This window comes from Rhizobium sp. CB3090, assembly GCF_029714285.1.
In the GTDB taxonomy this organism is placed as follows: domain Bacteria; phylum Pseudomonadota; class Alphaproteobacteria; order Rhizobiales; family Rhizobiaceae; genus Rhizobium.
Genome location: NZ_CP121662.1, coordinates 1017699 through 1073155 on the forward strand (window position 1 = coordinate 1017699; position 55457 = coordinate 1073155).

A 55457-nucleotide genomic window follows, 5' to 3' on the forward strand; every position below is an offset into this window, starting at 1 on the left:
ATGCGGCGGCTCGGCCCAGCCCACCAAAGTGATCGGAGCGAAGCCTTCTTTCTCGCGTTCGGGATTGTCTTCCTTGATTCCATCCTGAATCTGTTTCAGCAGGGCGTTGTAGTCTGTCGACGCAGCGTCATCGTCGGAGACATGGCCGCTGCCGTCGTATTCGACGACCGAGCCCCAAGTGCGCTGATCCGTCGGCGCATATTTTGCCGGGAAGATCATGCCGAGCGTACCTTCGGCGGCATTGCTCGGATTACCCCAGAGCTGAACCAGCACTTTTCGGGTGTCGGCCGGGTTAAGATAGTAGAACTGATCGGAGACGTTCAGCGTCGCGTTCGCGCCGGGCAATTTGATCGGTCCCCGCTGAAAGTCGATCGTCTTCAGCACGGCTCCTTCGTCGCTCTCTGGCGCGTCGGTGCCGAACATGTCGTGAAAGGATTTGGCGTCGGCCTGCGTTGCGACCAATGCGGCGAGAAAGATGATTGCAAGATATATTTTCAAGATACTACCCCCGGCTGCTGTGCCGAACGTAGCGGATTCTTGATTTAAATCAACGCATATACGTGGATTCTCAACTGCCGGTGAAGCTCAGATTGGGCGATTCCATCGCTTTTTCAAGCATCCTGGCATATTGATCCTTCGGCACGTCTATTGCGCCGAATGTCCTCAAATGCTCCGTGGTGAATTGAGTATCGAGCAGGGTGAAGCCGCGCTGCTTGAGGCGCTCTACGAGATAGACAAGACAGATCTTCGAGGCGTCCGTGCGGCGCGAAAACATGCTCTCGCCGAAGAAGGCCGAGCCCAGCGATACGCCGTAGAGCCCGCCAACCAGTTTGCTCCCTTCCCAGGCCTCGACGGAGTGAGCGTGGCCGATATGGTTCAGGGTCGAATAGAGCGACTTGATGGTCTTGTTGATCCAGGTGCTTGGCCGGCCGCTGGTCTGCTCGGCGCAGGCGGCGATGACGGCGTCGAAATCCGTGTTGAACCTGATATCGAAGGGCTTGTGGCGAATGGTCTTCGCGAGGCTTTTCGAAACATGGAAAGTGTCGAGCGGCAGCACGCCGCGCAGCTCAGGCTCGACCCAGAAGATTTCCGGATCATCAGCCGATTCCGCCATCGGGAAGAGACCTATGGAATAGGCGCGCAGCAGGATCTCAGGAGTAATGCCCGGATTTCTGCTGCGCGGTCCTGCCATAGGTCAAGCCGAGCCTTTCGCCAGGTAGTCTTCCAGCCAATGGATATCATAATCGCCATTGGCGATATCCTGGTTGGAAACGAGATCCTGGAACAGAGGCAGAGTGGTCTTGATGCCATCGACCACGAATTCGTCGAGCGCACGCCGCAGGCGCATCATGCATTCGACGCGGGTGCGGCCATGCACGATCAGCTTGCCGATCAGGCTGTCATAGTAGGGCGGGATTCTGTAGCCCTGATAGGCGCCCGAATCGATGCGCACGCCAAGGCCGCCCGGCGCATGGAAATGCGTGATCGTACCGGGCGACGGCACGAAGCTGCGCGCGTCCTCGGCATTGATGCGGCATTCGATGGCATGGCCGTGGAAATGCACGTCCTCCTGTGTCACGGAAAGACCGCCGCCCGAGGCAACGCGGATCTGTTCGTGCACGAGATCGATGCCGGTGATCGCTTCGGTGACCGGATGCTCGACCTGCAGGCGGGTGTTCATTTCGATGAAATAGAACTCGCCGTTTTCATAGAGGAACTCAATCGTGCCGGCGCCGCGATATTTCAGCTTCTTCATGGCGTCGGCGCAGATCTGGCCGATCTTCATGCGCTGCTCGACGTTGAGCGCCGGTGAATTGGCTTCTTCCCAGACCTTCTGGTGGCGGCGCTGCAGCGAGCAGTCGCGCTCTCCGAGATGCACGGCATTGCCTTCGCCATCGCCGAACACCTGGATTTCGATGTGGCGCGGCTTGCCGAGATATTTTTCCATATAGACGGATTCATTGCCGAAGGCGGCTGCCGCTTCGGTACGTGCCGTCGACCAGGCTTCGAGGACGTCCGCTTCCGTACGCGCCACCTTCATGCCGCGTCCGCCGCCGCCGGCGGTCGCCTTGATCAGCACGGGATAGCCGATTTCCCTTGCGGTCCGCAGCGCGTCTGCTTCGGTCTTCACTTCGCCGTCCGAGCCCGGAACGACGGGGATGCCGAGCTGCTGCGCAGTCGTCTTAGCGGTGATCTTGTCGCCCATGATGCGGATATGGTCCGCCGTCGGGCCGATGAAGGTGATGCCGTGTGCTTCGAGAATATCGGCGAACTTGGCGTTCTCCGACAGGAACCCATAGCCCGGGTGAACGGCGTCGGCACCGGTGATCTCGCAGGCCGCGACGATCTGGTGGATGTTGAGATAGCTTTCGCGCGACGGCGGCGGGCCGATGCACACGCTTTCGTCCGCCAGGCGCACATGCATCGCGTCGGCATCGGCGGTCGAATGCACCGCGACACTCGCAATGCCGAGCTCCTTGCAGGCGCGCAGCACACGAAGGGCGATCTCTCCGCGATTGGCTATGAGAATCTTCGAAATCATGGGCATAGGGTCTACTCGATGACGACCAGGGCTTCGCCGTATTCGACCGGGCGTCCGTCCTGAATGAGGATTTCGGTCACAGTGCCGGATTTGGGCGCAGGAATCTGGTTCATCGTCTTCATCGCTTCGATGATCAACAGCGTCTGGCCTTCCTTGACGGAGGCACCGATCTCGATGAAAGCGGCAGCGCCCGGAGCGGGTGCCATATAGACCGTACCCACCATCGGCGCACTGACGACGTTATCCGGATTGCGCGACTTGCCGGCGGGCGCGGCGGCCGCGACCGGAGCGGCGGCGGCAGGAGCTGCTGCGGCATAGGCGGGGGCTGCGATCGGTGCCTGCACATATTGAGTCGTGCCGGCGCGCGATACGCGGATGCGCAGATCTTCTTGCTCGACTTCGATCTCGGTCAGATCGGTCTCATTGAGAATATTGGCGAGGTCGCGGATCAGCGCCTGGTCGATACCCAATTTCTTGTCAGCCATGGATGTTTTGCCCTGTATTCTTGTTATTGCGTGATGGATTTCAGCGCGTGTAGCGCCAGGATGTAACTGTGGGGCCCAAAGCCGCAGATCATGCCCTTGGCGGCGGGCGCGATCATCGATTTGTGCCGGAATTCTTCGCGTGCGTGGATATTGGAGATGTGAACCTCCACCACCGGAATGGAAATGGCGCGGATCGCGTCATGAAGTGCGATCGACGTATGGCCATAGGCGCCGGGGTTGATGGCGATGCCGGCGGCGACGTCTCCGGCTTCGTGGATCCAGTCGACCAGCACGCCTTCATGATTGCTCTGGCGAAAGTCGATGACAAAGCCGAGGCTTTCGCCCACGGATTTGCAGTCGGCTTCGATATCCTTGAGCGTCTTGCCGCCATAGATGCCCGGCTCGCGCTTGCCGAGGGCATTCAAATTGGGTCCGTTAAGGACAAAAATGGTTTGCGCCATTAGAGGTTCCGTCAAAGTGCAGCGCAACCTATAGACTCCCGAGGGCCTATAGGAAAGCCCCCAGGACATAGGTTGCGCATGTCTAGGTGTGGAAACGCCCGGATTTTGGCGATTTTACGCATAACCTCGAAATCGGTTCGGTTTCGCAAAGGTCTATGCAGCTTCTGAAGCGCCGCTGTGTCCTTTATGCATCCTGATGCGCGGCGCAGTCATAGCCACCGTTCAGCAGGTGGTCTTGCCGCAACTGCGGACATTGGAGATTTTCTGCTGAATGGCCTCGAGGCCGATCGCACCGGAGATCGTTTCGTTGCCGATGACATAGGCCGGCGTGCCGGTGACGTTGAGATCGGTGGCGAGTTGGTAGGTGGCCTTGACCGTATCATTGTTCGGGCTTTTGGCCATTTCGGCGCGGATTGCCGCTTCGGCGACGCCGAGCGAGGTCGCAACTTCGATGGCGCTGTCTTCCGAGGCGCGGCCGTCACTGCCAAGCAGGGTATGATGGAATTCGGCATATTTTCCCGGCGCCAGCTTGCGGAAGGCATCGGAGACCCTTGCCGCGGCAACTGAATCCGGTCCGAGGATCGGGAATTCCTTCAGCACGAAACGCACATTCGGGTCCTGCTTCAGCAGCGCGTCCATGTCGGGGAGCGCATGGCGGCAATAGGTGCAATTGTAATCGAAGAACTCGACCACAGTGACATCGCCCTTCGGATTGCCGATCGTGACGTCATCCTTGGAATTGAAAATGGCATCCTTGTTTTGAGCGACAGCCTGGGCCGACTGAGCCAGGCGCTGCTCGTCCTGTTTCTTTTCAAGCGCCGCCTGCGCGTCCAAGAGGACTTCCGGATGCTCGACGAGATATTCCTTGATGAAATCCCCGAATTCCTTTTTCTGCTGGTCGTCCAGCGCGGCGGCGGGCTGGACCATGGCGAGCGACGCGGCAAAGGCGATCGCTGAAGCCGCCAGCAGGGTTTTGGAAAAAAGGGTCATCGGGTCCTCGTTTGAGTGGGTGCTGAGACTCATCGTCCGGTTCGGGATATCACCGCGAGGTTAAAATCCACAAATGTACAACGGCAATTTACGGTGCATGCTTATTTCCAGAAACAGGAATTTTCACGACAAAGCCGCAATCGCGGGATTGTGAACAAGCTAATATTACGGCAATTGTCTGGCTCCAATCCGATCCGAGAAAGAATTGACCTTGTTTTCCCTATCCAAACGCAGCGATGTCGAACCCTTCCACGCCATGGATGTGCTGGCGGAGGCAACGCGTCGGCGTCAGGCGGGGCATGCCGTCATCTCGATGGCCGTTGGCCAGCCGTCTCATCCTGCGCCGCAAGCGGCACTGGAGGCAGCACGCGCGGCACTCGGTCACGGCCGCATCGGCTACACGGACGCACTTGGCACGCTGGCGCTCAGGCAAGCACTTGCCGGTCACTACCTTGCTCGTCACGGTCTGACCATCGATCCCATGCGGATCGCGATCACCACCGGTTCGTCCGCCGGCTTCAACCTCGCCTTTCTGACACTCTTTGATCCCGGCGACCTCGTCGCCATCGCAAGGCCTGGCTATCCGGCCTATCGCAATATCCTCGCCGCCCTCGGGCTCGATGTCGTGGAAGTGCCGGTGACCGCCGAGACGCAATTTACTCTGACACCAGAAAGCCTGGAGACCGCACAAGCAGCCAGCGGCAAACGGTTGAAGGGCGTGCTGCTCGCAAGCCCCGCCAATCCGACCGGCACGGTAACCGGCAGGGCGGCGCTGAAAGCGCTCGCCGACTATTGTGCCGATCGTTCGATCGCTTTCATCTCCGACGAAATCTATCACGGCCTTACCTTCGTCGGCGAGGAGACGAGCGCGCTGGAACTGACCGACGAGGTGATCGTCATCAATTCCTTTTCGAAATATTATTGCATGACCGGCTGGCGCATCGGCTGGATGGTGCTTCCGGAGCGTCTGGTGCGTCCGATCGAGCGCGTCGCTCAGAGCCTTTACATTTCGGCCCCGGAACTCTCGCAGATCGCCGCTGCCGCAGCGCTCGGGGCAGGGGCCGAACTGGACGCTTACCGCGAAAGCTATCGCCGCAACCGCGATTTCCTGATGCACCGTCTGCCGGAGATCGGCTTCTCCATCGCGTCGCCGATGGACGGCGCTTTCTACGCCTATGTCGATGTCAGCCGTTTCACCAACGACAGCATGGCGTTCGCCCGCAAGATGCTGGCCGAAATCAACGTCGCCGCCACGCCGGGCCTCGATTTCGATCCGATCGAGGGACACCGCGCGATGCGCATCTCCTATGCCGGCTCCAATGCGGAGATCGAGGAAGCGGTGGAACGTATGGCGGCGTGGTTGAAGTAGACGCTGTATCTGTGGTCGAACCGGGCCGCCCGTCCTTCGAGGCATTTCCGCGCTATGCGCCGAAATGCGCCTCAGGATGAGGCGGAGCTAGCTTCACGACATGCCGTAAAATGCCGCAAAGAGCAATCGCGCTCAGATGCGAAAAGTTAGCCCCTCATCCTGAGTTGGGAGCGCAGCGACCCTCAAAGGACGAGGGCGGGTGTGAGGGAACCGTTCGTTACGGCAACACCTTAATCCACATCGCTGTACATCACACAGCCGCCGAAGAGACGTTTGTGCCGCTACTAGTCTTCTTCCGCCGCCCGAAACCCACAAGGAGGATGAAGAGCAGAAGAAGCGTCGACCTTGTCCGCTTACGGTCTCCCAAAATAAAAATCCGGCCGCGTTGCCACGGCCGGATTTTGTTATTTCGTTCGAAACAGCAGCGTTCAGAAGAAACCGCGGCGCTGCCACCAACCGGCCTTCTTCGGCTTGGTCGGCTCGCCATCGCCTTCGCCGCCCTCGCTGGCGCGGCTGGATTTGACCACCGGCTCGGAGGAGGAGACGTTCGACTCGCGGTTGGCGCGCGCCGGCTTGGCTGCGGCCTCGACCATTTCGGGTTCTTCAGTCGCGACCGGTTCGGCGACCTTGTCGAGATCGCCGGCGACCTCGGCAACTGTTTCGGCTTCGGCGTCGACCAAGGGCGCCTCTTCAACAACCGGTGCCTCGACGGGGGATGCTTCCGCTTTCGGCTTACGGCGGCTGCGGCCTTTGGCGGGCTTCACGTCTTCGGCGACGACGGATGCGGTTTCGACGGCCGCCATAGCCGGCTGGCTTTCGACGGCGGCTTCACCCTCGGCGACCGCAATGTCGGCGATGGTCACGGCGGCATCATTTTCGCCGTCATCCTCTTCGTCAGCAGCTTCCTCGGAACCGGCTTCGCTGCCAGCGGCCAATTCATTGCCTTCGCCGTCGCGATTGCGGCGCCCGCCACGCTTGCCGCGGCGGCGGCGCTTGCGCTTCTGCTGGCCGTCATCGCTGGACGTGGCCGCAACCTCGCTGCTGCCGCTTGCATCGTCCTCTTCGCCTTCATCGGCTTCCTCGTCACCATCTTCGCGGGACGTATCGGCGGACTCGGAAGCGACCTGGGCGTCACCGCCACGACCGCGACGGCGGCGACGGCGCTTGCGCTTGCGGCCACCTTCATTGTTTTCGGAGCGGGCGGCAGGCTGCTGTTCGACGGCAGCGGCTTTTTCCTCGAGTTCCTCGTCTTCGTCCTCGTCGGCCTCGATGACGATATCATCGTCCTCGTCCTCCGGAATGGCGGCGAAGTTGAACAGGGATTCGATCTTGACCGGATTTTCCACCGGCTCGCCGCGGTCGATCGCAAAATGCTGCGTACCGACGGCATTGTCCGCGCCGATGACGATGGCGACGCCGAAGCGGTTTTCGTAGTCGACGATCGTCTGGCGCTTATGATTGAGCAGATAGAGCGCAATGTCCGGCGTCGTACGCACGGTGATGTCGTGCGTCGTGTTCTTCAGCAGGTATTCCTCGATGCCGCGCAGGACATGAAGCGCCACGGAAGACTGCGAGCGCACATGGCCGGTGCCGCCGCAATGCGAGCAGATCTGCGTCGTGCTTTCGAGGACGGAAGCGCGGATGCGCTGGCGCGACATCTCCAACAGGCCGAAATGCGAGATGCGGCCGACCTGGATGCGGGCACGATCGTTCTTCAGGCATTCCTTCAACTTCTTCTCGACCGCGCGGTTATTGCGCTTTTCTTCCATGTCGATGAAGTCGATGACGATCAGGCCGGCAAGGTCACGCAGGCGAAGCTGGCGGGCGATTTCTTCCGCAGCTTCCAGATTGGTCTGCAGCGCGGTGTCTTCGATCGAATGCTCGCGGGTCGAACGACCGGAGTTGACGTCGATCGAAACCAGAGCTTCCGTCTGGTTCATGATCAGGTAGCCGCCCGAGCGCAGCGTCACCTGCGGCTGCAGCATGCGGTCGAGCTGTGCCTCGATGCCGGAGCGCGAGAAGATCGGATGGATATCGCGATAGGGTTGAACCACCTTGGCGTGGCTCGGCATCAGCATCTTCATGAAGTCTTTGGCTTCACGATAGCCTTCTTCGCCGGCAACGATGATCTCGCCGATATCCTTGTTGTAGAGGTCGCGGATGGAGCGCTTGATCAGGCTGCCTTCTTCATAGACGAGGCAAGGCGCGGTCGAAGCGAGCGTCAGCGTGCGGACGTTTTCCCACAGGCGCATCAAATATTCGAAGTCGCGCTTGACTTCGACCTTGGTGCGGTTGGCGCCGGCGGTACGCAGGATCACCCCCATGCCCTGCGGCACTTCGAGCATCTTGGCGATTTCCTTCAGGCGCTTGCGGTCCTGCGGATTGGTGATCTTGCGGGAAATGCCGCCGCCGCGCGCCGTGTTCGGCATCAGAACCGAGTAGCGGCCTGCGAGCGAGAGATAGGTGGTCAGCGCAGCACCCTTGTTGCCGCGCTCTTCCTTGGCGACCTGCACCAGCAGGATCTGCCGACGCTTGATGACTTCCTGGATGCGGTATTGCTTGCGCGGCTTGCGCTGCGTGCGGTCCGGAACCTCTTCCATCGCGTCTTCGGCGCCGACGGATTCGATCACTTCTTCTTCCTGGTCGTGATCATCGTCGTCGTCATCGTCATGACGGCGCTTGGAAACATCGACATCCTCAGAGATCGAATCGGTTTCGACCATCGCGGCCATTTCGCCGGATGGGCCTTCTTCGTCTTCGCTGGGAGCGTCGACCGTTGCTACCGCTTCGGGCGCAGGCGCCTCGTCCGCGGAAGCTTCCGCGACAACCTTCTTGCGGCTGCGGCGCGGCTTGGCCTTCTTCGCCGGAGCTTCTTCGGCGGCGAGAGCCGCTGCCTCGGGTGCAGGGGCTTCTTCCGCTACAGCGGGTTCCGCTTCCGCCTCGTCCTTTTGGACGATGCCGATGTCGGGCTGTTCCTGCTGGGAAAGATCGAGCGCCGTTTCGACATGCTCGACATCATCGTCGCGGCGATGCTCTTCGGCTTCCGCCTTCAGGAGCGCCTGCCGGTCGGCGAGCGGGATCTGGTAGTAGTCGGGATGGATTTCGGCAAAGGCCAGAAAGCCGTGGCGGTTGCCGCCGTAATCCACGAAGGCTGCCTGTAGCGAGGGCTCGACCCTCGTCACCTTGGCGAGATAGATGTTGCCGCGGATTTGCTTCTTGTGCTGCGACTCGAAGTCAAATTCCTCTATGCGGTTCCCACGAACGACAACGACACGCGTCTCTTCCTCGTGAGACGCATCGATAAGCATTTTGTCTGCCATGTAAGCTGTGCTCCTCGGCGCCGGCATGCGGAAAGGCGCCGACCTGTCGCTAGGACAGGCTGGTTGCACTCCGTTATTGCTGCACCGGATAATGAAAGTCGCGATTGGTTGTTTTGCGATGACGGTGACAGCAGCCAGACAGCGGCCGGGACATTAGTTCCCCGGGGTCTGTTCACTTCCTGAAAAAGCTGCTGCGGTACCATCCGTAACCAAGCGAGATCGACAATGCCTTAGACCCAACGAACGGATCCGATGAATGTGCTCTCTAAAGAGCGTTTGGTGGCTCTCCACCGATGAATTTCCCGCGCAAAACCGGAAATTCAGATATCCAGTATAGAGAGCAGAAGCACTGGAGACGGCGGATGACGGCCGCTTATGGCGCCTGGTACTCGAGGCGGCTGCCTTTGCGGCGACTCTATCCCGTCAACACTTCTACCCTAATATGCGTTGTATGTTTTATCTGTCACAATAGCAAGGGGAAAGCCAAGTGTGCCATAATATTGATGGATTCGTCGTATGAGGAAGGTGCGGGGACGGCGTTTCCGATTCTTCTGGCGACGCGCCATCACATCGGCACTACCCTCATTCGCGGTTTCCCGTTTTTTGGACTTCAAAAACAACGTTGAAACCAATATGGGGCGCGACGGACGATAGTTAAAGGGATTGCGGCATGCGACGGAGAACGGCGTGAGGGCTTTGCGAATTGCAGCGGTGGTCCTCGCAGTGATGGCGCTTCCGATTCTTTCGCCGTTTGCTGCGACTTTGGCAGCAGCCGATCCATTGCTCGCCTATGGCGCACGCATTGCCGGCGACGATGCCCGCACTCGTATCGTCATCGATATGGACCGCGAGCCGACGTTCTCGGTCCATTATCTCGACAACCCCGTCCGTATCATCGTCGACCTTCCGGCAACGGCTTTCGGCTTTCCGGCTGCCGACCTGAAGCCGATCGGCCTCTTCAAGGATATCCGCTATGGCACGATGGCGGAGAACAGCGCCCGCATCGTGCTGACGGCGACCAAGCCGGTGAAGCTGGTCATGGCCAAGGTGCAGCCTGACGAAAGCGGCAAGGGGCATCGCCTCGTACTCGATGCCGAGATGCTGCCTGCCGCGCAATTCGCCGATCTTATCAAGCAACAGAGCTGGACGAACGATGACACCGCGAAGGATGTCGGTCCGGTGGCGCCGATCGAAAAGGCTGATCCGAGTACCTTCCTCGTGGCTGTCGACGCGGGTCACGGCGGCATCGACGCCGGCGCGACGGCCAGCGACGGCGTCACGCAGGAAAAAGATATCACGCTCGCTTTCGCCAAGCTCCTGGCCGACAAGCTGAATGCCCAGCGGGGCATCAAGGCTTTCCTGACGCGCGACAATGATGAATATCTGTCGCTGTCGCAGCGGGTGACGATCGCCCGGCAGAACCACGCTTCTCTGTTCATCTCGCTGCATGCCGATACGCTGAAGCAGAAGGATATCCGCGGCGCCACGGTCTATACGATCTCCGACAAAGCCTCCGACAAGCTTGCCAGCGAAGTTGCAGACAGAGAAAACAATTCTGATCAGCTTGCCGGGGCCGAGACGCAGGCCCAGCCCGCCGCGGTCGCCGATATTCTGATGGACCTGACACGGCGCGAGACGCAGGCTTTTTCCATTTCGCTCGCGCAGGATGTGCTGACCTCGTTCAACGGCCAGATCTCCATGATCAACAACCCGCATCGCCATGCCGGCTTCCGTGTGCTGCAGGCGCCGGATGTTCCTTCCATTCTGCTCGAACTTGGCTTCCTTTCGAACAAGGATGATGAGAAACTTCTGCTCGATCCCGATTGGCGGCAGAAATTGGCGGACCGGCTGACCGACGCCGTCAAGCAATATCACGTTTCAACCATTGCGAATGGCGGCTGAAACCATGGGCGGCGCGCGCCGTTCGTGTCTTCCATGTAACAGCCGTTGCTTATGGGCTGGGATGAAGTGAGGAATACCGGCGGTGAGCCCTATTTTGCTCACATTCCCGCCTTTACACCGAAGTATTGTTTGCCGCGGTCGGCATGCACGGCTTTGTGCTGTTGCCGTCTTGCATTAACGCCCTGAGCGTGCAAAACGCCCGTGAATGTGCGATGGTCTCGCACATGCGCCGCATGAAGAAGAAGCACCGGTAGCATCATATGGTCAGACTGATTGGATATTTCTTTGGGCTGGGCTGCATCCTGTTCCTGGGTGCGGCGGCCGCGGCGGCTATTTATCTGAGCGTCGTTTCCAAGGATCTGCCGGATTATGAGGTCCTCGCCAAATATGCGCCGCCGGTGACGACCCGCATTCATGCGGGCAACGGTGCGCTGATGAAGGAATATTCGCGCGAGAACCGGTTGTTTCTGCCGATCCAGGCCATTCCCGATCGCGTCAAGGCCGCTTTCCTCTCGGCTGAAGACAAGAACTTTTACAATCATCCGGGCGTCGATGTCGGCGGCCTGATGCGCGCTGTCGCCGTCAACCTCCAGAACATCGGTTCGGGCCGTCGTTTTGTCGGCGCATCGACCATCACCCAGCAGGTCGCCAAGAATTTCCTGCTTTCGGCAGACCAGACTTTCGATCGCAAGATCAAGGAAGCGATCCTCTCCTTCCGCATCGAGCAGACCTACAGCAAGGACAAGATCCTCGAACTCTATCTGAACGAGATTTATTTCGGCCTGAATTCGTATGGCATCGCCGGTGCCGCGCTTACCTATTTCGATAAGTCGGTGAACGAGCTGACCATTGCCGATTCGGCCTATCTCGCTTCGCTACCCAAGGGCCCGTCCAATTACAATCCGTTCCGCCATGCAGACGCCGCGATGACCCGCCGCAACTGGGTTATCGACCGCATGGTCGAGAATGGTTATGTCAGCCAGAGCGACGGCGAAGAGGCCAAGAAGCAGCCGCTCGGCGTTGTACCGCCGAAGAATGGCCCGTCGCTTTTCGCCTCCGATTATTTCTCCGAAGAAGTACGCCGCCAGTTGATCGACCAATATGGCGAGAAGATGCTTTATGAGGGCGGGCTTTCGGTACGCACCTCGCTCGATCCGCAAATGCAACTGGAGGCGCGCAAGGCGCTGCAGGACGGTCTCGTCGACTATGACGAACGCCGCGGCTTCCATGGGCCGATCAAGCAGATCGCGACATCGCAGGACTGGGGTTTAGAGCTCGCCAAGATCCCGGCCTTGAGCGATGTGCCGGAATGGCAGTTGGCGGTCGTGCTTTCCGTGTCCGACCAGGCGGTGGATATCGGTCTGCAACCGAGTGTCGATGTTGCCGGCAAGGTTGCGACCGAGCGCAAGCGGGGTACGATCGCCGCCTCGGACATGCGCTGGGCTTACCGCTCGGCCAATGGCGGCAAGACGGCGAAATCGCCGAGCGGCGTGCTGAGCCCCGGTGACGTGATTTACGTTCAGAAGACCGGCGATGCCGACTCCAATGCCTATCGCCTGCGCCAGCCTCCGAAAGTGCAGGGTGGCCTCGTGGTTATGGACCCGCACACAGGCCGCGTGCTCGCCATGGTCGGCGGTTTCTCCTATGCGCAATCGGAATTCAACCGTGCTACCCAGGCTAAGCGCCAGCCCGGCTCATCCTTCAAGCCCTTCGTCTATGCGGCGGCCATGGACAACGGCTATACACCGGCTTCGGTCATTCTGGACGATCCCCTCGAGATCACGCTCAGCAACGGGCAGGTGTGGAAGCCGGAAAACTATGAAGGCGAGGGCGGCGGTGCTCATACGCTACGCTTCGCCATCGAGCATTCGCGCAACCTGATGACGGTGCGTCTTGCCGCCGATATGGGCATGCCGCTGGTCGCCGAATATGCCGAGCGATTCGGCATCTACGACCATATGAACCCGGTTCTCGCCATGGCGCTCGGTGCGGGCGAGACGACGGTGCTGCGCATGGTTTCCGCCTATTCGGTCATTGCCAATGGCGGCAAGCAGATCAAGCCGACATTGATCGACCGTATTCAGGACCGCTACGGAGCGACCATCTTCAAGCATGAGGAACGCGTTTGTAACGCCTGCAATGTGAGCGATTGGCAGAATCAGGATGAGCCGGTCATCGCCGACAATCGCGAGCAGGTGCTCGATCCGATGACTGCTTATCAGGTTACGTCGATGATGCAGGGCGTGATCATCCGGGGCACCGCCGCCGGCAAGATAAAGCTGAATACAGACGTTGCCGGCAAGACCGGGACGACCAACGATGAGAAAGACGCCTGGTTCGTCGGCTTTACGCCAAGCCTCGTCGCCGGTCTTTATGTCGGTTACGACACGCCGAGCACACTCGGCCGCGGCGCGACTGGCGGCTCGATCGCTGCGCCGATCTTCAACGAATTCATGCAGGCCGCCACCAAGGATGAGCCGCCGGAGAAATTCCAGGTTCCGGCGGGCATGAATATGATGGCCGTCAACCGCGCAACCGGCATGGCCGCACAGCCCGGCGATCCCGACGCCATCATGGAAGCTTTCAAGCCCGGCACCGGCCCGGCGACCACCTATACGGTCATCGGCGGCGGCGATGCGTCGGCGCAGGTCGCACCCGAGGAAATTCTGAAGACCTCGCCGCAGGCCAATCAGGCGGTCACGTCAGGCGCGGGCGGTCTCTTCTGATCCCATCGGATTCGTCCAATGATCATGCCGCGGGGCTTTACAGTGGCGGCATGTATATCTATGTCACCAGCACTCTTTGAATTGAACAGCAGTTCACATCGAACGGCCGAATAAAGAAGCAGGAATATGCGAGCGGAAATCGAGAATGTAGTCGACGAAACCAAGCAGGCCATAAGCCTGCTGAGGAGGCATCTTTGACTGGGATCAGGCGGTAAGACGACTGGACTGGTTGAACAACAAGGCAGAGGATCCGACCCTCTGGAACGATGCCACCGAAGCGCAGAAGCTGATGCGCGAGCGCCAGCAGCTCGATGACGGCATCAACGGCGTGCGCGCGCTTGAGCAGCAGCTTGCCGACAATGTCGAACTGATCGAGCTTGGCGAGGAAGAGGGCGATGCCGACGTCGTCCGCGAGGCCGAAGAGGCTCTTAAGGGCCTGAAGGCGGAAGCGGCGCGCCGGCAGGTGGAAGCCATGCTGTCGGGCGAGGCCGATGCCAACGATACCTACCTCGAAGTCCATTCCGGCGCAGGCGGCACCGAGAGCCAGGACTGGGCGAACATGCTTTTGCGCATGTACACCCGCTGGGCTGAGCGCCAACGCTTCAAGGTGGAATTGCTCGAAGTTCATGACGGTGAAGAGGCCGGCATCAAATCGGCGACCCTTCTGGTCAAGGGCCACAATGCCTATGGCTGGCTGAAGACCGAATCGGGCGTTCACCGCCTGGTGCGCATCTCGCCCTATGACAGCAACGCCCGCCGTCATACCTCCTTCTCGTCGATCTGGGTCTATCCGGTCGTCGACGACTCGATCCAGATCGAGATCAACGAGAGCGACTGCCGCATCGATACCTACCGTTCGTCCGGCGCCGGCGGCCAGCACGTCAATACGACCGACTCGGCCGTGCGTATCACGCACATGCCTACCGGCATCGTCGTGCAGTGCCAGCAGGAACGCTCGCAGCACAAGAACCGCGCGAAAGCGTGGGACATGCTGCGCGCCCGCATGTACGAAGCGGAATTGATGAAGCGGGAAGAGGCTGCGAATGCCGAAGCCGCCTCGAAGACCGATATCGGCTGGGGCCATCAGATCCGCTCCTACGTGCTGCAGCCTTATCAGCTCGTAAAAGACCTGCGCACGGGTGTCGCCAGCACCGCCCCGAGCGATGTGCTCGACGGCGATCTCAACGAGTTCATGGAAGCCGCACTCGCGCACCGCATCAGCGGCGCTGCCGATGCGGTCGTGGACGACGTGGAATAACAGCCGAAGAACGTGTTTGATGTACGAAAAGCCCCGGAGACGGGGCTTTTTGTTGCGCGTAACATGACAGTCACGAGACGGTTTTGGAGAGCTGGCCCGTCAATGATATGCGCGGCGACTATGCTCAAGGCACGGTGTCGGCATCCGTCTCGCGCAACAATTGGTCCAATGTCAGAAGCGGTGTGCTCATCGCTTTCGCATAGGCATAATGAAAACAATCGAAGTTGCTCAGGTGACGACGACCGAGGCCATGTTTTTCAGCGACTGCAACAGCGAAGGATAGTACGCGGCGTGGTGAAGCCGGCTCCTGAAGACGTATGTTGCGCGCGTCCAGCCACTCAAGGACGGCTCCCTCGGCTTCGCTATATTTGCAATTCAGTTGGTCCGGGCGCGAGAGTACGATGATAGCCTCCCATGCAGCCAAAGCAGACGTAAAGGGGGAGGCGGCATCCAATAGCGCTACCTCATAGGCTTCGGCGCTGTTTTCGCCCGCCATCATGGATACGATCGCACATGCGTCGACAAACATTAGTCGTTGCCGCTGAGATCATGATCGAGCTGGTGATAAGCCTCCGGCGGCACCGGCTTCCGGTTTGGTACAAAGGACAAGCCGCGTCTAGCCAGAATTTTTCGAGCAGTCTCGCTTGGTGCTTCCCGACGCAGGCGCATGTTGATGGCCTCTCTCAACGCAACGATAACGGCGTCCGTCACCGTCGTTTGGTCGATCCTTGCCAGTTCTCTGGCAAGCGTATCGGCTTCTTCGTTTCGGATGCTGAGCACCATCTGTATAGCTCCCTGCGTCTGGCTTACTATACAGACCTGTGTGGCAATTCTCAATCCGAAAACTGCTCCGCCAATATCCTCTCCGACCACGAGCGGTCCGGATCGGAGAGAATGCGTGCCGTCGTGTCTTCGGTCTGGGCGATCTTGACGCTCATGACCGATTTGACTTCGGTATTGTCGGCAACCGCATTGACGGGGCGTTTTTCCGGCTCCAGCACAGTGATGTCGATCGTTACCTTGTTGGGCAACAGTGCACCCCGCCAGCGGCGAGGGCGGAAAGCGCTGACGGGGGTCATGGCGAGAAGAGGCGCCTCCAGCGGCAAGATGGGGCCATGAGCGGAGAGATTATAGGCGGTGGAACCGGCAGGCGTCGTCACCATCAGCCCGTCGCAGATCAGTTCCGGCAGGCGGACATGGCCGTCGATCTCGACCTTCAGCTTGGCCGCCTGATAGGACTGGCGGAACAGCGACACTTCGTTGATGGCAAGCGCGATCGATGTGCTGCCGTCTGTATTGCGCGTGCTCATCTGCAGCGGATGAAAGGCATTTTCGACAGCCGCCTCGATGCGTTCGGCCAGGCATTCCGTACGATAATCGTTCATCAGAAAGCCGACCGAACCGCGGTTCATGCCATAGACACGCTTACCGGAGTTCATCGTATTGTGCAGCGTCTGCAGCATGAAGCCGTCGCCGCCGAGCGCAACGACGATATCCGCATCTTCCTGCGGCGTCTGGCCATAAAGGCGAATCAATTCCTCCCGCGCAGTTTGGGCCTCCGGCGCGGTCGATGCGAGAAAACAAACAGACTGAAAAGCGCGTGACATGCAATGTCCTTTGAATAATCGTACTAGGTAATGATATTCCCGCAATGCGACAAGACGTTTTGCAACGAGTGGTGAATCCGCCGGGGCTTCGATCTGCGGTATCCAAGCCAAACAACCGATTTTCCCTTTACATGAAATCAAAATCTGCTACTTGGCATGCCGATGTGCCCTTGTAGCTCAGTTGGTAGAGCACCTGATTTGTAATCAGGGGGTCGCGGGTTCGAACCCTGCCGGGGGCACCAAATCTATCCAATGACTTAGGCGAATTGTTTGCTTCGTTGTGGCTGTTGCGCGAAATCGGCGGCAGCTTCATGCAATTGTAGCGCCACTCCCTTTGAAATGATCAGGACGATCACTAACTTACGATTCTCGTCATCGCTGCACGTGGGAAAATATGACCCTTAAGCCCAAGAAGCCCAAACTCGAACATTCCGAGCTCTCCGGTGAATTTACGGAAGACGACGTGACCGTGCTCGTCGATATCTTCCGCCCCGCGGGCACTCAGGAAGATTGGCGGATGGAAGTGATCACGCCGGAAGAAGATCTCATCGAATGGGAAGAACCGTTTGCGACGGACCGCGAAGCCTTCGATGAGTTCTTGGCGACGGTCGCGCGCGATGGGATCAGAACATTCTTTGATGATTCGGAGCCGGCAATTCACTAGGCAGCGCCGGCCCGCTCGCTATCGCTATAAAATGCGTTGGCGGCGGTGGGCTCTTACCTGACCTCTGGATTCTCAGCCAAAACTTCGGCCGAGAATCTGCCGGAGATAGGTGCATTTACAACGTCTAAAATAAGCATAGACTCGTTGCCATCCACGGCGGGCGAGGGTACGTCTATGCGCAGGGAATTCAGGCATATTGTCTCGGGATTGTCCCTTGCTGTGATGGCAAGTACGCCGGCTTTGGCCGGGCAGGATTGCTATTGCAAAAATACCGACGGAAAGCTGCACGCGGTCGGCGAGGTCGCCTGCATGACTGTGGACGGTAAAAGCTATCTCGCGCAGTGCGAGATGAACCTCAACGTCACTTCCTGGGCGAAGCTGCAGGATGGATGCCCGGTCACGGAGCGATGGCCGTTGCTGCAATCGGCTTGGCGTCCGCAGCCGATTGCAGTTCGCTGAGCGCTGGTGGTACCGATCGATGGGCTCGAGAACGTGCCCCATGGGCGGGATGCCAGGGTCCTTGGCTACCCTACTTGCGGACCAGCACCATTTGTTCTCCTTCTTCCTCCTCGGATTTCTGAAAGCTGCCGTCAGGCCGCATATCGAAGGAGAGCGAAGAGCCGTCGGTGCCCATCATCACCAGGCCAAAACCCTCCATGACCCAGAGAGAAAGCTTGAGATCACGAATGTCGGCGGGGCAGTCGCCGCCCGGTGACATTTTGGGGGTGCCGTCCGCGTCGGTATCGCTGGACAGTGTGATGTTGCAGATGAGTTTGCCATTGGGCTGCTGGATCTGCCAAATGCCGGCGAGACTTGCGACGGTTGGAACGTGGTCAACGTCTCCAAGCGCCGGCAGCAGCCACGTCGGGTCGCCTTCTTCGCTTTCCCAGGGCGAACCCTCTTCTTGCTGGAAACGCGCCACTACCTTCTGTGTCGCATCGACAAGAGTGAGTGAGCCGTCATCGCTGAAATTCCAGGCGACCGCCTTGGCGTAGGCGGGCAGGGCAGTCGTGCAGGCATCCGCTCCGGTTAGGGCGTAGCCGCCGCTTGCCGGGCTGGTTTCGAAGGTGAGGCGGCAGCCCTTGGCGCCGCTTTCGGGCGCCAATAGCCATGGGCCGGCCTGCGATTTGACAAGTTCCTCGTCGGCAGCAGCAGCCGGTTGCCCGGCGGCGAGCATGAAGGCGGCAGAAGCCGCCGCGAGACAAAAAGTGCGGATCAAGGCAAATTCCCCCAAATTTGCTGCGGCAGCCCCGGTGCCGCTAGATTTTCAGATAGGACCGCGCTGCATAGAGGGCGATCGCGGCCGCGTTCGAAACGTTGAGTGATTTGATAGCGCCCGGCATGTCGAGGCGTGCCAGCGCGTTTACTGTCTCCCGCGTCTTCTGGCGGAGCCCCTTGCCCTCGGAGCCGAGGACCAGGGCGACCTTCTCGCCGGAAAACGTACCTTCGAGAGGTGCCGGCCCTTCCGAATCAAGGCCGATGGTGACGAAGCCGAGGCGGTGCAGCTCGCCGAGCGCGTCGGCGAGATTGGTGATCTGGATGTAGGGTATCAGCTCCAGCGCGCCGGAGGCGGATTTCGCCAGAACGCCCGATTCGGTCGGGCTATGGCGCTGCGTCGTGATGACGGCGCCGGCATCGAATGCGACGGCCGAGCGCATGATCGCGCCGACATTATGCGGGTCGGTCACCTGATCGAGAACCAGCAGCAACGGGCTGTCCTTCAGCGCCTCCAGTCGCCGCACGGGCAAGGGACGCGTCTCCAGCATCACGCCCTGGTGGATCGCTTCCGGACCAAGCACCTTGTCGATATCCTGCGGCGAGACGATTTCGACGGGAATGCCCAGTTCGTCGGCCGGCCCGATTTCCAGCCGGACCAGCGCATTCTGCGTCGTCGACAGCTTGATGTTCTTCCGCTCGGGATTGGCAAGGGCCGCGCGGACCGTATGCAGGCCATAGAGATAGACCTGGTCAGGGGCCAGTGCCGGCGGCTTCCAATCGTCGGCGCCCGCCCGCTTGCGCTTCTGTGGCGGCGGCGTCGGGATTTCGCCGCGCTCGCGCTTTGCGTCGCGATGCGCGCGCCGCAGCGTGGCGTAATGCGTGTCCTTGGCCGACTTGTCGCCGGCGGTGCTTTCAGGGCCGGAGCGGCCGGATGTTCTGTCTTTGCTCATGCGGCTTTATAGCGGGAGCGCCCCTGAGCGCATAGTCCTCTTTCGTCTGTGGGCTTTTGCGGCAAGTTGAAATTTTTTCGTCATTTTTGCCCGAACCTCATGTTGACAGACGGAAACGGTCCGGTCATATACGCGGCGCAGATCGCGGCGGCGACGTTCGGTCTAGCAAGCTTGGTCGCAAGATCCAGTCGGAAAACTGGAGGGATGCCCGAGTGGTTAAAGGGGACGGACTGTAAATCCGTTGGCTCAGCCTACGTTGGTTCAAATCCAACTCCCTCCACCATTCCGTGCAGGATCTTGGCCACCCGCGGGTATAGCTCAATGGTAGAGCAGCAGCCTTCCAAGCTGAATACGCGGGTTCGATTCCCGCTACCCGCTCCAAGATTTCCAAATTGCTGAATCACCGCCGCGTAGGCCTTGCGTAGACTGCTGCCGTGCCAGTCTGTAATGGCCGACCTCACTGATTGATTGCAGCATATCGTTCAGAAGACAGTCCTCTTCCAAAAGCCGGTCCCTCGAACCCTTTTCTTGAACGGCGAGGCATTTTGCTGTTTCGCGATCCACAGGCGCCTTCAATTCCGGGGAGCGGCTTCGGACACCTGGAACTATTTCCTCAGCGGCCCTATCTAAGCATCTGAACCGGCGAATGCTTTTGCGTCTTTCCGGATCGGCTGGCGAAACCTTCGCGGCGAATCAATCTCGACGGCGCGCATTGTCCGCCATCGGCTACACTTCGCCAAGAATAGGGCCTGCAATTAAGTCTTGCGCAAACGCGATGAAAGCCTTAAACGGCGGCACTAAACCGGTTCGCCGGGGTCACCAATTTACGTTCACAGGAAGCATTCAAATGGCAAAGAGTAAGTTTGAGCGCAATAAGCCGCACGTTAACATCGGCACGATCGGCCACGTTGACCACGGCAAGACGTCCCTGACGGCAGCGATCACGAAGTTCTTCGGTGAGTTCAAGGCGTATGACCAGATCGACGCGGCACCGGAAGAAAAGGCCCGCGGCATCACGATTTCGACGGCACACGTTGAATATGAGACGGCTGCCCGTCACTACGCCCACGTCGACTGCCCCGGCCACGCTGACTATGTGAAGAACATGATCACGGGTGCCGCGCAGATGGACGGCGCGATCCTGGTTTGCTCGGCTGCCGACGGCCCGATGCCGCAGACGCGCGAACACATCCTGCTCGCCCGCCAGGTTGGCGTTCCGGCGATCGTTGTGTTCCTGAACAAGGTCGACCAGGTTGACGACGCCGAGCTTCTCGAGCTCGTCGAGCTTGAAGTTCGCGAACTTCTGTCGTCCTACGACTTCCCGGGCGACGACATTCCGGTTGTCAAGGGTTCGGCCCTTGCTGCTCTGGAAGACAGCAACAAGGAAATCGGCGAAAACGCGATCCGCGAGCTGATGGCTCAGGTTGACGCCTACATCCCGACGCCTGAGCGTCCGATCGACCAGCCGTTCCTGATGCCGATCGAAGACGTGTTCTCGATCTCGGGCCGTGGTACGGTTGTGACGGGCCGCGTCGAGCGTGGCATCATCAAGGTTGGTGAAGAAGTCGAAATCGTCGGCATTCGTCCGACCTCGAAGACGACGGTGACGGGCGTTGAAATGTTCCGCAAGCTGCTCGATCAGGGTCAGGCCGGCGACAACATCGGTGCGCTGGTCCGCGGTGTGAACCGTGACGGCGTCGAGCGTGGCCAGATCCTGTGCAAGCCGGGTTCTGTGAAGCCGCACAAGAAGTTCAAGGCCGAAGCCTACATCCTGACGAAGGAAGAAGGCGGCCGTCATACGCCGTTCTTCACGAACTACCGTCCGCAGTTCTACTTCCGCACGACGGACGTGACCGGCATCGTGACGCTTCCGGAAGGCACGGAAATGGTCATGCCTGGCGACAACATCACGGTTGACGTCGAGCTGATCGTTCCGATCGCGATGGAAGAAAAGCTGCGCTTCGCAATCCGCGAAGGCGGCCGCACCGTCGGCGCCGGCATCGTCGCTAGCATCGTCGAGTAATCCCCGGATTATTCGTTGGTTACGAAGGCCCCGCTGGAAACAGCGGGGCTTTTCGCATTTTGGAGGAGACGAGTGGGATTGATCGTTCTGACAGGCGCATCCGGCTCCGGAAAGACGGCAATTGCCGACGCGATTGCCGAAAGGTATCCCAATGATTTTGCGGTCTATCGGTTCGACAGTATCGGCGTGCCGCCCGTGGATGTAATGATGAGGGATCACGGCTCGCCGGAAGCCTGGCAGCGCGACAAGACCATCGAATGGATGGCGAACTTGGCAAAAGTTGCGCAGAGTGGAAAGCCGGTCCTGTTCGAAGGGCAGATGCGAATTTCCTTCATCGCCGAAGCGGCTGCGGCTGCCGATATCGCCGACTACAAGCTGCTCCTGGTTGATTGCGACGATTCTACGAGAGCGGAGCGGCTTGCGGTCGGAAGAGGTCAGCCAGAGCTCGCGAACAAGGACATGATGAACTGGGCTGCCTATCTGCGCGGGGAGGCCGTTCGGCACGGCTGCGAGATCTTTGACACCAGCCAGCTCTCGCTCGATCAATGCGTTGAGCATGTGTTGGAACATTTGCACCGACAGTCGTCGTAAACCAATCCATCGATAGTCTCCGCTTGATGACTTTGGTGGGTTGCTGCTGTTCGGCAAGCGATCGCAGAAGAATGTCGGCAACGAAATCGCTCTTGCCGCCAATGTAGTGATTCCAATCGCCTTGCGCTTCGGTGGCCAGCCGTCGCTTCAGCGCTGCATAGGCTTCCACTGCTTCAGGGTGGGAGCGAAGATAGTCGCGGAAGAGAATGCGCTCGCGATGGGCGGCATTACCGGGCAGGCAGAGGTAAAGACGGGTGCCGTAGGGCGTTTCATTCTTGGTAAAGAGCCATCTGTCGGCCCCATATGGATCGCCGTGAAAGACATAACCATCCTCCTTCAGGCGCGCGCAGGCAAAAAGCCTCGCATCGTTCGTTGAAAGGACGGCATCAATGTCGAGTTTGGGTTTGGCGCAAAGACCCGGAACGGACGTACTTCCGACATGCTGGATGTAGGCGGAGTGATCGAGCAAGGTGGCAATTGCCGTGCGCCGGCTCTGAAATAAGGCGGGCCAATCCGGATCATAGTCAACAAGCCTGATCGGCATAGGTCCTGTACCTCGTCGCTGCTTATGGTTTGGTCGATAGCATCGCTTATCGCCGACTGAGGCAATGCGTCCGTGCCCGATGCCTTGCGAAATGTCGGAAAGGGTCTATCTATCGCTCGATTTTACCCGGAGGAGATTTCATGAAGAAACGTATTTTGTTCACCGGCGGTAGCGGCAAGGCCGGGCGTCACACCGTTCCCTGGCTGATCGATGCCGGCTACGAGGTCCACAATGTCGATCTCGTGCCGCTGAATAGTCCTGGCGTTACCAATCTGAATGCCGATATCACCGATGCGGGACAAGTCTACAACGTGCTGACCATGCATCGGGATTTCCCCGATCTCGATCATGGCAAGGGTGTGCAGCCATACGACGCCGTCGTGCATTTCGCCGCCGTGCCGCGCATCCTGTTGAAGCCGGACAACGAAACCTTCCGCATCAACACGATGGGCACTTACAATGTCATCGAAGCGGCGGCGAAGCTCGGCGTCAAGAAGATCATCGTCGCTTCCAGCGAAACGACCTATGGTGTCTGCTTCGCCGAAGGCCATCGCGATTTCCATCAGTTCCCGTTGGAAGAGGACTATGATGTCAATCCGATGGATTCCTATGGCCTCTCGAAGGTCTTGAACGAGAAGACGGCGCGCGCCTTCGCCGAGCGTTTCGGCATCGACGTCTACGCGCTGCGTATCGGCAACGTCATCGAGCCTCACGAATATGAGAACTTCCCGGAATATTTTGCCAACACTGACATCCGCAAGCGCATAGCCTGGAGCTATATCGACGCGCGCGATCTCGGCCAGATCGTCCATCTCTGCATCGAAAAAAGCGGTCTCGGCTTTCAGGTGTTCAACGCCGCCAACGACACGGTAACGGCCAACACGCCGTCACGGGAGCTTGCCGCCAAGTACTTTCCGAACGTACCTTTCACCCGCGAGATCGGCGAGTATGAAGGCCTGCTCTCCAACCGCAAGATCCGTGACATCCTGGGCTTCAAGGAAGAGCATAACTGGCGCCGCTACGTGAAGATTTGAGGCTGCATTAGCGAATGAGATGAGAGCCGGGCGCCGTCGCGACGCCCGGTCGAAACCTCGCCAGGAGCCGGGATGGCTCTCCATTTGTTACGGAAGAAAACCAAAAATGCTTCCGCAAACACTCGACAAATATCCGGGTTGAAGTAAGTAGGTTTGCGTTCGCGGGGTGTATCGTGGAAATTGCAATCACTTTCCATGAAGCAGTCGGGGCTCTTGTTTTGAATAAGAATCATCCGGCTTGCGAGCCGGAAGGATGCTTCGCAACGCCATTTGCGCTGCGATTTGAAAGCTATTAACCGGTTGATCTCTTTTGGTGGTCAGCCGCTTCGGAGGGACTATGAACGACGGTGTTGCACGTATTTTTGTCGGCTTTGATTCCAAGGAGGTCGTCGCCTATCACGTCCTCGCGCAAAGCATAATCGAGCATTCTTCGATTCCGGTGGTTTTTTCGCCGATCGTTCTCAGCAATCTCGACGGCATTTTCACACGCGAGCGCAACCCGCTGCAGTCGACCGAATTTTCCTTCTCCCGCTTCCTGGTTCCCTACCTCAGCGATTACGAGGGCTGGAGCATCTTCATGGACTGCGACATGCTGGCTCGGGCCGATATTGCCGAGCTTTGGAAGCTGCGCGACGACCGCTATGCCGCAATGTGCGTCAAGCACGACTACCAGCCGAAAATCGAGACGAAGTTCCTCGGCCAGACCCAGACCAAATATGAAAAGAAGAACTGGTCGAGCATGATCCTTTTCAACAATGCCAAATGCCGGGCATTGACGAAGGATTATGTCAACACCGCCACGGGCCTGCAGCTTCACCAGTTCAAATGGCTGGAAAGCGAAGATCAGATCGGCGAGGTTCCCGTGACCTGGAATTACCTTGTCAACGAATATGACTACCGGTCGGATGCGCAACTGGTGCATTTCACCGATGGCGGTCCGTATTTCGACGAGTATCGCAACGACGACTATGCCGAAGAATGGTTCGCCATGCGTGATCGCATGCTGCACGTCCAGCAGAAGTAATCGGGCTGGATCAGGCGTGGACCTCGAAGCAGGAAACAACGAAATCGGCTCCCCGGCTGCAGGGGCCGCCGCAGGCTTGACGACCGCCGATGAATGGCGGTCCGTGCTGGCGGCCTTCTCCCACATCGTTCTTGTTGCAAACAGCGATGCGGTCGATATCGGCAGCCTTCAGCAGCAGTTTCCTTCGAGCGCGCTCTTCATCTTCTTCAATAAGGTCTATAAGGTCCTGGATCGTCCGTTCCATGGCCATTCGCTGCTGATTTCGCGCGGACAGCCGCGCGGCGCCAACATCGTCTATCGGGGCGAGGTGGGCGACGTGGTCAAATTCTTCCCGAAGGAGTATTTTCTCGGGATCATGAACATCCGCCTCGGGCGGGAGGAAAAGCTGAACCCTGCCGCCGATTTCCAGGGCGCGCCGACCGGCCATCTCGATCTCGTCGGCTTCTGCAGCGATTTCTACACGGAGGGCAAGACGCCGACGAGCGGCTTTGCCATGGCGCTTTGGCTGAGCGATCTGAAGCTGCCGGGCGCTATCGTTCTTGCCGGCTTCTCGGCCAAGCGCAGTGAAAAATGGAGGGTGGTGTCGGTTCACGACTGGACCTTCGAGCAGACCTTCCTCCGCCTCTTTGCCCGTCTTGGGAAGATCACCATCCATGGCGGCGTTTCGCTCAATCCCTACATCAAGCTTGCTGAGCGCTTCTCAGAGGTTCCGCCGGCTGAAATTGCCCTGGCTGCGGCAGAGGTGCTGTCCGAGCGGCTGGGCAATTCCGACGCCGAAGTGGATAAGCTGATCTCGTTGACCAATGTGATTCGTTCCACAGACAATTTTCTGCGTCGTCTCAGGCCGAAATTCCTCAAGCGAAAGCCCAAGGGAACGCCGGGAGAGCCGAAGGAAGGTTGAGAATTGCCTGCGCGACCCATTCGGGAGGCGCTGGGTAGTCTGCAATTCCCGTGGTCTACGGTCTCGTGAATTGCCTGGGTCGAACAAAGCTGCGCACCCTCTTGGGAAAAAACGAAAAACGCACTTGCCAATCGTTTCGTCCCGTCTTAAAGGAGCGCCATGTTCTCGAAAGGCTCTGGCGGGTCACCGCTCGGTGCTAATGATCGAAGCATAAAGGGGTATAGCTCAGTTGGTAGAGCGGCGGTCTCCAAAACCGCAGGTCGTAGGTTCGAGCCCTGCTGCCCCTGCCATTTTCCTTGATTTGAATAGCGCGTCGGTTTCGCTGCTTCTTAGGTTGGGGATTATGCCGGTTTGGCGGCAAATTTTCGAAAGCACCGAATTCCCTCTTGTTAAATTGGGAATCGATGTTTATGTAGGGTTCAACAGACACGCGGTGCGTGGGGCTGATATGTTCAGCTTTACGCGCCGTAATTGCGTGGGCAGTCAATGGCATCCAAATCGAATCCACTTGCGTTTCTGCAGCAGGTCCGCTCCGAGACGTCGAAAATCACTTGGCCGTCCCGCCGCGAGACGATGATCTCGACGGTGATGGTGCTTGTCATGGTCATTTTCGCCTCGCTGTTTTTCTTTGCTGCTGACCAGCTCATTGGCTGGATTCTTGGCTACGTGCTGAATACCGGCAATTGATATCGGGTGGAGATGAACATGGCGGCACGTTGGTACATCGTCCACGCTTATTCAAATTTCGAAAAGAAGGTGGCTGAATCCATCGAGGAGAAGGCCAAGCAGAAGGGTCTCGAGCATCTGTTCGAGAAGATCCTTGTGCCGACCGAAAAGGTGGTTGAAGTGCGCCGCGGCCGCAAGGTCGATAGCGAGCGCAAGTTCTTCCCGGGTTACGTGCTGGTGCGCGCCAACCTGACGGATGAAGCCTATCACCTGATCAAGAATACGCCGAAGGTCACAGGTTTCCTCGGCTCCGACAATAAGCCCGTTCCGATTCCGGACTATGAGGCCGAGCGCATTCTCGGTCAGGTCCAGGAAGGCGTCGAGCGGCCGAAGGCTTCTGTATCCTTCGAGATCGGCGAGCAGGTCCGCGTTTCCGACGGTCCGTTTGCATCGTTCAACGGCACGGTTCAGGATGTGGACGAAGAGCGTTCGCGCCTGAAGGTGGAAGTGTCGATTTTCGGCCGCGCTACGCCGGTCGAGCTGGAATACAGTCAGGTCGAGAAGGTCTGATCGTTCATTTGAGTTTGGGTGTAGGCAAATGTTTGCTTGCACCTCGCGGCGAAGCCGCAATCCGCGTGGAAGGGCAGGGGTCTTAGCCGGACCTTTTGATCCGCACCACGCAACCGCAGCCGCCGGAGCAATCCGGCATAGTAGACCGGGCAACCGGTCATGTAGAAAGGCAGAGAGATATGGCTAAGAAAGTTGCAGGCCAGCTCAAGCTGCAGGTTAAGGCCGGCTCGGCGAATCCGTCGCCGCCGATCGGTCCTGCGCTTGGTCAGCGTGGCATTAACATCATGGAATTCTGCAAGGCGTTCAATGCCGCCACGCAGGAAATGGAAAAGGGTATGCCGATCCCGGTCGTCATCACCTACTACCAGGACAAGTCCTTCACCTTCGTCATGAAGCAGCCGCCGGTCAGCTACTTCCTGAAGAAGGAAGCGAAGATCCAGTCCGGCTCGAAGACCCCGGGCAAGGGTGCCAAGGCTGGCACGCTGACCAAGGCTCAGGTCAAGTCGATTGCCGAAGCCAAGATGAAGGATCTGAACGCCGCCGATATCGAAGGCGCAATGGCCATGATCGAGGGCTCTGCCCGCGCCATGGGCCTGGAAGTGGTAGGTTAAGACCATGGTTGCAAAGCGTATTCAGAAGATCCGCGAAGGCGTTGATCCCACCAAGCTCTATGCTCTGACCCAGGCTATCGGTATGGTCAAGGAACGGGCTGTTGCCAAGTTCGACGAAACCGTCGAAATCGCGATGAACCTCGGCGTTGACCCGCGTCACGCCGACCAGATGGTTCGCGGCGTCGTCAATCTGCCGAACGGCACCGGCCGTACGGTTCGCGTTGCCGTCTTCGCTCGTGGCGCCAAGGCTGACGAAGCCAAGGCTGCCGGTGCTGATATCGTCGGCGCCGAAGACCTCGTCGAAATCGTTCAGGGCGGCAAGATCGACTTCGATCGTTGCATCGCGACCCCGGACATGATGCCGCTCGTCGGCCGTCTCGGTAAGGTCCTCGGCCCGCGCGGCATGATGCCGAACCCGAAGGTCGGCACGGTCACCATGGACGTCAAGGGTGCTGTTGAAGCCTCCAAGGGCGGCGCTGTCGAGTTCCGCGTCGAGAAGGCTGGTATCGTCCATGCCGGTATCGGCAAGGCCTCCTTCGATGCCAAGGCTCTGGAAGAAAACATCCGCGCCTTCGCCGACGCCGTCATCAAGGCGAAGCCGGCCGGTGCAAAGGGCAACTACGTCAAGCGCGTAGCCATCTCTTCGACCATGGGCCCGGGCGTCAAGATCGAGCCGTCGACGGTTACGGCGCCGAGCGCCTAATGGTTCTGCCGGGCCTATAGCCCGGCATTTTAGAATTCCTGGCCCTTCGGGGCCAGGATATCCGGAGAAATCCGGAATTCCTGTCCGAGATTGCAGGTGGTTGAGACCTTAATCACTTTGCCTGCATGAGACGGGTAAGACCCGAATTTTGAAGAAGCTCAGCTTCAATGAACTCGGTTCGAGCCTTGGATGCCTTGTGCCTTGGAGCCTTAGGGCTCGAGCGCGAGGGGACAGGATCCTCAAGCGTCGCTTGGGATCTCTTAGCTGATCCCAGGAGGCAAAAGGCAACCCGGCAGGTCCGTTTATCGCGGTCCTGTCAACTGGAGAAAAGCAGTGGAAAGAGCGGAAAAACGCGAATTCGTCACGGAACTGAACGAAGTCTTCAAGGCTTCGGGCTCGGTTGTCGTGGCCCACTATGCTGGTGCTACAGTCGCTCAGATGAACGATTTCCGTTCCAAGATGCGCGCTGCTGGCGGCACCGTCAAAGTCGCGAAGAACCGCCTGGCCAAAATTGCTCTTCAGGGCACGGATGCAGAAGGGATTTCCAATCTCTTCACGGGTCAGACGCTGATCGCATACAGCACCGATCCGATTACCGCTCCGAAGGTCGTCGTGGATTTCGCCAAGACCAACGATAAGATCGTTGTTCTGGGCGGCGCCATGGGAACAACCACGCTCAACCCCGAAGGCGTCAAGTCGCTCGCGACCCTGCCTTCGCTGGACGAGCTGCGTGCAAAGCTGCTGGGCATGATCCAGACTCCGGCTACCCGCATCGCAGGTGTGGTTGCAGCACCGGCAAGCCAGCTTGCTCGCGTGTTCTCGGCCTACGCCAAGAAGGACGAAGCCGCTTAAGGCGGTTTTTCGCTGTTCATAATCAACCAGTTCGAACCGAACAAAAGGAACTACAAAAATGGCTGATCTCGCAAAGATCGTTGAAGACCTCTCCTCGCTGACCGTTCTCGAAGCCGCAGAACTGTCCAAGCTCCTCGAAGAAAAGTGGGGCGTTTCCGCTGCTGCTCCGGTAGCTGTTGCTGCCGTTGGCGGCGCTGCTGGCGGCGCTGCTGCTCCGGCTGAAGAAGAAAAGACCGAGTTCGACGTCATCCTCGCTGATGCCGGCGCGAACAAGATCAACGTCATCAAGGAAGTCCGCGCCATCACCGGTCTCGGCCTCAAGGAAGCCAAGGACCTCGTTGAAGCCGCTCCGAAGGCTGTCAAGGAAGGCGTTTCCAAGGCTGAAGCCGCTGACATCAAGAAGAAGCTTGAAGACGCTGGCGCAAAGGCCGACGTCAAGTAAGCTTGAAACTGCTTTGGGAGGTAGCATTTTGCCGCCTCCCATTTGCCGTTTTTCCGAACAAATTACCCAAAAGCCGCGGCGAAAACGGCTTTTGGGTAATGGGTTCTTCAAGAGGATGGTCTCAGACCGAACCGCGACGCAATCCGTGCCGAGCGGTTTTCGGTTAGTTAGACGAGATTGAACTACTCATTGATTGATGGGGTCGCCTGGCCAGCGGTTCCCATCCGTTGCAGGCCCGGGTGCAGGATTTTAAAGGAGCGACGATGGCTCAGACCCTTTCGTTCAATGGTCGCAGGCGCGTACGCAAGTTTTTTGGTAAGATTCCCGAAGTCGCAGAGATGCCGAACCTCATCGAGGTTCAGAAGGCGTCCTACGATCAGTTCCTCATGGTCGAAGAGCCCAAGGGCGGCCGCCCTGACGAGGGTCTCCAGGCCGTATTCAAGTCGGTTTTCCCGATCACCGACTTTTCCGGCGCCTCCATGCTGGAGTTCGTGTCCTATGAATTCGAACCGCCGAAGTTCGACGTCGACGAATGCCGCCAGCGCGACCTGACTTATGCGGCGCCGCTGAAGGTTACTCTCCGTCTGATCGTGTTCGATATCGATGAGGATACCGGCGCGAAGTCCATCAAGGACATCAAGGAACAGAGCGTTTACATGGGCGACATGCCGCTCATGACGAACAACGGTACCTTCATCGTGAACGGCACCGAGCGCGTTATCGTGTCCCAGATGCACCGTTCGCCGGGCGTTTTCTTCGACCACGACAAGGGCAAGAGCCATTCTTCCGGCAAGCTGCTCTTTGCTGCTCGCGTCATTCCGTATCGCGGTTCCTGGCTCGATATCGAATTCGACGCCAAGGATATCGTCTACGCCCGTATCGACCGCCGCCGCAAGATTCCGGTGACGTCGCTGCTGATGGCGCTCGGCATGGATGGCGAAGAAATCCTGTCGACCTTCTACACGAAGTCGCTCTACCAGCGCGACGGCGAAGGCTGGCGCATTCCCTTCAAGGCGGAAACACTGAAGGGCGCCAAGACCGTTGCCGACATGATCGACGCCGATACCGGCGAAGTCGTGGTCGAAGGCGGTAAGAAGCTGACCCCGCGCCTTCTGCGTCAGTTGCAGGAAAAGGGCCTCAAGGCCTTGAAGGCCACCGACGAAGAGCTTTACGGCCTCTTCCTGGCGGAAGACATCGTCAACTTCCGGACTGGTGAGATCTATCTCGAAGCCGGCGACGAAATCGACGAGAAGACCCTGCCGATCATCCTCAAGGCCGGTTTCGACGAAATCCCGGTTCTCGGCATCGACCATATCAATGTCGGCGCTTACATCCGCAACACGCTGTCCGCCGATAAGAACGAGAACCGTCAGGACGCTCTGTTCGACATCTACCGCGTCATGCGTCCGGGTGAGCCGCCGACCATGGAATCGGCCGAAGCCATGTTCAACTCGCTGTTCTTCGATGCGGAGCGTTACGACCTCTCCGCCGTCGGCCGCGTGAAGATGAACATGCGCCTCGACCTCGACGTCGAAGACACCGTTCGCATCCTGCGCAAGGACGACATCCTGGCCGTGGTCAAGATGCTGGTCGAACTGCGCGACGGCAAGGGCGAAATCGACGACATCGACAACCTCGGCAACCGCCGTGTCCGTTCGGTCGGCGAGCTGATGGAAAACCAGTACCGCCTCGGCCTGCTGCGCATGGAGCGTGCGATCAAGGAACGCATGTCCTCGATCGAGATCGACACTGTCATGCCGCAGGACCTGATCAATGCGAAGCCGGCTGCTGCCGCCGTTCGCGAATTCTTCGGCTCCTCGCAGCTTTCGCAGTTCATGGACCAGGTGAATCCGCTCTCGGAAATCACCCACAAGCGCCGTCTCTCGGCTCTCGGCCCGGGCGGTCTGACCCGCGAACGCGCCGGCTTCGAAGTCCGCGACGTGCATCCGACCCACTATGGTCGTATTTGCCCGATCGAAACGCCGGAAGGTCCGAACATCGGTCTCATCAACTCGCTGGCGACCTTTGCCCGCGTCAACAAGTACGGCTTCATCGAAAGCCCTTATCGCCGCATCATCGACGGTAAGGTGACCAACGATGTGCTCTACCTCTCCGCCATGGAAGAGGCGAAGTACTACGTTGCGCAGGCCAACGCCGAGCTCGACACCGACGGCTCCTTCATCGAGGAATTCGTCGTTTGCCGTCATGCCGGCGAAGTCATGCTGGCTCCGCGCGACAACATCAACCTGATGGACGTCTCGCCGAAGCAGCTCGTTTCGGTCGCAGCCGCTCTGATCCCGTTCCTGGAAAACGACGACGCCAACCGCGCTCTCATGGGCTCGAACATGCAGCGTCAGGCCGTGCCGCTTCTGCGTGCCGAAGCTCCGTTCGTCGGCACCGGCATGGAGCCGGTCGTCGCCCGTGACTCCGGCGCTGCTATCGGCGCCCGCCGCGGCGGCGTTGTCGACCAGGTCGACGCAACGCGTATCGTTATCCGTGCCACCGAAGACCTCGATCCGTCGAAGTCCGGTGTGGATATCTACCGCCTGATGAAGTTCCAGCGTTCGAACCAGAACACCTGCGTCAACCAGCGTCCGCTGGTCACCGTTGGCGACGTGGTCAACAAGGGCGACATCCTGGCCGACGGTCCGTCGACTGATCTCGGCGATCTGGCGCTCGGCCGCAACGTGCTCGTCGCGTTCATGCCGTGGAACGGCTACAACTACGAAGACTCGATCCTGCTCTCCGAGCGTATCGTTGCCGACGACGTGTTCACCTCCATCCACATCGAAGAATTCGAAGTGATGGCGCGCGACACCAAGCTCGGTCCGGAAGAAATCACCCGCGACATTCCGAACGTTTCGGAAGAAGCGCTGAAGAACCTGGACGAAGCCGGCATCGTATACATCGGCGCCGAAGTTCAGCCGGGCGATATCCTAGTTGGCAAGATCACGCCGAAGGGCGAAAGCCCGATGACGCCGGAAGAAAAGCTCCTGCGCGCCATCTTCGGTGAAAAGGCGTCCGACGTTCGCGACACCTCCATGCGCATGCCGCCCGGCACCTACGGTACGGTCGTCGAAGTTCGCGTCTTCAACCGCCACGGCGTCGAGAAGGACGAACGCGCCATGGCGATCGAGCGCGAAGAGATCGAACGTCTCGCCAAGGACCGCGACGACGAACAGGCGATCCTCGACCGTAACGTCTACGGCCGCCTGATCGAAATGCTCCGTGGCCAGGTCGCACTTGCCGGTCCGAAGAGCTTCAAGAAGGGCACGGAACTGTCCAACGCCGTCGTCTCCGAATATCCGCGCTCGCAGTGGTGGATGTTTGCCGTCGAGGACGAAAAGGTCCAGGGCGAGCTCGAAGCTCTGCGCGGTCAGTACGACGAATCCAAGTCGCGCCTCGAACAGCGCTTCATGGACAAGGTCGAGAAGGTCCAGCGCGGCGATGAAATGCCTCCGGGCGTCATGAAGATGGTCAAGGTCTTCGTCGCTGTGAAGCGCAAGATCCAGCCGGGCGACAAGATGGCCGGCCGTCATGGCAACAAGGGCGTCGTATCGCGCATCGTGCCGGTCGAAGATATGCCGTTCCTCGAAGACGGTACGCATGTCGACATCGTGCTGAACCCGCTCGGCGTGCCGTCGCGCATGAACGTCGGTCAGATCCTTGAGACGCACCTTGGCTGGGCTTGCGCCGGCATGGGTCGTCAGATCGGCGAGCTGATCGAAGCCTATAAGGCAAGCGGCAATATCGAGCCTCTGCGTCAGACGATCGATATGGTCGTCGGCGACGGTCCGAAGAGCGACGACGTTCACGAGTATGACGACGCGTCGGTTCTGCGTCTGGCTGATCAGTGGAAGCGTGGCGTGTCCATCGCGACCCCGGTCTTCGACGGCGCGGGCGAAGTCGACGTCAACGAGATGCTCGAAATGGCAGGTCTGAAGCAGACCGGCCAGTCGACGCTCTATGACGGTCGTACCGGCGAGCAGTTCGACCGCCAGGTCACGGTTGGCTACATCTACATGCTGAAGCTGAACCACCTGGTCGATGACAAGATCCACGCTCGCTCGATCGGCCCGTACTCGCTCGTCACCCAGCAGCCGCTGGGCGGTAAGGCGCAGTTCGGCGGTCAGCGCTTCGGCGAAATGGAAGTTTGGGCGCTCGAAGCTTACGGCGCAGCCTACACGCTGCAGGAAATGCTCACGGTCAAGTCGGACGACGTGGCCGGCCGCACCAAGGTCTACGAAGCCATCGTTCGTGGCGACGACACCTTCGAAGCGGGCATTCCGGAGAGCTTCAACGTTCTCGTCAAGGAAATGCGGTCGCTGGGCCTCAGCGTCGAATTGGAAAACTCCAAGGTCGACGATCTGCAGGCTGCCGGCCAGCTTCCGGACGCAGCGGAGTAAAAGCCGATAGGGTGCGCGCTGTCCGTCAGCGCGCACCGTTCCCGCCGGCGCCCGAATTCGTGTGGTGCTAGGCAGGGACGATTTCGCCGCATTCTGCGGTTATTGTCGTTTTAAGGCGTCAGTCCGGTTCCCGGGAATTTGCCGGCACTGATTGCAATTCGAGGGCGTTTCGCCCCTAAAGGAGACAGGCATGAACCAAGAGGTCATGAATCTTTTCAATCCGCAGGTGCCTGCACAGAATTTCGATTCCATCCGGATTTCGATCGCATCGCCGGAGAAGATTCTTTCCTGGTCTTATGGTGAGATCAAGAAGCCGGAGACGATCAACTATCGTACGTTCAAGCCGGAACGCGATGGTCTGTTCTGCGCGCGAATCTTCGGCCCGATCAAGGATTACGAGTGCCTGTGCGGCAAGTACAAGCGCATGAAGTACAAGGGCATCATCTGCGAAAAGTGCGGCGTCGAAGTCACGCTGTCGCGCGTTCGCCGTGAGCGCATGGGCCACATCGAGCTCGCCGCTCCCGTTGCCCACATCTGGTTCCTGAAGTCGCTGCCGAGCCGCATTTCCACGCTACTCGACATGACGCTGAAGGATGTCGAGCGCGTCCTCTACTTCGAAAACTACATCGTCACTGAGCCGGGCCTGACCGCGCTCAAGGAGCACCAGCTCCTGACGGAAGAAGAGTACATGCTCGCCGTCGACGAATATGGCGAAGACCAGTTCACCGCCATGATCGGCGCTGAAGCGATCTACGAGATGCTGGCCAGCATGAACCTCGAAAAGATCGCCGGCGACCTGCGCTCCGAGCTTGCCGATACCACGTCGGATCTCAAGCAGAAGAAGCTGATGAAGCGCCTGAAGATCGTCGAGAACTTCATGGAATCCGGCAACCGTCCGGAATGGATGATCATGAAGGTCGTCCCGGTCATCCCGCCGGACCTGCGTCCGCTGGTGCCGCTCGATGGCGGCCGTTTCGCGACCTCGGATCTGAACGATCTCTATCGCCGCGTCATCAACCGTAACAACCGTCTGAAGCGCCTCATCGAACTGCGTGCTCCGGGCATCATCATCCGCAACGAAAAGCGCATGCTGCAGGAATCTGTCGATGCGCTGTTCGACAACGGCCGTCGCGGCCGCGTCATCACCGGCGCCAACAAGCGTCCGCTGAAGTCGCTGTCCGATATGCTGAAGGGCAAGCAAGGCCGCTTCCGTCAGAACCTGCTCGGCAAGCGTGTCGATTATTCCGGCCGTTCGGTCATCGTGACCGGTCCGGAGCTGAAGCTGCATCAGTGCGGCTTGCCGAAGAAGATGGCGCTCGAACTGTTCAAGCCGTTCATCTACGCCCGCCTCGACGCCAAGGGGTATTCCTCGACCGTCAAGCAGGCCAAGAAGCTGGTTGAAAAGGAAAAGCCGGAAGTTTGGGATATCCTCGACGAGGTCATCCGCGAGCACCCGGTTCTCCTGAACCGCGCGCCGACGCTGCACCGCCTGGGCATCCAGGCCTTCGAACCCATGCTGGTCGAAGGCAAGGCCATTCAGTTGCACCCGCTCGTCTGCACGGCCTTCAACGCCGACTTCGACGGTGACCAGATGGCCGTTCACGTGCCGCTGTCGCTCGAAGCCCAGCTCGAAGCCCGCGTGCTGATGATGTCGACCAACAACATCCTGCATCCGGCAAACGGCGCGCCGATCATCGTTCCGTCGCAGGACATGGTTCTCGGTCTCTATTACCTCTCGATCCTGAACCAGAACGAGCCGGGCGAAGGCATGGCCTTCTCCGATCTCGGCGAGCTGCATCACGCTCTGGAAAACAAGGTCGTGACGCTGCACTCGAAGATCCGTGGCCGCTTCAAGTCGATTGACGAAGAGGGTAAGCCCTATTCGAAGATCTATGAAACGACCCCTGGCCGTCTGTTGATCGGCGAACTGCTGCCGAAGCACGGCAAGGTGACCTTCGACATCTGCAACCAGGAAATGACCAAGAAGAACATCTCCAAGATGATCGACACGGTCTACCGTCACTGCGGCCAGAAGGACACAGTCATTTTCTGCGACCGCATCATGCAGCTTGGCTTTGCCCATGCCTGCCGCGCCGGCATTTCGTTCGGCAAGGACGACATGGTCATCCCGAGCACCAAGGCGAAGATCGTCGGCGATACCGAAGCGCTCGTGAAGGAATACGAGCAGCAGTACAACGACGGTCTGATCACCCAGGGCGAAAAGTACAACAAGGTTGTCGACGCCTGGGGCAAGGCCACGGAAAAGGTCGCCGAAGAAATGATGGCCCGTATTAAGGCCGTCGAATTCGACGAGAAGACCGGTCGCCAGAAGCCGATGAACTCGATTTACATGATGAGCCACTCGGGCGCCCGCGGTTCTCCGAACCAGATGCGTCAGTTGGGCGGCATGCGCGGCCTCATGGCCAAGCCGTCGGGCGAAATCATCGAGACGCCGATCATCTCAAACTTCAAGGAAGGCCTGACCGTGAACGAGTACTTCAACTCGACGCACGGCGCCCGTAAGGGTCTGGCGGACACCGCCTTGAAGACCGCGAACTCCGGCTACCTGACCCGTCGTCTCGTCGACGTCGCGCAGGATTGCATCGTGACGCACATCGATTGCGGCACCGAAACCGGCCTTACCATGACTGCCATCGTCGATGCCGGTCAGGTCGTCGCCTCGCTCGGCGCCCGCATCCTCGGCCGTACGGCGCTGGACGATATCGATCATCCGGTCACGGGTGAGCGCATCGTCGATGCCGGCAAGATGATCCTCGAGCCGGATGTCGTCGAGATCGAAAAGGCTGGTATCCAGTCGATCCGCATCCGTTCGGCGCTGACCTGCGAAATCCAGACGGGTGTCTGCTCGGTTTGCTACGGCCGTGACCTGGCTCGCGGTACGCCGGTCAACATCGGTGAGGCTGTCGGCGTCATCGCCGCTCAGTCGATCGGTGAGCCGGGCACGCAGCTCACCATGCGTACCTTCCACTTGGGCGGCACGGCGACCGTGGTCGACCAGTCGTTCCTGGAAGCCTCGTATGAAGGCACGGTGCAGATCAAGAACCGCAACATGCTGCGCAACTCCGAAGGCAGCCTGGTTGCCATGGGCCGCAACATGACGGTGCAGATCTTGGACGAACGTGGCGTCGAACGCTCTTCGCAGCGCGTCGCTTACGGCTCCAAGCTCCATGTCGACGAAGGCGATAAGGTGAAGCGCGGTCAGCGTCTCGCAGAATGGGATCCTTATACCCGTCCGATGATGACGGAAGTGGCCGGTACGGTGCACTTCGAAGACGTCATCGACGGTCTCTCGGTTCTCGAAGCGACCGACGAGTCGACCGGCATCACCAAGCGTCAGGTCATCGACTGGCGTTCGACGCCGCGCGGTTCGGATCTGAAGCCGGCGATCGTCGTCAAGGACGCCAGCGGCAATGTCGCCAAGCTGTCGCGTGGCGGTGAAGCTCGCTTCCTGCTCTCGGTGGACGCGATCCTGTCCGTCGAGCCGGGTCAGAAGGTGTCGCAGGGTGACGTTCTTGCCCGTTCGCCGCTGGAAAGCGCCAAGACCAAGGACATCACCGGTGGTCTGCCGCGCGTTGCCGAACTGTTCGAAGCCCGTCGTCCGAAGGACCACGCCATCATCGCAGAGATCGATGGTACTATCCGCCTCGGCCGCGACTACAAGAACAAGCGCCGCGTCATCATCGAGCCGGCGGAAGACGGTGTCGAGCCGGTCGAATACCTGATCCCGAAGGGCAAGCCCTTCCACCTTCAGGAAGGCGACTATATCGAAAAGGGTGACTACATCCTCGACGGTAACCCGGCTCCGCACGACATCCTGGCGATCAAGGGCGTGGAGGCTCTGGCTTCCTACCTCGTCAACGAAATCCAGGAAGTTTACCGCCTCCAGGGCGTTGTCATCAACGACAAGCACATCGAGGTGATTGTCCGTCAGATGCTGCAGAAGGTGGAAATCACCGATGCAGGCGACAGCCAGTACATTGTCGGCGACAATGTCGACCGTATCGAACTGGAAGACGCCAACGAGCGCCTGATCGAAGAGGGCAAGAAGCCCGCTTATGGCGATCCGGTTCTGCTCGGCATCACCAAGGCGTCGCTGCAGACGCCGTCCTTCATCTCCGCCGCGTCCTTCCAGGAAACGACGAAGGTGCTGACGGAAGCTGCGATCGCCGGCAAGACCGACGGTCTGCAGGGCCTGAAGGAAAACGTCATCGTCGGCCGTCTCATCCCGGCCGGTACCGGTGGCACCATGACGCAAATCCGTCGCATCGCGACGGCTCGCGACGAGCTGATCCTGGAAGAGCGCCGCAAGGGTACGGGTGCCGCCGTCGCCACGCCGATGCTGCAGGACATGGCCAACGAAAACGCCCCGGCCGCTGAATAAGCGGCTGGAGTTACGCTGGAATCAAAAACCGCCCGGAGCGATCCGGGCGGTTTCTTTTTGCATCCATGTTGTGAAGAGCAGGCGAGGGTGGGGAAGCGCGATCCCATTTTAGAGCGGGATGAATTTAAGCCCGGTCATAGCCAGCATTTATGAAGTAGTTTGAGCATTCTTGTGGCGCAATGGTGCGGAGGATGTCTCCAAGTACGTCGTAGATGGCCTGACGGGTCCTAGCCTGGGCTTTTCGCAACCGATGTTTGACCTTTGCGAAGAGCTGTTCGATCGGATTGAGGTCGGGAGAATATTGCGGCAGAAAGAACAAGTGGGCGCCAGCTTTGCGGATGGCGGTGCGGATCACCTTGGCTTTGTGAGAACCGAGATTATCCATCACAACAATGTCGCCGGGGTTGAGCTCCGGCACCAACACCTGTTCGACATAGATGCGGAAGCGGTCACCATTGATCGGACCGTCGAGGATGAAGGGCGCACTGACGCGGTCGATGCGCAAGGCGGCGAGGAAGGTCATGGTGTTCCAGTGACCGAAGGGAGCCTCACCGAGTAGTCGTTCGCCGCGCGGCGCCCAGCCCCTGAGCGGCGCCATATTCGTCTTTGTCCAAGTTTCGTCGATGAAAACCAGGCGGGCAGGATCGATGCGATGGCGATGCTTCAGCCAGCGAGCTCGTCGCGCGACGACATCGGCCCGTTTGCGTTCGAAGGCGACCAGCGTCTTTTTTTATAACTCAACCCTTCGTCATGCACGAAGATCCAGACGGAGCGATAGTCCACTTTCAGACCGCGCGCCTCCAGCTCGTGGACCAAGCCACGCAACGTAAAGGCGCTGCCGCGACAACGTGCGATCAGCCAGTCCCGATGCTCACCCGAAATCGCCCGTCGCTTGTGCCCACCCATCTGGCCGGGGGCTGCGCTGCCCGTCTCGCGGAAGCGTCGCACCCAGTCGATGGCGGTACTGATGCCGACGCCGAAGTGTTTGGCCGCTGCCCGGCACGAAAACCCTTCGTGCATCACAGCACCAACAACACGGTCTCGAAGATCATCCGAAAAAGGTCGCGCCATTCTGCCCGGCCTCCTTTACCGGTCAGAATAAGGAATCTGATTTGCTCACAAAACGGAATCCCAATTCCGATTCCGCCTAAATTCATCCCGCTCTAACGGAAGCGAATGATCGCCACTTCGCCTTCCAGCGCGCCCTGATAGGCCGAGGCATGCGGTTCTTCGTCCGGCACGTCGGTCAGCATGCCGATCTGATCGAGATCGGCCTCGATGAAGCCTTCCTCCGCAAGGGCGTTCAGCGCTTCGCGCACGGCGGTGTCGTCATCCGGCGCCTTCAGCATGACATGAAGGTCGACGCCTTCGCCGCCGTCCGTTTCATATCCCTTGCCGATAATGATGAAGACCATGGGGCCGTCGAAATTGTTGTCGTTGTCTGGCTCAGTGATCATAGGCCTTCCTTCGGTGGTATCGATTCGGCCGAGCGATTCTCTGAACTGCCCTTGCTGGCCAGTGAAATTATCTTTCTGTGATTCCTTATAGGGATTTTAACGAAATACCCAAGTCTATCTTGCCGGAGCGATGCCATTTCCTCATCTGAGGCGTCAAACGGCTGGTTTGGCCCGCATTTTCGGGGTTTGTGACAAAGATAATTCTTAACCGGCCTTGACGAACCTGCGGGAAACCAGTAGTACCGCCGCCATCGGGACCCATGTGAGGCATGGCTGTTCGGAGCGACGCGCTCTGGAGTTCACCTCAAACAAGGTTCCAAACGCACGTTGAAGACACGAATGCTGCACGCAAGACGCAATTTACCGCGTCCTCTGCTTTTTTTGTGGTCCATCTGCGAAAGCGGATCGGGCCACGTTTTGCGCATTGAGGCGAACGTGTGTCGTTGCCGGAGACGGCGAGAGTTAAGCCCGCAAGGGTGTCGAGACAGATTCACAAGGGATGGTTGAATGCCTACCGTAAACCAGCTAATCCGCAAGCCTCGCCAGGCGCAGGTAAAGCGTAATAAGGTTCCCGCTCTTCAGGAGAACCCGCAGAAGCGTGGTGTTTGCACCCGCGTCTACACGACGACGCCGAAGAAGCCGAACTCGGCTCTGCGTAAGGTCGCAAAGATCCGCCTGACCAACGGCTTCGAAGTCATTGGCTACATCCCGGGTGAAGGTCACAACCTTCAGGAACACTCCGTCGTCATGATCCGTGGCGGCCGCGTCAAGGACCTTCCGGGTGTTCGCTACCACATCATCCGCGGCGTTCTCGATACTCAGGGTGTCAAGAACCGCAAGCAGCGCCGTTCCAAGTACGGTGCAAAGCGTCCGAAGTAATTCGGTTTCAGGTAATCCGGCGCTGCGCGAGGTTCTCCGCGTTGTAAAGCGCCGCTAACAGTTGAGAGACGAGAAGTATGTCCCGACGTCACAGAGCAGAAAAGCGCGAGATCAATCCGGACCCGAAGTTCGGCGATCTGGTCGTCACGAAGTTCATGAATGCCATCATGCTGGACGGCAAGAAGTCCGTAGCTGAAAACATCGTTTACGGCGCATTCGACGCCGTGCAGGGCAAGGCAAAGCAGGAGCCGCTCGGCGTGTTCCATCAGGCTTTGGATAACATCGCTCCGCACGTTGAAGTCCGCTCGCGCCGCGTTGGTGGTGCTACGTATCAGGTTCCGGTCGACGTTCGTCCCGAGCGCCGTCAGGCTCTTGCCATTCGCTGGCTGATCGCTGCTGCCCGCAAGCGCAACGAAACCACCATGGTCGACCGTCTCTGCGGCGAACTTCTTGATGCCTCCAACAACCGCGGCTCTGCCGTCAAGAAGCGCGAAGACACGCACAAGATGGCTGACGCCAACCGTGCGTTCTCGCATTATCGCTGGTAATCCCGAACGGTTTCCGAAAGGCAGTCCACTATGGCTCGCGAATATAAAATCGAAGACTACCGCAATTTCGGTATCATGGCGCACATCGACGCCGGCAAGACCACGACGACCGAGCGTATTCTTTATTACACCGGCAAGTCGCACAAGATCGGCGAAGTCCACGACGGCGCAGCCACCATGGACTGGATGGAGCAGGAGCAGGAGCGTGGCATCACGATCACCTCTGCTGCCACCACGACCTTCTGGAAGGGCCGTGACGGCAAGATGCGCCGCTTCAACATCATCGACACCCCCGGCCACGTCGACTTCACCATCGAAGTCGAGCGTTCGCTGCGCGTTCTCGACGGTGCTATCGCGCTGCTCGACGCCAACGCCGGTGTTGAGCCGCAGACGGAAACCGTCTGGCGTCAAGCTGAGAAGTATCATGTTCCGCGCATGATCTTCTGCAACAAGATGGACAAGACCGGTGCCGATTTCTATCGCTCGGTCGAGATGATCAAGAGCCGCCTCGGGGCCACCGCCGTCGTCATGCAGCTCCCGATCGGCGCTGAAAGCGATTTCAAGGGCGTCGTCGACCTGATCGAGATGAACGCCCTCATCTGGCGCGACGAGTCGCTCGGCGCCCAGTGGGACGTCGTCGAAATCCCGGAAGACATGAAGGCCAAGGCTGAAGAATATCGCGAAAAGCTGATCGAGACGGTTGTCGAGATCGACGAAGCTGCGACCGAAGCCTATCTGGAAGGCAACCTGCCCGACAACGATCAGATCCGCGCGCTCGTCCGTCGCGGCACCATCGACGTCAAGTTCCATCCGATGTTCTGCGGCACCGCCTTCAAGAACAAGGGCGTTCAGCCGCTGCTCGACGCTGTGGTCGATTACCTGCCGTCTCCGATCGACATTCCGGCGATCAAGGGCATTGACGTCAAGACGGAAGCTGAAATCCACCGTCACGCTGACGATGCCGAGCCGCTCTCCATGCTGGCGTTCAAGATCATGAACGACCCCTTCGTCGGTTCGCTGACGTTTGCCCGCATCTACTCCGGCAAGCTCGAAAAGGGCGCATCGGTCATGAACACGGTCAAGGACAAGCGCGAGCGCGTCGGCCGTATGCTGCAGATGCACTCCAACTCGCGTGAAGACATCGAAGAAGCCTTCGCTGGCGACATCGTTGCTCTGGCTGGCCTCAAGGAAACCACCACCGGCGATACGCTCTGCGATCCGCTGAAGCCGGTTATCCTCGAGCGCATGGAATTCCCCGAGCCGGTCATTCAGATCGCGATCGAGCCGAAGACCAAGGGCGACCAGGAAAAGATGGGCCTCGCGCTCAACCGCCTGGCTGCTGAAGATCCGTCCTTCCGCGTGAAGACGGACCAGGAATCGGGTCAGACGATCATTGCCGGCATGGGTGAACTTCACCTCGACATCATCGTCGACCGCATGCGTCGTGAATTCAAGGTCGAAGCAACCGTCGGCGCGCCGCAGGTTGCTTACCGCGAAACCATCACGCGTCAGACCGAGAAGGACTACACCCACAAGAAGCAGTCGGGTGGTACCGGTCAGTTCGCTCGCGTCAAGATCGTGTTCGAACCGAACCCGGAAGGCGACGATTTCAAGTTCGAGTCCAAGATCGTCGGTGGTGCTGTTCCGAAGGAATACATCCCGGGCGTTCAGAAGGGCATCGAAAGCGTTCTGTCTTCGGGCCCGCTGGCTGGCTTCCCGATGCTCGGCGTCAAGGCGACGCTGATCGACGGTGCCTTCCACGACGTCGACTCGTCGGTTCTGGCCTTCGAAATCGCTGCACGTGCGTGCTTCCGTGAAGCAGCCCGCGAAGCCGGTGCTCAACTCCTCGAGCCGATGATGAAGGTCGAAGTCGTGACGCCGGAAGATTACGTCGGCGACGTCATCGGCGACCTGAACTCGCGTCGTGGCCAGATCCAGGGTCAGGAAAGCCGCGGTATCGCCGTTGTCATCAACGCGAATGTCCCGCTGGCAAACATGTTCAAATACGTCGACAACCTGCGCTCCATGTCTCAGGGCCGCGCGCAGTACACCATGACCTTCGATCATTATTCGCCGGTCCCGTCGAACGTCGCACAGGAAATCCAGGCAAAGTATTCCGGTCAGAAGTGACCGGAATACCAATTGACCGATAACAAGAATTGATCCCCTCGGGGACAGGAAAAACGGAGAGCCGAAAATGGCAAAGAGTAAGTTTGAGCGCAATAAGCCGCACGTTAACATCGGCACGATCGGCCACGTTGACCACGGCAAGACGTCTCTGACGGCAGCGATCACGAAGTTCTTCGGTGAGTTCAAGGCGTATGACCAGATCGACGCGGCACCGGAGGAAAAGGCCCGCGGCATCACGATTTCGACGGCACACGTTGAGTATGAGACGGCTGCCCGTCACTACGCCCACGTCGACTGCCCCGGCCACGCTGACTATGTGAAGAACATGATCACGGGTGCCGCGCAGATGGACGGCGCGATCCTGGTTTGCTCGGCCGCCGACGGCCCGATGCCGCAGACGCGCGAACACATCCTGCTCGCCCGCCAGGTTGGCGTTCCGGCGATCGTTGTGTTCCTGAACAAGGTCGACCAGGTTGACGACGCCGAGCTTCTCGAGCTCGTCGAGCTTGAAGTTCGCGAACTTCTGTCGTCCTACGACTTCCCGGGCGACGACATTCCGGTTGTCAAGGGTTCGGCCCTTGCTGCTCTGGAAGACAGCAACAAGGAAATCGGCGAAAACGCGATCCGCGAGCTGATGGCTCAGGTTGACGCCTACATCCCGACGCCTGAGCGTCCGATCGACCAGCCGTTCCTGATGCCGATCGAAGACGTGTTCTCGATCTCGGGCCGTGGTACGGTTGTGACGGGCCGCGTCGAGCGTGGCATCATCAAGGTTGGTGAAGAAGTCGAAATCGTCGGCATTCGTCCGACCTCGAAGACGACGGTGACCGGCGTTGAAATGTTCCGCAAGCTGCTCGATCAGGGCCAGGCCGGCGACAACATCGGTGCGCTGGTCCGCGGTGTGAACCGTGACGGCGTCGAGCGTGGCCAGATCCTGTGCAAGCCGGGTTCTGTGAAGCCGCACAAGAAGTTCAAGGCCGAAGCCTACATCCTGACGAAGGAAGAAGGCGGCCGTCATACGCCGTTCTTCACGAATTACCGTCCGCAGTTCTACTTCCGCACGACGGACGTGACCGGCATCGTGACGCTTCCGGAAGGCACGGAAATGGTCATGCCTGGCGACAACATCACGGTTGACGTCGAGCTGATCGTTCCGATCGCGATGGAAGAAAAGCTGCGCTTCGCAATCCGCGAAGGCGGCCGCACCGTCGGCGCCGGCATCGTCGCTAGCATCGTCGAGTAATTCAAAGTCGGCCACTCCCTCCGAGTGGCCGATTCGATGACAATAATATGATGCAAGCGGCTGTAGCCGCTTGCTTATGACATGGAAATGTTGCAAATGGCGCGCGAGCGCGATTTGCGCCTGCTTCGGATAACGAAGCGGCCAATGAGATTAACAATAAGGTGGGCCGAAAGGTCTAAAAAAGTGGATGGGGATGCCGTAGCAGGCGTCCCTCTCGATCTTTGAAACCGGTGGTCCGCCTTAGGAAAAAGAACAATCCGTGCCCTTTTTTAGCGGCACGCGAGATAACAAAACACAAGGATAACGTCGAATGAACGGCCAAAATATCCGCATTCGCCTGAAGGCGTTCGATCACCGAATTCTCGATGCTTCCACGCGCGAGATCGTGTCGACGGCGAAGCGCACCGGTGCTAGCGTCCGGGGCCCCGTTCCGCTTCCGACTCGTATCGAGAAGTTCACGGTAAACCGGTCCCCGCACATCGACAAGAAGAGCCGCGAGCAGTTCGAGATGCGCACTCATAAGCGCCTTCTCGACATCGTTGATCCGACCCCGCAGACGGTAGACGCGCTGATGAAGCTCGATCTCGCCGCCGGTGTCGATGTTGAGATCAAGCTCTGAGACCTCTGGTCCTCGAGCTGAGTGAGAAGGATTGAACCGATGCGTTCAGGTGTGATTGCACAGAAGGTGGGAATGACCCGCGTCTATAACGACGCCGGCGAGCATGTCCCGGTAACCGTATTGCGTTTGGATGGCTGCCAGGTCGTGGCCCAGCGCACAGTAGAAAAGAATGGCTACACCGCAGTTCAGCTCGGTGCCGGCCAGGCGAAAGTCAAGAACACGACGAAGGCCCTGCGTGGTCACTTCGCCGTTGCCAGCGTAGAGCCGAAGGCCAAGCTCGTAGAATTCCGTGTCACGGATGACAATCTGCTTGAAGTCGGCACCGAGCTCAACGCAGGTCACTTCACGGCGGGTCAGCTCGTCGACGTGACCGGCACGACGATCGGTAAGGGCTTTGCCGGCGCCATCAAGCGCCACGGCTTCGGCGGTCTGCGCGCCACGCACGGCGTATCGGTTTCGCACCGTTCGCACGGTTCGACCGGCTCGCGCCAGGATCCGGGCAAGGTGTTCAAGAACAAGAAGATGGCTGGTCACATGGGCCAGACCCGCGTCACGACGCAGAACCTCGAAGTGGTATTGACCGATGAAGATCGCGGTCTGATCCTCGTCAAGGGTGCAGTTCCCGGCTCCAAGGGTGCCTGGATCATCGTGCGCGATGCCGTCAAGTCGGCCGCGAAGTAAGGGAGCCAAACCAATGGAATTGAACGTCAAGACCCTCGAGGGAAAAGACGCTGGGAAGGTTTCCCTTTCTGATGCGATTTTCGGCCTCGAGCCGCGTGAGGACATCCTCGCACGCGTCATTCGCTGGCAGCTCGCCAAGAAGCAGCAGGGTACGCACAAGGCCCAGGGCCGCGCTGAAGTGTCCCGCACCGGCGCCAAGATGTACAAGCAGAAGGGTACGGGCCGCGCTCGTCACCATTCGGCTCGCGCTCCGCAGTTCCGCGGCGGTGGTAAGGCTCACGGCCCGGTCGTGCGCAGCCATGAACATGATCTGCCGAAGAAGGTTCGCGCCCTCGGCCTGCGTCACGCTCTGTCTGCCAAGCTGAAGTCCGAAGACGTCATTGTCATCGACAGCCTGGTTGCAGCCGATGCAAAGACCAAGGCTCTGGCCAGCACCTTCGAGACGCTTGGCCTGACCAATGCGCTCTTCATCGGTGGCGCTGAGCTCGACAACAACTTCAAGCTCGCGGCTCAGAACATCCCGAACATCGATGTTCTGCCGATCCAGGGCATCAACGTTTATGACATCCTGCGCCGCGGCAAGCTTGTGCTGTCCAAGGCTGCAGTTGAAGCTCTAGAGGAGCGATTCAAGTGACGGATCTTCGCCATTACGATGTGATCGTTTCTCCTGCGATCACCGAAAAGTCCACGCTGGTTTCGGATAACAACCAGGTTGTTTTCAACGTTGCCAAGACCGCGACGAAGCCTGAAATCAAGGCTGCCGTCGAAGCGCTGTTCGGCGTCAAGGTCACGGCCGTCAACACTCTGCTGCGCAAGGGCAAGACCAAGCGATTTAAAGGTCTCGTCGGCAAGCAGAAGGACGTGAAGAAGGCTGTTGTGACGCTCGCCGAAGGCCAGTCGATCGACGTCTCCACCGGTCTCTGAGGAATAAGAAAATGGCATTGAAAACATTCAATCCGACGACCCCGAGCCAGCGACAGCTCGTCATTGTCGACCGCTCCTCGCTCTACAAGGGCAAGCCGGTCAAGACGCTGACCGAAGGCCTGACTTCTAAGGGTGGCCGCAACAACACCGGTCGCATCACCGTGCGTTTCCAGGGTGGCGGTCACAAGCGTACTTATCGCCTGGTTGACTTCAAGCGTCGCAAATTCGACGTCGAGGCAACCGTCGAGCGCATCGAATACGACCCGAACCGTACCGCTTACATCGCTCTGGTGAAGTACACGGACGGCGAACTGGCCTATATCCTCGCTCCGCAGCGTCTCGCTGCCGGCGACAAGGTCATCGCTTCGGAAAAGGTCGTTGACGTGAAGCCGGGCAACACCATGCCGCTTCAGTTCATCCCGGTCGGCTCCATCATCCATAACGTGGAAATGAAGCCGGGCAAGGGTGGTCAGATCGCTCGCTCCGCCGGTTCCTACGCTCAGCTCGTCGGTCGTGACCAGGGCATGGCGATTCTTCGCCTTAACTCGGGCGAACAGCGCCTCGTGCATGGCACCTGCCTTGCAACGATCGGTGCGGTTTCCAACCCGGATCACGGCAACATCAATGACGGCAAGGCCGGTCGTTCGCGTTGGCGTGGCAAGAAGCCGCATAACCGCGGCGTTGTCATGAACCCGGTCGACCATCCGCACGGCGGTGGTGAAGGCCGCACCTCCGGCGGTCGCCATCCGGTGACCCCGTGGGGCAAGCCGACTAAGGGCAAGCGTACGCGGTCGAACAAGTCGACCGACAAGATGATTATGCGCTCGCGCCATCAGCGCAAGAAGTAAGAGAGGAAGTCTCAAGTGGCTCGTTCAGTATGGAAAGGTCCGTTTGTTGACGGCTATCTTCTCAAGAAGGCTGAGAAGGTGCGCGAAGGCGGACGCAGCGAAGTAATCAAGATGTGGAGCCGTCGCTCCACCATCATGCCGCAGTTCGTTGGTCTCACCTTTGGTGTCTACAACGGCAGCAAGCATATTCCGGTCAGCGTCAATGAAGACATGGTCGGACACAAGTTCGGCGAGTTCGCCCCGACCCGTACCTATTATGGTCACGGTGCGGACAAGAAGGCGAAGAGGAAGTAACAATGGGCAAGGCAAAAACCGAACGCCGGCTGAAGGACAATGAGGCGCAGGCAGTTGCGCGTACGCTCCGTGTCAGCCCGCAGAAGCTCAACCTGGTCGCGGCTTCGATCCGCGGCAAGAAGGTTGATCGCGCACTCGCTGAGTTGGAATTTTCGCGCAAGCGCATTGCAGGTGCCGTCAAGAAGACGCTCGAATCTGCGATCGCCAACGCAGAAAACAACCACGATCTCGACGTTGATTCGCTGGTTGTGGCAGAAGCCTACGTCGGCAAGTCGATCGTGATGAAGCGTTTCCACGCTCGTGGCCGTGGCCGCGCATCTCGTATCGAGCGACCGTTCGCACACCTGACGATCGTCGTTCGTGAAGTGGAAGCTCAAGAGGAGGCCGCATAATGGGTCAGAAAATCAATCCAATCGGTTTTCGTCTTGGCATCAACCGTACCTGGGATAGCCGCTGGTTTGCGGACAATGCCGAGTATGGCCAGCTCCTTCACGAAGATCTGAAAATGCGCAAGTTCGTCATGAACGAACTGAAGCAGGCCGGTATCTCCAAGGTGGTGATCGAACGTCCGCATAAGAAGTGCCGCGTCACGATCCACTCGGCTCGTCCGGGCCTGATCATCGGCAAGAAGGGCGCTGACATCGACAAGCTCCGCAAGAAGCTGTCGGACATGACGAATTCCGAAACGCATCTCAACATCGTTGAAGTGCGCAAGCCGGAAGTCGACGCGACGCTGGTTGCCCAGTCGATCGCTCAGCAGCTCGAGCGCCGTGTTGCTTTCCGTCGCGCCATGAAGCGCGCCGTTCAGTCCGCGATGCGTCTTGGCGCCGAAGGCATCAAGATCACCTGCGCCGGCCGTCTCGGCGGTGCGGAAATCGCTCGTACGGAATGGTACCGTGAAGGTCGCGTGCCGCTGCATACGCTGCGCGCCGACATCGACTACGGTACGGCTGAAGCAGAAACCGCTTTCGGCATCTGCGGCATCAAGGTCTGGATCTTCAAGGGCGAAATCCTTGAGCACGATCCTATGGCCTCCGAACGCCGCGCGCTCGAGGGCGACGCCCAGGGTCCGGCTAGCCGCGATCGCGATAGAGACCGCCGCCGCGAAAACGCTTGATAGCGTTCGTGGCAGATAAGTTCGGAGAATAAGAAAATGTTGCAGCCAAAGCGTACGAAGTACCGCAAGCAATTTAAGGGCCGCATCAAGGGCGTTGCCAAGGGTGGTTCTGACCTCGCATTCGGCGAATTCGGTTTGAAGTCGCAGGAGCCCAACCGCGTCAACGCTCGTGAGATCGAAGCGGCTCGCCGCGCGATCACGCGCTATATGAAGCGCGCCGGCCGTGTATGGATCCGCGTGTTCCCGGATGTTCCGGTAACCGCAAAGCCGACCGAAGTCCGTATGGGTAAAGGTAAAGGCTCTGTCGAATACTGGGCATGCAAGGTCAAGCCCGGCCGTATGATGTTCGAGATCGATGGTGTGAGCGAAGAAATCGCTCGTGAGGCTCTGCGCCTCGGCGCCGCCAAGCTCTCGGTCAAGACGCGCTTCGTGCAGCGCATTGCAGAGTAAGGAAGAAGCTCATGAAAGCCGCAGATGTTCGCGCCCTGAGCGCCGACCAACTCAAGGATGAGCTTGCCAAGCTGAAGAAGGAGCAGTTCAATCTGCGCTTTCAGAAGGCGACCGGCCAGCTTGAAAAGTCCTCGCGCATCAACGAAGTTCGCAAGGACATCGCTCGCGTGAAAACCATTGCCCGCCAGAAGGCGGCAGAAGCAAAGGCCTAAAGGAAGAATAACATGCCGAAGCGCATTCTGCAGGGCGTCGTGGTCAGCGACAAGAACGAGAAGACGGTAGTTGTCCGCGTTGAGCGTCGTTTCGCTCACCCGCTGCTCCAGAAGACCGTTCGTCGTTCCAAGAAGTACAAGGCTCACGACGAAAACAATCAGTACAAGGTCGGCGACGTCGTTTCCATTGAGGAATGCGCGCCGATCTCCAAGGACAAGACCTGGACGGTCGTTTCCGCCCAGGCCAAGTAACAGAATTTCGCTCAGGCCCTTGCGCTTGGGCGAAATATCTGTATGAAGCACGAGCTTGGAAGCAGGACGCTCGAGAACGGGCGTTCTTTTGCTTTATTGATGACCGGCGAAGGCGACCCAGGTGGTCGCGAATGCCGGAGAAATCAGACAAGACACTAGTCCATAAGCCGGGGTAGGGGGCTGTTTTGCCCAACCATTCCGGTAACAACAAGAAGGCGACCTGACATGATTCAGATGCAAACAAACCTCGACGTGGCGGATAATTCCGGCGCTCGTCGTGTCATGTGCATCAAGGTGCTGGGCGGCTCGAAGCGCAAGTATGCCTCGATCGGCGACGTCATCGTCGTTTCGATCAAGGAAGCCATTCCGCGCGGCCGCGTGAAGAAGGGTGACGTGATGAAGGCGGTTGTCGTTCGCACCGCCAAGGACATCCGTCGTCCGGATGGCAGCGTCATCCGCTTCGATACCAATGCAGCAGTCCTCATCGACAACAAGAAAGAGCCGATCGGCACCCGTATCTTCGGACCGGTTCCGCGCGAACTTCGCGCCAAGAACCACATGAAGATCATCTCGCTGGCTCCAGAAGTACTTTAAGGAGCGGAGCGATGCAAAAGATCCGTAAAGGCGACAAGGTCGTCGTATTGACCGGCAAGGACAAGGGCCGTACCGGCGAAGTTATTCAAGTGCTGCCGAAGGAAGACCGCGCGGTCGTCCGTGGCGTCAACGTCATCAAGCGCCACCAGCGCCAGACGCAGACCCAGGAAGCCGGCATCATCAGCAAGGAAGCCCCGCTTCACCTGTCCAACATTGCGATCGTCGACAAGGACGGCAAGCCGACCCGCGTCGGCTTCAAGGTTGTAGATGGTAAGAAGGTCCGTGTGGCCAAGACCTCGGGAGAAGTGATCGATGGCTGAGGCAAAGTACGAGCCGCGGCTCAAGAAAGAATACGTTGCTCGCATCCGTGCAGCCATGCAGGAGAAGTTCTCCTACGCTAACGAGATGCAGATCCCGAAGCTGGACAAGATCGTGATCAACATGGGCGTTGGCGAAGCGACGGCTGATTCGAAGAAGCCGACCGTTGCTGCTGCCGACCTGGCGGCTATCGCTGGCCAGAAGCCGGTCATCACCCGTGCACGCAACTCCATCGCTGGCTTCAAGGTCCGCGAAAACATGCCGATCGGCGCCAAGGTGACGCTGCGCGGCGCCCGCATGTATGAGTTCCTGGATCGTCTGGTCAACATCGCGCTTCCGCGCGTTCGCGACTTCCGCGGCCTGAACCCGAAAAGCTTTGACGGTCGTGGCAATTTCGCCATGGGCATCAAGGAGCACATTGTGTTCCCTGAGATCAACTACGACAAGGTTGATCAGATGTGGGGCATGGACATCATCGTTTGCACGACGGCGACAACGGACGACGAAGCTCGGGCTCTTCTGAAAGAGTTCAACTTCCCGTTCCGTCAATAACCGTAACGACGAGCGTAGAAAAGGAACCCTGATATGGCGAAGACAAGCGCAGTCGAAAAGAACAAGCGCCGCCGCAATACGGTTGCCAACCAGTCCGCGAAGCGGGCTGCCCTGAAGGCAATCATCATGAACCAGTCCCTTCCGATCGAAGACCGGTTCAAGGCCACCCTGAAGCTGGCATCGCTCCCGCGCGATGGATCGAAGACCCGCATTCGCAATCGTTGCGAAGTGTCGGGCCGCCCGCGCGCCTATTACCGCAAACTGCGCATGTCGCGTATCGCGCTGCGTGAACTCGGCAACCTCGGCAAAGTGCCGGGCGTCGTCAAGTCGAGCTGGTAAGGAGCAGATTAGATGACTATGACTGATCCTTTGGGCGATATGCTCACCCGTATCCGCAACGGTGCTTCGCGCCGCAAGTCGTCGGTTTCGACGCCTGCGTCCAAGCTTCGTGCGCGTGTTCTCGATGTTCTGCAGGCTGAAGGCTACATCCGTGGCTACTCCGTCGTCGATTTCGGCAACGGCAAGTCTGAGCTCAACATCGAGCTCAAGTACTATGAAGGCGCATCGGTGATCCGTGAGATCGGCCGTGTGTCCAAGCCGGGCCGCCGAGTTTATGTCTCGGTCAAGTCCATTCCGCAGGTCGCGAACGGCCTCGGCATCACCATCCTTTCGACTCCGAAGGGTGTGATGGCCGATCACCAGGCTCGCGAACAGAATGTTGGTGGCGAGGTTCTCTGCTCGGTCTTCTAAGATCGAACAGGGATCTCCTTCGAAACAGACAGGTTTGAAAAATGTCTCGTATCGGTAAAAAGCCCGTTCAGGTGCCTGCAGGAATCACGGCCTCGGTTGAAGGCCAGAAGGTGACTGCTAAGGGCCCCAAGGGCGAACTGGTTTTCGTTGCTAACGACGAAATCGGTCTCAAGCTGGAAAACAACGCAATTGTCGTAACGCCGCTCAGCAACTCCAAGGATGCTCGCGCAAAGTGGGGCATGTCCCGCACGATGATCGAGAACATCCTGAAGGGTGTCAAGGACGGCTACGAGCGCAAGCTCGAAATCAACGGCGTCGGCTACCGTGCCGCCATGCAGGGCAAGAACCTGCAGCTCGCGCTCGGCTTCAGCCATGACGTGGTTTATGAGCCGCCGCAGGGCATCACGATCGCTGTGCCGAAGCCGACGGAAATCGTCGTCACCGGCATCAACAAGCAGCAGGTTGGCCAGGTTGCCGCTGAAATCCGCGAATACCGCGGTCCCGAGCCCTACAAGGGCAAGGGCGTGAAGTATGCCGAAGAGCGGATCGTCCGCAAAGAAGGCAAGAAGAAGTAAGGATCACGCGAAATGGCTAGCAGGAAAGAAGCACTTGCGCGTCGCGCCAACCGCGTGCGCCGTCAACTCAAGTCGGTGGCCAATGGCCGTCCGCGCCTGTCGGTTCATCGCTCGTCGAAGAACATCTACGCCCAGGTCATCGATGATGTGGCCGGCAAGACGCTTGCGTCTGCCTCCACCCTCGACAAGGATCTGCGCGGTTCTCTGAAGACCGGTGCCGACACCGCAGCCGCTGCCCTGGTTGGCAAGCTCGTTGCCGAGCGCGCCTCCAAGGCCGGCGTCAAGGAAGTCGTGTTCGACCGCGGCGCCTTCATCTATCACGGCCGCATTAAGGCTCTGGCCGATGCAGCCCGCGAAGGCGGTCTGACCTTCTGAACAAGTTTCCGGCCGGTAGCTTTCGAGCGCCGGCCGGATATCACCGGACCGCTGATCTCCTTCGGGAGGTCGATGCGGTCTTCGTTTTGTTTGCCGATTGCACCCGGAAAAGAAAAAGGAAGAGGACAATGGCACAGGAAAAGAGGGCTCCGCGGGAAGACCGCCAGAGCCGTGAAGAGCGCGATAGCGAATTCGTCGACAAGCTGGTCGCGATCAACCGCGTCGCCAAGGTCGTAAAGGGTGGCCGCCGTTTCGGTTTCGCCGCTCTCGTCGTCGTCGGTGACCAGAAGGGCCGCGTAGGCTTCGGTCATGGCAAGGCACGCGAAGTACCGGAAGCGATCCGTAAGGCCACCGAGAGCGCCAAGCGCGACATGATCTTCGTACCGCTGCGTGACGGCCGTACGCTGCATCACGATGTTCATGGCCGCCATGGCGCCGGCAAGGTTCTGCTGCGCTCGGCCAAGGTCGGTACCGGTATCATCGCCGGCGGCCCGATGCGCGCCGTTTTCGAAACGCTCGGCGTTCATGACGTCGTCGCTAAGTCGACCGGTTCGTCGAACCCCTACAACATGGTTCGCGCCACGTTCGACGCCCTGAAGCACCAGGTTCACCCGAAGGACATCGCAGCTCAGCGCGGCATCAAGTATGCCACCCTGCAGGCTCGCCGTACCTCCTCGGGCAACGCCTCCGAAGAATAAGGGAGTTTGACCTATGGCCAAGACGACCAAGAAGGCTGAAGCCAAGGCGACCGTTACGGTCGAGCAGATTGGCAGCCCGATCCGCCGTCCGGATGTTCAGCAGAAGACGCTGATCGGTCTCGGACTGAACAAGATGCACCGTCGCCGCACGCTGGAAGACACTCCGGCCGTTCGTGGCATGATCCGTGCTGTCCAGCATCTCGTTCGCGTTGTCGACGAGAAGTGAGCCGGAGGTATTCGCTATGAAACTGAATGAGATCAAGGATAACGAAGGCTCGACCCATAGCCGCAAGCGCCTCGGCCGCGGCATCGGCTCCGGCTCCGGCAAGACCGGCGGCCGTGGTGTGAAGGGTCAGAAGTCCCGTTCGGGTGTTGCCATCAACGGCTTCGAAGGCGGTCAGATGCCCATCTACCGTCGTCTGCCGAAGCGCGGCTTCACCAACATCTTCGCTGCCGATTATGTCGTCGTGTCGCTGGCTCGCATCCAGGCTGCCGTCGATGCCGGCAAGCTCGATGCAAAAGCAACCGTCGATGCTGCAGCTCTGAAGGCTGCAGGCGTGATTCGCCGCGTCAAGGACGGCGTACGCGTTCTCTCGGACGGCGAACTGAAGGCTAAGCTTTCGCTGGAAGTTGCAGGTGCCTCCAAGCCGGCGGTCGAAAAGATCGAAAAGGCTGGCGGTTCCATCAAGCTGCTCGCTTCTGTCGCAGAATAATCTTATCAATAAATCGCCCGGGGTGCTTCACACCGGGCGATTTTGCTCCCATATGTGAGCCTCACGAACCTGAACGACGCAGCGGTGTCTTTTCAGGGAATAACGGGAACCAAGGGTGAGGCATCCGATTGCAGTGCAATCCGTCCAAAGCCCGGCTTTTGAACAATTAAAGACTGATTCCGGACCCGGCCGATTATGCCGGAATTGGTAATGCGGAGATTTGCATGGCTTCTGCAGCGGAACAATTGGCATCCAATCTCAATTTTTCGACCTTTGCCAAAGCCGAGGATCTCAAGAAGCGACTGTGGTTCACGCTCGGCGCTCTCCTCGTCTACCGTCTGGGTACGCACATCCCGATCCCTGGCCTCAATCCGGCGGCCTATGCCCAAGCCTTTCACAATCAGTCCGGCGGCATCCTCGGCCTTTTCAACATGTTTTCCGGCGGCGCCGTGCAGCGTATGGCAATTTTCGCGCTCGGTATCATGCCCTATATTTCCGCTTCGATCATCGTGCAGCTCATGACCTCGGTCGTGCCGGCGCTCGAAAACCTCAAGAAGGAAGGCGAGCAGGGCCGCAAGATCATCAACCAGTACACCCGTTACGGCACGGTGCTGCTCGGCGCCCTGCAGGCCTATGGCATTGCAATCGGCCTGGAGCACGGTAACGGCGTGGTCATCGATCCAGGCTGGTTCTTCCGCCTTTCGACTGTCGTCACGCTGCTCGGCGGCACGATGTTCCTTATGTGGCTTGGTGAACAGGTCACCTCGCGCGGCATCGGCAACGGTATTTCTCTGATCATCTTTGCTGGTATCGCAGCAGGCCTGCCGACCGCGGTTGCCGGTACGCTGGAGCTCGGTCGTACAGGCGCTTTGTCGACCGGCCTTATTCTGGCCGTGCTCGTTGTGGCTGTCCTGGTCATCGGGCTTATCGTCTTCGTGGAGCGCGCACAGCGCCGCCTGTTGATCCA

At 59.0% G+C, this 55457-nt stretch carries 59 protein-coding genes, 4 tRNA genes and 1 pseudogene (2 of these 64 cut by a window edge); 49 read left to right on the forward strand and 15 right to left on the reverse strand.

Annotated elements, in window-relative coordinates; genetic code table 11:
* The 6 genes from QA646_RS04955 to QA646_RS04980 all read right to left on the reverse strand — a co-directional run.
* Positions 1 to 498: the 5' portion of a DUF2167 domain-containing protein gene (locus QA646_RS04955; protein WP_283057940.1), read on the reverse strand. Its footprint begins 459 nt before the window's first position; 498 of the gene's 957 nt are visible here — the first part of the coding sequence; the start codon lies at positions 496 to 498; its stop codon lies off the left edge, out of view.
* 70 nt (positions 499 to 568) lie between these two features.
* Positions 569 to 1192, reverse strand: a complete 624-nt coding sequence (aat, locus tag QA646_RS04960) for a leucyl/phenylalanyl-tRNA--protein transferase (RefSeq protein WP_283057941.1) — start codon at positions 1190 to 1192, stop codon at positions 569 to 571.
* A 3-nt stretch (positions 1193 to 1195) separates the two neighbouring features.
* Positions 1196 to 2548 (reverse strand): acetyl-CoA carboxylase biotin carboxylase subunit, encoded by a 1353-nt coding sequence (gene accC / locus QA646_RS04965; protein WP_283057942.1) that lies wholly within the window; start codon positions 2546 to 2548, stop codon positions 1196 to 1198.
* Positions 2549 to 2553: 5 nt separating this feature from the next.
* Positions 2554 to 3027, reverse strand: a complete 474-nt coding sequence (gene accB, locus QA646_RS04970; protein WP_283057943.1) for an acetyl-CoA carboxylase biotin carboxyl carrier protein — start codon at positions 3025 to 3027, stop codon at positions 2554 to 2556.
* 23 nt (positions 3028 to 3050) lie between these two features.
* Positions 3051 to 3488, reverse strand: coding sequence for a type II 3-dehydroquinate dehydratase (gene aroQ / locus QA646_RS04975; protein WP_283057944.1), 438 nt, complete (start codon positions 3486 to 3488; stop codon positions 3051 to 3053).
* Between the two features lie 222 nt (positions 3489 to 3710).
* Entirely contained in the window at positions 3711 to 4478 is a 768-nt protein-coding gene (locus QA646_RS04980; protein ID WP_283057945.1) for a DsbA family protein, read from the reverse strand.
* 211 nt (positions 4479 to 4689) lie between these two features.
* Here QA646_RS04980 and QA646_RS04985 point away from each other — a divergent pair, with 211 nt between their 5' ends.
* Positions 4690 to 5847 (forward strand): aminotransferase class I/II-fold pyridoxal phosphate-dependent enzyme, encoded by a 1158-nt coding sequence (locus tag QA646_RS04985; RefSeq protein ID WP_283058972.1) that lies wholly within the window; start codon positions 4690 to 4692, stop codon positions 5845 to 5847.
* Between the two features lie 428 nt (positions 5848 to 6275).
* Here the strand turns inward: QA646_RS04985 and QA646_RS04990 are convergent, their stop codons facing one another.
* The gene (locus QA646_RS04990) at positions 6276 to 9167 is read right to left on the reverse strand and encodes a ribonuclease E/G (protein WP_283057946.1); all 2892 of its coding nucleotides are present in this window, start codon (positions 9165 to 9167) and stop codon (positions 6276 to 6278) included.
* A gap of 726 nt (positions 9168 to 9893) precedes the next feature.
* On the opposite strand from QA646_RS04990, the gene QA646_RS04995 reads away from it, so the two are divergent.
* The 3 genes from QA646_RS04995 to prfB all read left to right on the forward strand — a co-directional run bounded on the left by QA646_RS04995 (position 9894) and on the right by prfB (position 15053).
* Positions 9894 to 11069, forward strand: a complete 1176-nt coding sequence (locus QA646_RS04995; RefSeq protein WP_283058974.1) for an N-acetylmuramoyl-L-alanine amidase — start codon at positions 9894 to 9896, stop codon at positions 11067 to 11069.
* 260 nt (positions 11070 to 11329) lie between these two features.
* Complete coding sequence (locus QA646_RS05000) at positions 11330 to 13795, forward strand: penicillin-binding protein 1A (RefSeq protein WP_283057948.1); 2466 nt, start codon at positions 11330 to 11332, stop codon at positions 13793 to 13795.
* 126 nt (positions 13796 to 13921) lie between these two features.
* Positions 13922 to 15053 (forward strand): peptide chain release factor 2 gene (prfB, locus tag QA646_RS05005; RefSeq protein WP_283057949.1). Its coding sequence is split into 2 segments (ribosomal slippage): positions 13922 to 13990 and positions 13992 to 15053, totalling 1131 coding nucleotides; the frame shifts between segments, so codons are not numbered across the junction.
* A gap of 124 nt (positions 15054 to 15177) precedes the next feature.
* Here prfB and QA646_RS05010 read toward each other — a convergent pair.
* Genes QA646_RS05010 through QA646_RS05020 form a run of 3 tightly spaced genes read right to left on the reverse strand, consistent with a single transcriptional unit; the run spans position 15178 to position 16660 of the window.
* The gene (locus QA646_RS05010) at positions 15178 to 15552 is read right to left on the reverse strand and encodes a type II toxin-antitoxin system VapC family toxin (RefSeq protein WP_283057950.1); all 375 of its coding nucleotides are present in this window, start codon (positions 15550 to 15552) and stop codon (positions 15178 to 15180) included.
* Positions 15553 to 15581: 29 nt separating this feature from the next.
* Positions 15582 to 15836, reverse strand: a complete 255-nt coding sequence (locus QA646_RS05015; protein ID WP_283057951.1) for a type II toxin-antitoxin system VapB family antitoxin — start codon at positions 15834 to 15836, stop codon at positions 15582 to 15584.
* 50 nt (positions 15837 to 15886) lie between these two features.
* Positions 15887 to 16660 (reverse strand): NAD kinase, encoded by a 774-nt coding sequence (locus QA646_RS05020; RefSeq protein ID WP_283057953.1) that lies wholly within the window; start codon positions 16658 to 16660, stop codon positions 15887 to 15889.
* Positions 16661 to 16826: 166 nt separating this feature from the next.
* Between QA646_RS05020 and QA646_RS05025 the strand changes: the two genes are divergently transcribed.
* The 3 genes from QA646_RS05025 to QA646_RS05035 all read left to right on the forward strand — a co-directional run bounded on the left by QA646_RS05025 (position 16827) and on the right by QA646_RS05035 (position 17783).
* Positions 16827 to 16902, forward strand: a tRNA-Thr gene (locus QA646_RS05025).
* 152 nt (positions 16903 to 17054) lie between these two features.
* Positions 17055 to 17324: a hypothetical protein gene (locus tag QA646_RS05030; protein WP_283057954.1), complete on the forward strand. Its 270-nt coding sequence runs from the start codon at positions 17055 to 17057 to the stop codon at positions 17322 to 17324.
* Positions 17325 to 17498: 174 nt separating this feature from the next.
* Complete coding sequence (locus QA646_RS05035; protein ID WP_283057955.1) at positions 17499 to 17783, forward strand: hypothetical protein; 285 nt, start codon at positions 17499 to 17501, stop codon at positions 17781 to 17783.
* A gap of 70 nt (positions 17784 to 17853) precedes the next feature.
* Here QA646_RS05035 and QA646_RS05040 read toward each other — a convergent pair whose 3' ends face one another.
* A complete protein-coding gene (locus tag QA646_RS05040) occupies positions 17854 to 18543 on the reverse strand; it encodes an AprI/Inh family metalloprotease inhibitor (RefSeq protein ID WP_283057956.1) in 690 nt (229 codons plus the stop codon).
* A 40-nt stretch (positions 18544 to 18583) separates the two neighbouring features.
* A complete protein-coding gene (gene rlmB / locus QA646_RS05045) occupies positions 18584 to 19492 on the reverse strand; it encodes a 23S rRNA (guanosine(2251)-2'-O)-methyltransferase RlmB (RefSeq protein WP_283057957.1) in 909 nt (302 codons plus the stop codon).
* A gap of 198 nt (positions 19493 to 19690) precedes the next feature.
* Between rlmB and QA646_RS05050 the strand changes: the two genes are divergently transcribed.
* From QA646_RS05050 to QA646_RS05065, 4 genes are all read left to right on the forward strand, one after another.
* Positions 19691 to 19775 (forward strand) — tRNA-Tyr (locus tag QA646_RS05050).
* A gap of 24 nt (positions 19776 to 19799) precedes the next feature.
* Positions 19800 to 19873, forward strand: a tRNA-Gly gene (locus QA646_RS05055).
* Between the two features lie 466 nt (positions 19874 to 20339).
* Positions 20340 to 21515 carry an elongation factor Tu gene (tuf, locus tag QA646_RS05060; protein WP_283057958.1) on the forward strand — a complete coding sequence of 392 codons (1176 nt, stop codon included), beginning with the start codon at positions 20340 to 20342 and terminating at the stop codon, positions 21513 to 21515.
* Positions 21516 to 21587: 72 nt separating this feature from the next.
* Entirely contained in the window at positions 21588 to 22106 is a 519-nt protein-coding gene (locus QA646_RS05065; RefSeq protein WP_283057959.1) for an AAA family ATPase, read from the forward strand.
* A gap of 127 nt (positions 22107 to 22233) precedes the next feature.
* Here the strand turns inward: QA646_RS05065 and QA646_RS05070 are convergent.
* Positions 22234 to 22650 (reverse strand): annotated as a pseudogene (locus tag QA646_RS05070) (GrpB family protein); the annotation flags it as partial.
* Between the two features lie 140 nt (positions 22651 to 22790).
* On the opposite strand from QA646_RS05070, the gene QA646_RS05075 reads away from it, so the two are divergent.
* From QA646_RS05075 to rpoC, 12 genes are all read left to right on the forward strand, one after another.
* Positions 22791 to 23684, forward strand: a complete 894-nt coding sequence (locus tag QA646_RS05075) for an NAD(P)-dependent oxidoreductase (RefSeq protein ID WP_283057960.1) — start codon at positions 22791 to 22793, stop codon at positions 23682 to 23684.
* Positions 23685 to 24021: 337 nt separating this feature from the next.
* Entirely contained in the window at positions 24022 to 24708 is a 687-nt protein-coding gene (locus QA646_RS05080) for a glycosyltransferase (RefSeq protein WP_283057961.1), read from the forward strand.
* A gap of 43 nt (positions 24709 to 24751) precedes the next feature.
* Positions 24752 to 25609, forward strand: a complete 858-nt coding sequence (locus tag QA646_RS05085; protein ID WP_283058975.1) for a 3-deoxy-manno-octulosonate cytidylyltransferase — start codon at positions 24752 to 24754, stop codon at positions 25607 to 25609.
* A 214-nt stretch (positions 25610 to 25823) separates the two neighbouring features.
* Positions 25824 to 25899, forward strand: a tRNA-Trp gene (locus QA646_RS05090).
* A gap of 196 nt (positions 25900 to 26095) precedes the next feature.
* A complete protein-coding gene (secE, locus tag QA646_RS05095) occupies positions 26096 to 26296 on the forward strand; it encodes a preprotein translocase subunit SecE (RefSeq protein WP_283057962.1) in 201 nt (66 codons plus the stop codon).
* 18 nt (positions 26297 to 26314) lie between these two features.
* Positions 26315 to 26845, forward strand: coding sequence for a transcription termination/antitermination protein NusG (gene nusG / locus QA646_RS05100; protein WP_075857230.1), 531 nt, complete (start codon positions 26315 to 26317; stop codon positions 26843 to 26845).
* A gap of 179 nt (positions 26846 to 27024) precedes the next feature.
* Positions 27025 to 27456 (forward strand): 50S ribosomal protein L11, encoded by a 432-nt coding sequence (gene rplK, locus QA646_RS05105; protein ID WP_004123453.1) that lies wholly within the window; start codon positions 27025 to 27027, stop codon positions 27454 to 27456.
* Between the two features lie 4 nt (positions 27457 to 27460).
* Entirely contained in the window at positions 27461 to 28159 is a 699-nt protein-coding gene (rplA, locus tag QA646_RS05110; RefSeq protein WP_028755227.1) for a 50S ribosomal protein L1, read from the forward strand.
* Between the two features lie 333 nt (positions 28160 to 28492).
* The gene (gene rplJ / locus QA646_RS05115) at positions 28493 to 29011 is read left to right on the forward strand and encodes a 50S ribosomal protein L10 (protein WP_104822778.1); all 519 of its coding nucleotides are present in this window, start codon (positions 28493 to 28495) and stop codon (positions 29009 to 29011) included.
* Between the two features lie 58 nt (positions 29012 to 29069).
* The gene (gene rplL / locus QA646_RS05120) at positions 29070 to 29453 is read left to right on the forward strand and encodes a 50S ribosomal protein L7/L12 (RefSeq protein WP_283057964.1); all 384 of its coding nucleotides are present in this window, start codon (positions 29070 to 29072) and stop codon (positions 29451 to 29453) included.
* Between the two features lie 263 nt (positions 29454 to 29716).
* Positions 29717 to 33859 (forward strand): DNA-directed RNA polymerase subunit beta, encoded by a 4143-nt coding sequence (rpoB, locus tag QA646_RS05125; RefSeq protein ID WP_283057965.1) that lies wholly within the window; start codon positions 29717 to 29719, stop codon positions 33857 to 33859.
* A gap of 190 nt (positions 33860 to 34049) precedes the next feature.
* A complete protein-coding gene (rpoC, locus tag QA646_RS05130; protein ID WP_283057966.1) occupies positions 34050 to 38261 on the forward strand; it encodes a DNA-directed RNA polymerase subunit beta' in 4212 nt (1403 codons plus the stop codon).
* Positions 38262 to 38385: 124 nt separating this feature from the next.
* Here rpoC and QA646_RS05135 read toward each other — a convergent pair.
* Together QA646_RS05135 and QA646_RS05140 are read right to left on the reverse strand one after the other, a co-directional pair.
* Positions 38386 to 39332, reverse strand: a protein-coding gene (locus QA646_RS05135) for an IS630 family transposase (protein WP_283057968.1) whose coding sequence is annotated in 2 segments (ribosomal slippage) — positions 38386 to 38993 and positions 38993 to 39332 — 948 coding nt in all. Because the reading frame shifts where the segments join, the coding sequence is not laid out codon by codon here.
* Between the two features lie 92 nt (positions 39333 to 39424).
* Positions 39425 to 39718, reverse strand: coding sequence for a transcriptional regulator (locus QA646_RS05140; protein WP_107107806.1), 294 nt, complete (start codon positions 39716 to 39718; stop codon positions 39425 to 39427).
* A 507-nt stretch (positions 39719 to 40225) separates the two neighbouring features.
* On the opposite strand from QA646_RS05140, the gene rpsL reads away from it, so the two are divergent.
* From rpsL to secY, 26 genes are all read left to right on the forward strand, one after another.
* Complete coding sequence (rpsL, locus tag QA646_RS05145) at positions 40226 to 40597, forward strand: 30S ribosomal protein S12 (RefSeq protein WP_003507760.1); 372 nt, start codon at positions 40226 to 40228, stop codon at positions 40595 to 40597.
* A gap of 77 nt (positions 40598 to 40674) precedes the next feature.
* A complete protein-coding gene (rpsG, locus tag QA646_RS05150; RefSeq protein ID WP_028755233.1) occupies positions 40675 to 41145 on the forward strand; it encodes a 30S ribosomal protein S7 in 471 nt (156 codons plus the stop codon).
* 30 nt (positions 41146 to 41175) lie between these two features.
* Positions 41176 to 43275, forward strand: a complete 2100-nt coding sequence (gene fusA / locus QA646_RS05155) for an elongation factor G (protein ID WP_283057969.1) — start codon at positions 41176 to 41178, stop codon at positions 43273 to 43275.
* 67 nt (positions 43276 to 43342) lie between these two features.
* Positions 43343 to 44518, forward strand: a complete 1176-nt coding sequence (gene tuf / locus QA646_RS05160) for an elongation factor Tu (protein ID WP_283057958.1) — start codon at positions 43343 to 43345, stop codon at positions 44516 to 44518.
* Between the two features lie 310 nt (positions 44519 to 44828).
* Positions 44829 to 45137 (forward strand): 30S ribosomal protein S10, encoded by a 309-nt coding sequence (gene rpsJ / locus QA646_RS05165; protein ID WP_003547547.1) that lies wholly within the window; start codon positions 44829 to 44831, stop codon positions 45135 to 45137.
* Between the two features lie 39 nt (positions 45138 to 45176).
* Positions 45177 to 45818, forward strand: a complete 642-nt coding sequence (gene rplC / locus QA646_RS05170; protein ID WP_283057970.1) for a 50S ribosomal protein L3 — start codon at positions 45177 to 45179, stop codon at positions 45816 to 45818.
* A gap of 13 nt (positions 45819 to 45831) precedes the next feature.
* Positions 45832 to 46452 (forward strand): 50S ribosomal protein L4, encoded by a 621-nt coding sequence (gene rplD / locus QA646_RS05175; RefSeq protein ID WP_283057971.1) that lies wholly within the window; start codon positions 45832 to 45834, stop codon positions 46450 to 46452.
* A complete protein-coding gene (locus QA646_RS05180; protein ID WP_028753972.1) occupies positions 46449 to 46742 on the forward strand; it encodes a 50S ribosomal protein L23 in 294 nt (97 codons plus the stop codon). Before rplD ends, QA646_RS05180 begins: the two co-directional genes overlap by 4 nt.
* An 11-nt stretch (positions 46743 to 46753) precedes the next feature.
* Positions 46754 to 47590: a 50S ribosomal protein L2 gene (gene rplB / locus QA646_RS05185; RefSeq protein WP_028753971.1), complete on the forward strand. Its 837-nt coding sequence runs from the start codon at positions 46754 to 46756 to the stop codon at positions 47588 to 47590.
* Between the two features lie 15 nt (positions 47591 to 47605).
* Positions 47606 to 47884 (forward strand): 30S ribosomal protein S19, encoded by a 279-nt coding sequence (rpsS, locus tag QA646_RS05190; RefSeq protein ID WP_004118389.1) that lies wholly within the window; start codon positions 47606 to 47608, stop codon positions 47882 to 47884.
* A gap of 2 nt (positions 47885 to 47886) precedes the next feature.
* Entirely contained in the window at positions 47887 to 48276 is a 390-nt protein-coding gene (rplV, locus tag QA646_RS05195) for a 50S ribosomal protein L22 (RefSeq protein WP_015339603.1), read from the forward strand.
* Complete coding sequence (gene rpsC / locus QA646_RS05200; protein WP_283057979.1) at positions 48276 to 49001, forward strand: 30S ribosomal protein S3; 726 nt, start codon at positions 48276 to 48278, stop codon at positions 48999 to 49001. Before rplV ends, rpsC begins: the two co-directional genes overlap by 1 nt.
* A 36-nt stretch (positions 49002 to 49037) precedes the next feature.
* Positions 49038 to 49451 (forward strand): 50S ribosomal protein L16, encoded by a 414-nt coding sequence (gene rplP, locus QA646_RS05205; RefSeq protein WP_004118395.1) that lies wholly within the window; start codon positions 49038 to 49040, stop codon positions 49449 to 49451.
* A gap of 11 nt (positions 49452 to 49462) precedes the next feature.
* The gene (gene rpmC, locus QA646_RS05210; protein WP_007690763.1) at positions 49463 to 49663 is read left to right on the forward strand and encodes a 50S ribosomal protein L29; all 201 of its coding nucleotides are present in this window, start codon (positions 49463 to 49465) and stop codon (positions 49661 to 49663) included.
* 12 nt (positions 49664 to 49675) lie between these two features.
* On the forward strand, positions 49676 to 49915 hold the full coding sequence (gene rpsQ / locus QA646_RS05215) for a 30S ribosomal protein S17 (protein ID WP_028753969.1): 240 nt from the start codon (positions 49676 to 49678) through the stop codon (positions 49913 to 49915).
* Positions 49916 to 50140: 225 nt separating this feature from the next.
* Entirely contained in the window at positions 50141 to 50509 is a 369-nt protein-coding gene (gene rplN / locus QA646_RS05220; protein WP_003573790.1) for a 50S ribosomal protein L14, read from the forward strand.
* A gap of 11 nt (positions 50510 to 50520) precedes the next feature.
* Positions 50521 to 50829, forward strand: a complete 309-nt coding sequence (rplX, locus tag QA646_RS05225; protein ID WP_028753968.1) for a 50S ribosomal protein L24 — start codon at positions 50521 to 50523, stop codon at positions 50827 to 50829.
* Positions 50822 to 51379, forward strand: coding sequence for a 50S ribosomal protein L5 (gene rplE, locus QA646_RS05230; protein ID WP_004118404.1), 558 nt, complete (start codon positions 50822 to 50824; stop codon positions 51377 to 51379). Before rplX ends, rplE begins: the two co-directional genes overlap by 8 nt.
* Positions 51380 to 51412: 33 nt before the next feature.
* Complete coding sequence (gene rpsN, locus QA646_RS05235; protein WP_283057980.1) at positions 51413 to 51718, forward strand: 30S ribosomal protein S14; 306 nt, start codon at positions 51413 to 51415, stop codon at positions 51716 to 51718.
* A gap of 12 nt (positions 51719 to 51730) precedes the next feature.
* Positions 51731 to 52129 (forward strand): 30S ribosomal protein S8, encoded by a 399-nt coding sequence (rpsH, locus tag QA646_RS05240; protein WP_112572299.1) that lies wholly within the window; start codon positions 51731 to 51733, stop codon positions 52127 to 52129.
* Positions 52130 to 52170: 41 nt separating this feature from the next.
* Positions 52171 to 52704, forward strand: coding sequence for a 50S ribosomal protein L6 (gene rplF / locus QA646_RS05245; RefSeq protein ID WP_283057982.1), 534 nt, complete (start codon positions 52171 to 52173; stop codon positions 52702 to 52704).
* Between the two features lie 12 nt (positions 52705 to 52716).
* The gene (gene rplR / locus QA646_RS05250) at positions 52717 to 53079 is read left to right on the forward strand and encodes a 50S ribosomal protein L18 (protein WP_028753963.1); all 363 of its coding nucleotides are present in this window, start codon (positions 52717 to 52719) and stop codon (positions 53077 to 53079) included.
* Positions 53080 to 53207: 128 nt separating this feature from the next.
* Positions 53208 to 53777 carry a 30S ribosomal protein S5 gene (gene rpsE, locus QA646_RS05255; RefSeq protein WP_028753962.1) on the forward strand — a complete coding sequence of 190 codons (570 nt, stop codon included), beginning with the start codon at positions 53208 to 53210 and terminating at the stop codon, positions 53775 to 53777.
* 13 nt (positions 53778 to 53790) lie between these two features.
* Entirely contained in the window at positions 53791 to 54003 is a 213-nt protein-coding gene (gene rpmD / locus QA646_RS05260; protein ID WP_007690786.1) for a 50S ribosomal protein L30, read from the forward strand.
* A 16-nt stretch (positions 54004 to 54019) separates the two neighbouring features.
* Positions 54020 to 54490 (forward strand): 50S ribosomal protein L15, encoded by a 471-nt coding sequence (gene rplO, locus QA646_RS05265; protein WP_104822792.1) that lies wholly within the window; start codon positions 54020 to 54022, stop codon positions 54488 to 54490.
* 224 nt (positions 54491 to 54714) lie between these two features.
* Positions 54715 to 55457: the 5' portion of a preprotein translocase subunit SecY gene (secY, locus tag QA646_RS05270; RefSeq protein ID WP_283057983.1), read on the forward strand. 598 nt of this gene lie beyond the right edge of the window; only the first 743 of its 1341 coding nucleotides appear in the window; its start codon is at positions 54715 to 54717; the stop codon falls past the right edge of the window.

Excerpts from the sequence above, each read along its gene's own strand:
- aat (WP_283057941.1), bottom strand. The coding sequence starts at position 1,192 with ATGGCAGGACCGCGCAGCAGAAATCCGGGCATTACTCCTGAGATCCTG.
- accC (WP_283057942.1), bottom strand. The coding sequence starts at position 2,548 with ATGCCCATGATTTCGAAGATTCTCATAGCCAATCGCGGAGAGATCGCC.
- accB (WP_283057943.1), bottom strand. The coding sequence starts at position 3,027 with ATGGCTGACAAGAAATTGGGTATCGACCAGGCGCTGATCCGCGACCTC.
- aroQ (WP_283057944.1), bottom strand. The coding sequence starts at position 3,488 with ATGGCGCAAACCATTTTTGTCCTTAACGGACCCAATTTGAATGCCCTC.
- QA646_RS04980 (WP_283057945.1), bottom strand. The coding sequence starts at position 4,478 with ATGACCCTTTTTTCCAAAACCCTGCTGGCGGCTTCAGCGATCGCCTTT.
- QA646_RS04990 (WP_283057946.1), bottom strand. The coding sequence starts at position 9,167 with ATGGCAGACAAAATGCTTATCGATGCGTCTCACGAGGAAGAGACGCGT.
- QA646_RS04995 (WP_283058974.1), top strand. The coding sequence starts at position 9,894 with ATGGCGCTTCCGATTCTTTCGCCGTTTGCTGCGACTTTGGCAGCAGCC.
- QA646_RS05000 (WP_283057948.1), top strand. The coding sequence starts at position 11,330 with ATGGTCAGACTGATTGGATATTTCTTTGGGCTGGGCTGCATCCTGTTC.
- QA646_RS05010 (WP_283057950.1), bottom strand. The coding sequence starts at position 15,552 with ATGATGGCGGGCGAAAACAGCGCCGAAGCCTATGAGGTAGCGCTATTG.
- QA646_RS05015 (WP_283057951.1), bottom strand. The coding sequence starts at position 15,836 with ATGGTGCTCAGCATCCGAAACGAAGAAGCCGATACGCTTGCCAGAGAA.
- QA646_RS05020 (WP_283057953.1), bottom strand. The coding sequence starts at position 16,660 with ATGTCACGCGCTTTTCAGTCTGTTTGTTTTCTCGCATCGACCGCGCCG.
- QA646_RS05030 (WP_283057954.1), top strand. The coding sequence starts at position 17,055 with ATGACCCTTAAGCCCAAGAAGCCCAAACTCGAACATTCCGAGCTCTCC.
- QA646_RS05035 (WP_283057955.1), top strand. The coding sequence starts at position 17,499 with ATGCGCAGGGAATTCAGGCATATTGTCTCGGGATTGTCCCTTGCTGTG.
- rlmB (WP_283057957.1), bottom strand. The coding sequence starts at position 19,492 with ATGAGCAAAGACAGAACATCCGGCCGCTCCGGCCCTGAAAGCACCGCC.
- tuf (WP_283057958.1), top strand. The coding sequence starts at position 20,340 with ATGGCAAAGAGTAAGTTTGAGCGCAATAAGCCGCACGTTAACATCGGC.
- QA646_RS05075 (WP_283057960.1), top strand. The coding sequence starts at position 22,791 with ATGAAGAAACGTATTTTGTTCACCGGCGGTAGCGGCAAGGCCGGGCGT.
- QA646_RS05080 (WP_283057961.1), top strand. The coding sequence starts at position 24,022 with ATGAACGACGGTGTTGCACGTATTTTTGTCGGCTTTGATTCCAAGGAG.
- secE (WP_283057962.1), top strand. The coding sequence starts at position 26,096 with ATGGCATCCAAATCGAATCCACTTGCGTTTCTGCAGCAGGTCCGCTCC.
- nusG (WP_075857230.1), top strand. The coding sequence starts at position 26,315 with ATGGCGGCACGTTGGTACATCGTCCACGCTTATTCAAATTTCGAAAAG.
- rplK (WP_004123453.1), top strand. The coding sequence starts at position 27,025 with ATGGCTAAGAAAGTTGCAGGCCAGCTCAAGCTGCAGGTTAAGGCCGGC.
- rplA (WP_028755227.1), top strand. The coding sequence starts at position 27,461 with ATGGTTGCAAAGCGTATTCAGAAGATCCGCGAAGGCGTTGATCCCACC.
- rplL (WP_283057964.1), top strand. The coding sequence starts at position 29,070 with ATGGCTGATCTCGCAAAGATCGTTGAAGACCTCTCCTCGCTGACCGTT.
- rpoB (WP_283057965.1), top strand. The coding sequence starts at position 29,717 with ATGGCTCAGACCCTTTCGTTCAATGGTCGCAGGCGCGTACGCAAGTTT.
- rpoC (WP_283057966.1), top strand. The coding sequence starts at position 34,050 with ATGAACCAAGAGGTCATGAATCTTTTCAATCCGCAGGTGCCTGCACAG.
- QA646_RS05140 (WP_107107806.1), bottom strand. The coding sequence starts at position 39,718 with ATGATCACTGAGCCAGACAACGACAACAATTTCGACGGCCCCATGGTC.
- rpsL (WP_003507760.1), top strand. The coding sequence starts at position 40,226 with ATGCCTACCGTAAACCAGCTAATCCGCAAGCCTCGCCAGGCGCAGGTA.
- rpsG (WP_028755233.1), top strand. The coding sequence starts at position 40,675 with ATGTCCCGACGTCACAGAGCAGAAAAGCGCGAGATCAATCCGGACCCG.
- fusA (WP_283057969.1), top strand. The coding sequence starts at position 41,176 with ATGGCTCGCGAATATAAAATCGAAGACTACCGCAATTTCGGTATCATG.
- tuf (WP_283057958.1), top strand. The coding sequence starts at position 43,343 with ATGGCAAAGAGTAAGTTTGAGCGCAATAAGCCGCACGTTAACATCGGC.
- rpsJ (WP_003547547.1), top strand. The coding sequence starts at position 44,829 with ATGAACGGCCAAAATATCCGCATTCGCCTGAAGGCGTTCGATCACCGA.
- rplC (WP_283057970.1), top strand. The coding sequence starts at position 45,177 with ATGCGTTCAGGTGTGATTGCACAGAAGGTGGGAATGACCCGCGTCTAT.
- rplD (WP_283057971.1), top strand. The coding sequence starts at position 45,832 with ATGGAATTGAACGTCAAGACCCTCGAGGGAAAAGACGCTGGGAAGGTT.
- rplB (WP_028753971.1), top strand. The coding sequence starts at position 46,754 with ATGGCATTGAAAACATTCAATCCGACGACCCCGAGCCAGCGACAGCTC.
- rplV (WP_015339603.1), top strand. The coding sequence starts at position 47,887 with ATGGGCAAGGCAAAAACCGAACGCCGGCTGAAGGACAATGAGGCGCAG.
- rpsC (WP_283057979.1), top strand. The coding sequence starts at position 48,276 with ATGGGTCAGAAAATCAATCCAATCGGTTTTCGTCTTGGCATCAACCGT.
- rplP (WP_004118395.1), top strand. The coding sequence starts at position 49,038 with ATGTTGCAGCCAAAGCGTACGAAGTACCGCAAGCAATTTAAGGGCCGC.
- rpmC (WP_007690763.1), top strand. The coding sequence starts at position 49,463 with ATGAAAGCCGCAGATGTTCGCGCCCTGAGCGCCGACCAACTCAAGGAT.
- rpsQ (WP_028753969.1), top strand. The coding sequence starts at position 49,676 with ATGCCGAAGCGCATTCTGCAGGGCGTCGTGGTCAGCGACAAGAACGAG.
- rplN (WP_003573790.1), top strand. The coding sequence starts at position 50,141 with ATGATTCAGATGCAAACAAACCTCGACGTGGCGGATAATTCCGGCGCT.
- rplX (WP_028753968.1), top strand. The coding sequence starts at position 50,521 with ATGCAAAAGATCCGTAAAGGCGACAAGGTCGTCGTATTGACCGGCAAG.
- rplE (WP_004118404.1), top strand. The coding sequence starts at position 50,822 with ATGGCTGAGGCAAAGTACGAGCCGCGGCTCAAGAAAGAATACGTTGCT.
- rpsN (WP_283057980.1), top strand. The coding sequence starts at position 51,413 with ATGGCGAAGACAAGCGCAGTCGAAAAGAACAAGCGCCGCCGCAATACG.
- rpsH (WP_112572299.1), top strand. The coding sequence starts at position 51,731 with ATGACTATGACTGATCCTTTGGGCGATATGCTCACCCGTATCCGCAAC.
- rplF (WP_283057982.1), top strand. The coding sequence starts at position 52,171 with ATGTCTCGTATCGGTAAAAAGCCCGTTCAGGTGCCTGCAGGAATCACG.
- rplR (WP_028753963.1), top strand. The coding sequence starts at position 52,717 with ATGGCTAGCAGGAAAGAAGCACTTGCGCGTCGCGCCAACCGCGTGCGC.
- rpsE (WP_028753962.1), top strand. The coding sequence starts at position 53,208 with ATGGCACAGGAAAAGAGGGCTCCGCGGGAAGACCGCCAGAGCCGTGAA.
- rpmD (WP_007690786.1), top strand. The coding sequence starts at position 53,791 with ATGGCCAAGACGACCAAGAAGGCTGAAGCCAAGGCGACCGTTACGGTC.
- rplO (WP_104822792.1), top strand. The coding sequence starts at position 54,020 with ATGAAACTGAATGAGATCAAGGATAACGAAGGCTCGACCCATAGCCGC.